The organism is Pseudomonas sp. GW821-FHT03C07, assembly GCF_059420925.1.
On record NZ_JBWKUQ010000027.1, the window covers coordinates 1 to 56,988 of the forward strand.

At 62.7% G+C, this 56,988-nt stretch carries 52 protein-coding genes and 3 pseudogenes (1 of these 55 only partly in view); 25 read left to right on the forward strand and 30 right to left on the reverse strand.

Going from position 1 to position 56,988, the window contains the following annotated elements; translation table 11 throughout:
* The 4 genes from AC07VG_RS30830 to AC07VG_RS30845 form a co-directional block, all read left to right on the forward strand.
* The coding region (locus AC07VG_RS30830; RefSeq protein WP_495022401.1) for a hypothetical protein at positions 1-208 on the forward strand (208 nt) is incomplete at its 5' end.
* Positions 209-217: 9 nt separating this feature from the next.
* On the forward strand, positions 218-1,105 hold the full coding sequence (rhtA, locus tag AC07VG_RS30835; protein WP_495003771.1) for a threonine/homoserine exporter RhtA: 888 nt from the start codon (positions 218-220) through the stop codon (positions 1,103-1,105).
* 165 nt (positions 1,106-1,270) lie between these two features.
* Positions 1,271-1,594 (forward strand): hypothetical protein, encoded by a 324-nt coding sequence (locus tag AC07VG_RS30840; RefSeq protein ID WP_495003772.1) that lies wholly within the window; start codon positions 1,271-1,273, stop codon positions 1,592-1,594.
* Positions 1,595-1,601: 7 nt separating this feature from the next.
* Entirely contained in the window at positions 1,602-1,754 is a 153-nt protein-coding gene (locus tag AC07VG_RS30845) for a hypothetical protein (RefSeq protein WP_495003773.1), read from the forward strand.
* A gap of 4 nt (positions 1,755-1,758) precedes the next feature.
* Here AC07VG_RS30845 and AC07VG_RS30850 read toward each other — a convergent pair whose 3' ends face one another.
* The gene (locus AC07VG_RS30850; protein ID WP_495003774.1) at positions 1,759-2,757 is read right to left on the reverse strand and encodes a zinc-dependent alcohol dehydrogenase family protein; all 999 of its coding nucleotides are present in this window, start codon (positions 2,755-2,757) and stop codon (positions 1,759-1,761) included.
* 113 nt (positions 2,758-2,870) lie between these two features.
* Between AC07VG_RS30850 and AC07VG_RS30855 the strand changes: the two genes are divergently transcribed.
* Positions 2,871-3,758, forward strand: coding sequence for a LysR family transcriptional regulator (locus AC07VG_RS30855; protein WP_495003775.1), 888 nt, complete (start codon positions 2,871-2,873; stop codon positions 3,756-3,758).
* 123 nt (positions 3,759-3,881) lie between these two features.
* Here AC07VG_RS30855 and AC07VG_RS30860 read toward each other — a convergent pair whose 3' ends face one another.
* From AC07VG_RS30860 to AC07VG_RS30875, 4 genes are all read right to left on the reverse strand, one after another.
* Positions 3,882-5,690, reverse strand: a complete 1,809-nt coding sequence (locus tag AC07VG_RS30860) for an aminopeptidase P family protein (RefSeq protein WP_495003776.1) — start codon at positions 5,688-5,690, stop codon at positions 3,882-3,884.
* 46 nt (positions 5,691-5,736) lie between these two features.
* Entirely contained in the window at positions 5,737-6,906 is a 1,170-nt protein-coding gene (locus AC07VG_RS30865) for an aminotransferase class V-fold PLP-dependent enzyme (RefSeq protein ID WP_495003777.1), read from the reverse strand.
* 238 nt (positions 6,907-7,144) lie between these two features.
* Positions 7,145-7,771, reverse strand: coding sequence for a LysE family translocator (locus tag AC07VG_RS30870; protein ID WP_495003778.1), 627 nt, complete (start codon positions 7,769-7,771; stop codon positions 7,145-7,147).
* Between the two features lie 105 nt (positions 7,772-7,876).
* The gene (locus AC07VG_RS30875) at positions 7,877-8,005 is read right to left on the reverse strand and encodes a hypothetical protein (protein WP_495003779.1); all 129 of its coding nucleotides are present in this window, start codon (positions 8,003-8,005) and stop codon (positions 7,877-7,879) included.
* A 399-nt stretch (positions 8,006-8,404) separates the two neighbouring features.
* Here AC07VG_RS30875 and AC07VG_RS30880 point away from each other — a divergent pair.
* The 4 genes and pseudogenes from AC07VG_RS30880 to AC07VG_RS30895 all read left to right on the forward strand — a co-directional run.
* Positions 8,405-8,512, forward strand: a pseudogene (locus AC07VG_RS30880) (FMN reductase); the annotation flags it as partial.
* A gap of 66 nt (positions 8,513-8,578) precedes the next feature.
* A complete protein-coding gene (locus tag AC07VG_RS30885; protein ID WP_495022402.1) occupies positions 8,579-9,037 on the forward strand; it encodes an LLM class flavin-dependent oxidoreductase in 459 nt (152 codons plus the stop codon).
* A gap of 112 nt (positions 9,038-9,149) precedes the next feature.
* A pseudogene (locus AC07VG_RS30890) lies at positions 9,150-9,716 on the forward strand (acyl-CoA dehydrogenase family protein); the annotation flags it as partial.
* 8 nt (positions 9,717-9,724) lie between these two features.
* The gene (locus AC07VG_RS30895; protein WP_495022403.1) at positions 9,725-10,828 is read left to right on the forward strand and encodes a sigma-54 interaction domain-containing protein; all 1,104 of its coding nucleotides are present in this window, start codon (positions 9,725-9,727) and stop codon (positions 10,826-10,828) included.
* Here AC07VG_RS30895 and AC07VG_RS30900 read toward each other — a convergent pair.
* Together AC07VG_RS30900 and sfnG are read right to left on the reverse strand one after the other, a co-directional pair.
* A complete protein-coding gene (locus tag AC07VG_RS30900) occupies positions 10,825-11,019 on the reverse strand; it encodes a hypothetical protein (RefSeq protein WP_495022404.1) in 195 nt (64 codons plus the stop codon). The two genes, AC07VG_RS30895 and AC07VG_RS30900, sit on opposite strands and share 4 nt — an antisense overlap.
* A complete protein-coding gene (gene sfnG, locus AC07VG_RS30905) occupies positions 10,929-12,098 on the reverse strand; it encodes a dimethylsulfone monooxygenase SfnG (protein WP_495022405.1) in 1,170 nt (389 codons plus the stop codon). The genes AC07VG_RS30900 and sfnG overlap by 91 nt, the downstream gene beginning before the upstream one ends.
* Before the next feature lie 390 nt (positions 12,099-12,488).
* Here sfnG and AC07VG_RS30910 point away from each other — a divergent pair, with 390 nt between their 5' ends.
* Positions 12,489-13,727: an acyl-CoA dehydrogenase family protein gene (locus AC07VG_RS30910; RefSeq protein WP_495022406.1), complete on the forward strand. Its 1,239-nt coding sequence runs from the start codon at positions 12,489-12,491 to the stop codon at positions 13,725-13,727.
* A gap of 490 nt (positions 13,728-14,217) precedes the next feature.
* Positions 14,218-14,997 carry a TSUP family transporter gene (locus AC07VG_RS30915; protein ID WP_495003788.1) on the forward strand — a complete coding sequence of 260 codons (780 nt, stop codon included), beginning with the start codon at positions 14,218-14,220 and terminating at the stop codon, positions 14,995-14,997.
* A 147-nt stretch (positions 14,998-15,144) separates the two neighbouring features.
* On the opposite strand, the gene nudC is transcribed toward AC07VG_RS30915, so the two are convergent.
* The 7 genes from nudC to AC07VG_RS30950 form a co-directional block, all read right to left on the reverse strand.
* Positions 15,145-15,975: an NAD(+) diphosphatase gene (nudC, locus tag AC07VG_RS30920; protein ID WP_495003789.1), complete on the reverse strand. Its 831-nt coding sequence runs from the start codon at positions 15,973-15,975 to the stop codon at positions 15,145-15,147.
* A gap of 20 nt (positions 15,976-15,995) precedes the next feature.
* A complete protein-coding gene (locus tag AC07VG_RS30925; RefSeq protein ID WP_495003790.1) occupies positions 15,996-16,808 on the reverse strand; it encodes a crotonase/enoyl-CoA hydratase family protein in 813 nt (270 codons plus the stop codon).
* A gap of 510 nt (positions 16,809-17,318) precedes the next feature.
* Positions 17,319-18,842, reverse strand: coding sequence for a glucose-6-phosphate dehydrogenase (gene zwf, locus AC07VG_RS30930; protein ID WP_495003791.1), 1,524 nt, complete (start codon positions 18,840-18,842; stop codon positions 17,319-17,321).
* Positions 18,839-19,819: a phosphogluconate dehydrogenase (NAD(+)-dependent, decarboxylating) gene (gnd, locus tag AC07VG_RS30935; RefSeq protein ID WP_495003792.1), complete on the reverse strand. Its 981-nt coding sequence runs from the start codon at positions 19,817-19,819 to the stop codon at positions 18,839-18,841. Before gnd ends, zwf begins: the two co-directional genes overlap by 4 nt.
* Positions 19,820-19,860: 41 nt before the next feature.
* Positions 19,861-20,334, reverse strand: coding sequence for a hypothetical protein (locus tag AC07VG_RS30940; protein ID WP_495022407.1), 474 nt, complete (start codon positions 20,332-20,334; stop codon positions 19,861-19,863).
* A gap of 78 nt (positions 20,335-20,412) precedes the next feature.
* On the reverse strand, positions 20,413-25,236 hold the full coding sequence (locus AC07VG_RS30945) for a dermonecrotic toxin domain-containing protein (RefSeq protein ID WP_495022408.1): 4,824 nt from the start codon (positions 25,234-25,236) through the stop codon (positions 20,413-20,415).
* A gap of 153 nt (positions 25,237-25,389) precedes the next feature.
* Positions 25,390-25,881, reverse strand: coding sequence for a GNAT family N-acetyltransferase (locus tag AC07VG_RS30950; protein WP_495003795.1), 492 nt, complete (start codon positions 25,879-25,881; stop codon positions 25,390-25,392).
* A 258-nt stretch (positions 25,882-26,139) separates the two neighbouring features.
* Here AC07VG_RS30950 and AC07VG_RS30955 point away from each other — a divergent pair, with 258 nt between their 5' ends.
* Complete coding sequence (locus AC07VG_RS30955) at positions 26,140-27,615, forward strand: basic amino acid/polyamine antiporter (RefSeq protein WP_495022409.1); 1,476 nt, start codon at positions 26,140-26,142, stop codon at positions 27,613-27,615.
* An 84-nt stretch (positions 27,616-27,699) separates the two neighbouring features.
* Here the strand turns inward: AC07VG_RS30955 and AC07VG_RS30960 are convergent, their stop codons facing one another.
* Both AC07VG_RS30960 and AC07VG_RS30965 read right to left on the reverse strand, forming a co-directional pair.
* Positions 27,700-28,587: a universal stress protein gene (locus AC07VG_RS30960; RefSeq protein WP_495003797.1), complete on the reverse strand. Its 888-nt coding sequence runs from the start codon at positions 28,585-28,587 to the stop codon at positions 27,700-27,702.
* A 58-nt stretch (positions 28,588-28,645) separates the two neighbouring features.
* Entirely contained in the window at positions 28,646-29,566 is a 921-nt protein-coding gene (locus AC07VG_RS30965) for a universal stress protein (protein WP_495003798.1), read from the reverse strand.
* Positions 29,567-29,736: 170 nt separating this feature from the next.
* On the opposite strand from AC07VG_RS30965, the pseudogene AC07VG_RS30970 reads away from it, so the two are divergent.
* A pseudogene (locus AC07VG_RS30970) lies at positions 29,737-29,856 on the forward strand (NAD(P)-dependent alcohol dehydrogenase); the annotation flags it as partial.
* A 50-nt stretch (positions 29,857-29,906) separates the two neighbouring features.
* Here the strand turns inward: AC07VG_RS30970 and AC07VG_RS30975 are convergent.
* A complete protein-coding gene (locus AC07VG_RS30975) occupies positions 29,907-30,809 on the reverse strand; it encodes a universal stress protein (RefSeq protein WP_495022410.1) in 903 nt (300 codons plus the stop codon).
* A gap of 182 nt (positions 30,810-30,991) precedes the next feature.
* Between AC07VG_RS30975 and fnr the strand changes: the two genes are divergently transcribed.
* Both fnr and AC07VG_RS30985 read left to right on the forward strand, forming a co-directional pair.
* Positions 30,992-31,747: a fumarate/nitrate reduction transcriptional regulator Fnr gene (fnr, locus tag AC07VG_RS30980; RefSeq protein WP_495003800.1), complete on the forward strand. Its 756-nt coding sequence runs from the start codon at positions 30,992-30,994 to the stop codon at positions 31,745-31,747.
* A gap of 111 nt (positions 31,748-31,858) precedes the next feature.
* Positions 31,859-32,422 carry a GNAT family N-acetyltransferase gene (locus AC07VG_RS30985; protein WP_495003801.1) on the forward strand — a complete coding sequence of 188 codons (564 nt, stop codon included), beginning with the start codon at positions 31,859-31,861 and terminating at the stop codon, positions 32,420-32,422.
* A 60-nt stretch (positions 32,423-32,482) separates the two neighbouring features.
* On the opposite strand, the gene AC07VG_RS30990 is transcribed toward AC07VG_RS30985, so the two are convergent.
* A complete protein-coding gene (locus AC07VG_RS30990) occupies positions 32,483-33,397 on the reverse strand; it encodes a universal stress protein (RefSeq protein ID WP_495022411.1) in 915 nt (304 codons plus the stop codon).
* A gap of 258 nt (positions 33,398-33,655) precedes the next feature.
* Here AC07VG_RS30990 and AC07VG_RS30995 point away from each other — a divergent pair, with 258 nt between their 5' ends.
* Positions 33,656-34,909 (forward strand): MgtC/SapB family protein, encoded by a 1,254-nt coding sequence (locus AC07VG_RS30995; RefSeq protein ID WP_495022412.1) that lies wholly within the window; start codon positions 33,656-33,658, stop codon positions 34,907-34,909.
* Here the strand turns inward: AC07VG_RS30995 and zapE are convergent.
* From zapE to AC07VG_RS31025, 6 genes are all read right to left on the reverse strand, one after another.
* Complete coding sequence (gene zapE, locus AC07VG_RS31000; protein WP_495003804.1) at positions 34,881-36,011, reverse strand: cell division protein ZapE; 1,131 nt, start codon at positions 36,009-36,011, stop codon at positions 34,881-34,883. The two genes, AC07VG_RS30995 and zapE, sit on opposite strands and share 29 nt — an antisense overlap.
* 50 nt (positions 36,012-36,061) lie before the next feature.
* On the reverse strand, positions 36,062-36,403 hold the full coding sequence (locus tag AC07VG_RS31005; protein ID WP_495003805.1) for a nuclear transport factor 2 family protein: 342 nt from the start codon (positions 36,401-36,403) through the stop codon (positions 36,062-36,064).
* Positions 36,404-36,458: 55 nt separating this feature from the next.
* Positions 36,459-37,175: a helix-turn-helix transcriptional regulator gene (locus tag AC07VG_RS31010; RefSeq protein WP_495003806.1), complete on the reverse strand. Its 717-nt coding sequence runs from the start codon at positions 37,173-37,175 to the stop codon at positions 36,459-36,461.
* A gap of 165 nt (positions 37,176-37,340) precedes the next feature.
* On the reverse strand, positions 37,341-37,982 hold the full coding sequence (locus AC07VG_RS31015) for a helix-hairpin-helix domain-containing protein (protein ID WP_495022413.1): 642 nt from the start codon (positions 37,980-37,982) through the stop codon (positions 37,341-37,343).
* 15 nt (positions 37,983-37,997) lie between these two features.
* Complete coding sequence (locus AC07VG_RS31020) at positions 37,998-38,771, reverse strand: OmpA family protein (protein ID WP_495003808.1); 774 nt, start codon at positions 38,769-38,771, stop codon at positions 37,998-38,000.
* A gap of 200 nt (positions 38,772-38,971) precedes the next feature.
* Positions 38,972-39,898, reverse strand: a complete 927-nt coding sequence (locus tag AC07VG_RS31025) for a carbon-nitrogen hydrolase family protein (protein WP_495003809.1) — start codon at positions 39,896-39,898, stop codon at positions 38,972-38,974.
* 318 nt (positions 39,899-40,216) lie between these two features.
* Here AC07VG_RS31025 and AC07VG_RS31030 point away from each other — a divergent pair, with 318 nt between their 5' ends.
* Positions 40,217-40,624, forward strand: coding sequence for a fe2+ zn2+ uptake regulation protein (locus AC07VG_RS31030; RefSeq protein ID WP_495003810.1), 408 nt, complete (start codon positions 40,217-40,219; stop codon positions 40,622-40,624).
* Positions 40,625-40,626: 2 nt separating this feature from the next.
* On the opposite strand, the gene AC07VG_RS31035 is transcribed toward AC07VG_RS31030, so the two are convergent.
* The gene (locus tag AC07VG_RS31035) at positions 40,627-40,815 is read right to left on the reverse strand and encodes a hypothetical protein (protein ID WP_495022414.1); all 189 of its coding nucleotides are present in this window, start codon (positions 40,813-40,815) and stop codon (positions 40,627-40,629) included.
* A gap of 167 nt (positions 40,816-40,982) precedes the next feature.
* Between AC07VG_RS31035 and AC07VG_RS31040 the strand changes: the two genes are divergently transcribed.
* Positions 40,983-41,120 (forward strand): hypothetical protein, encoded by a 138-nt coding sequence (locus AC07VG_RS31040; RefSeq protein ID WP_495003811.1) that lies wholly within the window; start codon positions 40,983-40,985, stop codon positions 41,118-41,120.
* Between the two features lie 34 nt (positions 41,121-41,154).
* Here the strand turns inward: AC07VG_RS31040 and AC07VG_RS31045 are convergent, their stop codons facing one another.
* Entirely contained in the window at positions 41,155-42,066 is a 912-nt protein-coding gene (locus AC07VG_RS31045; RefSeq protein WP_495003812.1) for a LysR family transcriptional regulator, read from the reverse strand.
* Positions 42,067-42,171: 105 nt separating this feature from the next.
* Between AC07VG_RS31045 and AC07VG_RS31050 the strand changes: the two genes are divergently transcribed.
* Positions 42,172-43,167 carry an aldo/keto reductase gene (locus AC07VG_RS31050; RefSeq protein WP_495003813.1) on the forward strand — a complete coding sequence of 332 codons (996 nt, stop codon included), beginning with the start codon at positions 42,172-42,174 and terminating at the stop codon, positions 43,165-43,167.
* Between the two features lie 197 nt (positions 43,168-43,364).
* Here AC07VG_RS31050 and AC07VG_RS31055 read toward each other — a convergent pair whose 3' ends face one another.
* The 3 genes from AC07VG_RS31055 to AC07VG_RS31065 form a co-directional block, all read right to left on the reverse strand.
* Positions 43,365-47,036, reverse strand: coding sequence for a translocation/assembly module TamB domain-containing protein (locus tag AC07VG_RS31055; protein WP_495003814.1), 3,672 nt, complete (start codon positions 47,034-47,036; stop codon positions 43,365-43,367).
* On the reverse strand, positions 47,033-48,760 hold the full coding sequence (locus AC07VG_RS31060; RefSeq protein ID WP_495003815.1) for an autotransporter assembly complex protein TamA: 1,728 nt from the start codon (positions 48,758-48,760) through the stop codon (positions 47,033-47,035). Before AC07VG_RS31060 ends, AC07VG_RS31055 begins: the two co-directional genes overlap by 4 nt.
* Positions 48,761-48,830: 70 nt before the next feature.
* Entirely contained in the window at positions 48,831-49,481 is a 651-nt protein-coding gene (locus AC07VG_RS31065; RefSeq protein ID WP_495003816.1) for a GNAT family N-acetyltransferase, read from the reverse strand.
* Positions 49,482-49,615: 134 nt separating this feature from the next.
* On the opposite strand from AC07VG_RS31065, the gene xthA reads away from it, so the two are divergent.
* Together xthA and AC07VG_RS31075 are read left to right on the forward strand one after the other, a co-directional pair.
* Positions 49,616-50,428 carry an exodeoxyribonuclease III gene (gene xthA, locus AC07VG_RS31070; RefSeq protein ID WP_495003817.1) on the forward strand — a complete coding sequence of 271 codons (813 nt, stop codon included), beginning with the start codon at positions 49,616-49,618 and terminating at the stop codon, positions 50,426-50,428.
* 231 nt (positions 50,429-50,659) lie between these two features.
* A complete protein-coding gene (locus AC07VG_RS31075; protein ID WP_495003818.1) occupies positions 50,660-51,994 on the forward strand; it encodes a substrate-binding domain-containing protein in 1,335 nt (444 codons plus the stop codon).
* A gap of 123 nt (positions 51,995-52,117) precedes the next feature.
* On the opposite strand, the gene AC07VG_RS31080 is transcribed toward AC07VG_RS31075, so the two are convergent.
* The gene (locus tag AC07VG_RS31080) at positions 52,118-53,347 is read right to left on the reverse strand and encodes an acyl-CoA dehydrogenase (RefSeq protein WP_100943900.1); all 1,230 of its coding nucleotides are present in this window, start codon (positions 53,345-53,347) and stop codon (positions 52,118-52,120) included.
* Between the two features lie 151 nt (positions 53,348-53,498).
* Between AC07VG_RS31080 and AC07VG_RS31085 the strand changes: the two genes are divergently transcribed.
* From AC07VG_RS31085 to AC07VG_RS31100, 4 genes are all read left to right on the forward strand, one after another.
* The gene (locus tag AC07VG_RS31085) at positions 53,499-54,428 is read left to right on the forward strand and encodes a LysR family transcriptional regulator (protein ID WP_495003819.1); all 930 of its coding nucleotides are present in this window, start codon (positions 53,499-53,501) and stop codon (positions 54,426-54,428) included.
* Positions 54,429-54,653: 225 nt separating this feature from the next.
* Positions 54,654-55,052: a MerR family transcriptional regulator gene (locus AC07VG_RS31090; RefSeq protein WP_495003820.1), complete on the forward strand. Its 399-nt coding sequence runs from the start codon at positions 54,654-54,656 to the stop codon at positions 55,050-55,052.
* A gap of 120 nt (positions 55,053-55,172) precedes the next feature.
* The gene (locus tag AC07VG_RS31095) at positions 55,173-56,072 is read left to right on the forward strand and encodes a hydroxymethylglutaryl-CoA lyase (protein ID WP_495022415.1); all 900 of its coding nucleotides are present in this window, start codon (positions 55,173-55,175) and stop codon (positions 56,070-56,072) included.
* 687 nt (positions 56,073-56,759) lie between these two features.
* A protein-coding gene (locus tag AC07VG_RS31100) for a calcium-binding protein (protein WP_495003822.1) crosses the window boundary here: on the forward strand, positions 56,760-56,988 show its beginning. It continues 3,272 nt past the right edge of the window; only the first 229 of its 3,501 coding nucleotides appear in the window; the start codon lies at positions 56,760-56,762; its stop codon lies beyond the right edge, outside the window.

The window sequence follows — 56,988 nt, forward strand, 5'->3', positions numbered from 1 at the left end:
TGTGGGAGCGGAGCTTGCCCGCGAAGCTTTTAGCGGCCTCAAGGACGCCATCGCCGGCAAGCCGGGCTCCTACAAGGGGGTGCACACCCCAAACCTTGCATCACTCACCTCCCATATAGAGGGACAAATCCCCATTGAGCAATATATTGCTCAACGGCGCTTTGTTCCGCATCATATACACCTGCCTCCCTTATATAGCCCCGGATGACACCGCCCCATGACCCAGCCGCCCCGCAGCCTGGCCTCGACACTCTTCCCCGTCGGTCTGCTGCTTATCGCAATGGCCTCGATTCAATCCGGCGCCTCCCTGGCCAAAAGCATGTTCCCGATTGTCGGCGCCCAGGGCACCACCACCCTGCGCCTGTTGTTTGCCAGCATCATCATGGTCTTGGTCCTGCGCCCCTGGCGGGCCAAGTTCACCGCCAAGTCGCTGCGTACCGTGATCATCTATGGCATCGCCCTGGGCGGTATGAACTTCCTCTTCTATATGTCCTTGAGAAGCGTGCCCCTGGGCATCGCCGTCGCTCTGGAGTTCACCGGCCCCCTGGCGGTTGCGATCTACGCATCACGCCGGGCCATCGACTTTCTCTGGATCGCCCTGGCGGTCAGCGGCCTCCTGCTGTTGATCCCCTCCGGCGCGACCAGCGCCAGCATTGACCTGCCCGGCGCCAGTTATGCTTTGGGGGCCGGTGTGTGCTGGGCGCTGTACATCCTGTACGGCCAGAAAGCCGGCAACGACAACGGCATCCAGACCGCCGCCCTCGGCGTGGTGATTGCCGCCCTGTTCATTGCCCCGATCGGTATCGTCCACGCCGGCGCCGCATTGCTCACCCCGGCGCTGATCCCCACCGCGCTTGGCGTCGCGATCCTGTCCACCGCCCTGCCCTACAGCCTCGAAATGGTCGCGCTGACGCGCATGCCCGCGCGCACTTTCGGCACCTTGATGAGCATCGAACCCTCCTTCGGCGCACTGTCCGGACTGCTGTTCCTGCACGAGTATCTGTCCGCCGCCCAGTGGCTCGCCATTGCCTGCATTATCTGCGCCTCCGTCGGTGCCACGCTGACCCTGCGCAAGGAGTCCGCGCCACCCGTCGCCGTCGATTGAAACAGAGTCTGATCCAGCGCTGGTATTTGCCGCGCAAATAAGACATGTTTATGCCTAACCCAATGCCAGCCTTGGAAATTTTGGACAAGGCGCTCAAGGAAGAAGCAGGCGGCACGAAAAGAGCCAAACCGGACGAATTGATCCGGGGCAGAGATAGGGATGGTAATGAAACGCTTCTTGATAGTTCTGGCGGTACTTACCGTCGCCGGCTGCGCCGCAACCTCGAAACCGATGAAATACGGTAAGCGCGGTGTACATATCAACTGTTCCGGGCTGACCTCTTCCTGGGAAAAGTGCTACACCAAGGCCGCCAATTCCTGCAGCGACAACGGTTATAGAGTGCTGGCCAAATCCGGCGATGCCGTGGAAGACCCGGGTGACTATCCGTTCGGTCTCAACCCGGCCGGCTATACCAGCCGGAGCATGATCATCATCTGCAACAAACCATCCACGCTGAGCCCTAAAGCGCCCCCGCTATCTGCCGATTGATTTCGTCATGGCTCGATCGCAACACCTGGCGCTGCATAGTCACCCGCATCCGCGCCCAAGGCGGGCAAGACACAGCCATTCTCCGGCCCTGGTCGGCGATCAGTTGTTCTTCGACCAGGACCGCCTCGACTTCGTCCGCGAAGCCTTGCTCCAGGACTGAAGAACTAGATCTCGACCACCAACCGACCTTGCGCTGAACCACTGGCCAGCAAGGTATAAGCCTCCTCGGCGGTGTGCAGGGTAAACTGCCGCGGATCGAGCAAAGGCTTCAATTGACCGGCTTCGATCAGCCGTGCGGCCTGTGCCAGTATTTGCCCGTGATGCTCGCGCCCTTGGCCGGTCAGCAATGGCAGTAGGGTAAACACCCCGGAGTAAGTGGCCCCGCGAAAGGACAGCGGTGCCAGGCTGTGCTGGCCCCAACCGAGGCAACTCAGGACATGCCCGTGATAGATCCGCGCCGCCTGGAACGACCGGTCCAGGGTTTCGCCGCCCACTGTGTCATAGACAATATCGAAGCCCTCGCCAGCGGTATGCTGCGTGACGTACGCCTCCACGCCATGCAGCCGATAATCGATAAAGGTCGCGCCGAAGCTCTCGATCTGAGCCTGTTGCGTGGCCGAACCGGTAGCGAAGACCCTGGCGCCGAAGGCCTTGGCAATCTGCACAGCCACATGCCCGACACCTCCCGCCCCGCCATGAATCAGCACCGACTGATCGGCGCCTACCCGCGCACGATCGACCAGGCCCTCCCAGGCGGTAATCAGCACCAGCGGCAATGCCGCGGCCTCGCGCATGCTCAGATTGGCCGGCTTGCGCGCCAGCAGTCGAGCATCGACCGCGGCAAACTCGGCCAGCGAACCCTGAGCACCGCCGATCCCGGTGGCCAACCCGTACACCTCATCACCCACCACCCAATCGGTGACACCCTCGCCCAGGGCTTCGATAACCCCGGCCAGATCCATGCCCAGGACTGCCGGCAACGGTTGACGGGCGTGACCGGCCTGGCCGGCGCGGATCTTGGCATCCAACGGGTTGATACCGCTGGCCTTGATACGGACCAACACCTGCCCCACCGCGGGGACGGGACGGTCGATAGAAACCAGACGCAGCGGCGCATTGGCGGCGTCGACCAGCAGAGCGTTCATTTCAAGCGAGTGGGACATGTCGGCAATCTCGAACAGTGGAAGTAAGACCAATCATGCACCTCATCACTCATGCCGATAAGACGCGCTATTGTTATAGTGATCATGCCCTTTGGGCATGAATGAGGCGTTCCGTGGATAAGCTCAATGCAATGACCATCTTTGTCCGCGTCGTCGAGCGCGGCAGTTTCTCTGCCGTGGCCCGGGAACAGCAGACCAGCCAGCCAACCATCAGCAAAATCCTCAAGGCCCTGGAAGCCGAACTGGGGGGCAAGCTGATCGCCCGCAGCACCCGCCAGTTGTCACTGACCGATGAAGGCCAGCGCTACTACGCACAGTGCCGAAAGATTCTAGCCGCCGTGGACAATGCCGAACACAGCTTCCAGTCGGGCCGGGAACAGGTCGCCGGCAGCCTGCGCATCGGTTCCTCAGTGAGTTTCGGTCGTTTGCAGATCGCCAGCCGGCTGCCTGACTTCCTCGCGCGCTACCCGCAGTTGGACATCGACCTGCAGCTCAACGACCAGAATCAGGACCTGGTCAAGGAGGGCCTGGATGTCAGTCTGCGTATCGGCGAACTGAGCGACAGCAACCTGATTGCCCGACGCATCGGCGATACCCAGCGGATCACCGTCGCCAGCGCCGCCTACCTGGCACGTTGCGGCGAACCGCAAACCCCTGGGCAACTGGCCGAGCACAACTGCCTGCAATTCAATCTGTTGAACAGCCAGAACCTCTGGCACTACGAAAAGGACGGACAGCGCTACAGCGTGCGCATCAAGGGCAATGCCCAGAGCAACAATTCGGAAGCGATTCGGGAAATGGTCCTGGGTGGGCTAGGCATTGCGCTGTCGCCGGTGTGGCTGTTCGCTGAAGATCTGAAGGCGGCTCGGGTCACGGCGATTTTGCCTGGCTATCAGACCCAATCGCTGCCGATCCATGCGGTGTTTCCGGCCAATCGTCGACAGTCCGCCCGGGTCAAGGCGTTTGTCGATTATATGAGCGATGCCCTGGCGGGACTTTGAAAACAGCACACCCCGTGCAGGAGCCGGCTTGCTGGCGATGAGGCCAACAAGCCTGTATCGGTCTTGCGGCCGCCATCGCCAGCAAGCCGGCACCTACAGGATTGCGCTGCCCGAGGTCATCGGTCAGATCGCAGCGGTACGGGTGTTCAACCAGACCAGCGCCGCGCCGTCCAGCAACGGACTTAGACGCTCGCGCACTTCGGCGTGATACGCGTTGAGCCAGTCACGCTCTTCCTGTGTCAGCAACGCCGGCTCCAGGCAACGAGTGTCAATCGGACACAGGGTCAGGGTTTCGAACTTGAGGAACTCGCCGAACTCGCTCTTGCCCGCCTCACGGTTCAGCACCAGATTTTCGATACGCACGCCCCAACGGCCCGGACGATAGGTCCCCGGCTCGATGGAGGTGATCATCCCCGGCTGCATGGCGGTCTGCGGCGCCGGTGCGGCCTGATAGGCGATCACCTGCGGACCTTCGTGCACATTGAGGAAGTAACCGACGCCATGACCGGTGCCATGCCCATAATCCACGCTTTCGGCCCAGATCGGGGCGCGGGCGATAGCGTCCAGCAAAGGCGATAGAATCCCACGGGGAAATTGCGCGCGGGACAAGGCGATCACACCCTTGAGCACTCGCGTGCAATCACGTTTCTGCTCGGCCGTCGGCGTGCCCACCGGGACCATCCGGGTAATGTCGGTGGTCCCGCCGAGGTATTGACCGCCGGAGTCGATCAGCAGCAGGCCGTCACCCTCGATCAAGGCATGCTCCGCCTCGGTGGCGTGATAGTGCGGCATCGCACCGTTGGCGTTGAACGCCGCGATGGTATTGAAACTCAGCGACACATAGCCCGGACGCCGCGCCCTGGCGGCGCTCAGGTGCTCATCGATGGTCAGCTCGGTGACACGTTCATGACCCAGCGCGGTTTCCAGCCAGGCAAAGAATTCGCACAAGGCCGCCCCATCCTGCTCCATGGCCTGGCGGATATGCAGCGCATCGTCGAGGCTCTTGCGGGATTTGGCCAAGGTCGTCGGGTTGAGCCCCTCGACCAGCGTCACTTCCCGAGCCAGATTGTCCAGCAAACCGACCGTCACCCGCGCCGGGTCGACCAACAAGCCCGCCCGCGGCGGAATGCTGGCCAGCGCCGCACCGATTTCGCTGTAGTCACGCAAGGTCACGCCATCGGCCTTGAGCACCAGCGCCAGCTCGGCACTCACCTTGCTCAAGGACACGAACAGCGTGGCCTGCTCCTGGCTGACCAGGGCAAAGGAAACGAATACCGGGTTGAAGGACACATCGGCACCGCGCAGGTTGAACAACCAGGCGATATCATCCAGCGTGGCGATGAAATGCCAGTCGGCGCCACGATTTTTCAACTCACCGCGCAACTGCGCGAGCTTGTCGCCACGGCTGACCGTCGCTTGCGGCGGCAGATGCGGGTAGATTGGCCGGTTCGGCAGCGCCTCGCGGTCTTCCCAGACCTGGTCGAGCAGGTCAATGTCAGTGCGCAGCCGTGCGCCACGGGCCTGCAACTTGTCGCCCAGGCTCCGCGCCGAAGCCAGCGCCATGACCGCACCATCCACCGCGACCACGCCACCTGGCGATGCCTGTTCGGCCAGCCAATCCAGCGGACCAGGTTGCCCCGGCAGCAATTTCATCAGTTCAATACCGCTGCCGGCCAGCTCCTTGGTTGCCTGCTCCCAATAGCGGCTGTCAGCCCAGACGCCGGCGAACTCCGGCGTCACGATCAAGGTGCCGACCGAGCCATGGAAGCCTGACAGCCACTGCCGGCCCTGCCAGTAGGCGGGCAGGTATTCCGACAGATGCGGATCGGCCGACGGCACCAGCAACGCCTGCACGCCTTCGCGGCGCATCAGCTCGCGGGTACGTGCCAGGCGCTGGGGAACGGTTCCTTGACTCGGGGTCTGCGTACTCATTGTGTCTCCTGCTAACCACTTATTATTCAATTGTTATCCGACACGCTCACGGCTGGGCAAGCGCCCAGAACGGTGCCGGTGCACTCAGGCTGGCCTTGATCGCCGCGGCGGCGCGGTCGATGTCCTGCTCGGAAGTAAAACGCCCCAGGCTCAGGCGAATGGTCCGCCCGGCCAGACGCGCATCGTGCCCCAGCGCCAGCAGCACATGGGACGGCGCCTGGCTCGCGGAGTTGCAGGCTGACGTCGCCGAGTACGCCAGGGACCGCCCCAGGGCCATAGCGTCGAACTCGCCTTCGGCAAAGGTCAGACTCAACGTATGGGGGATGCGTTCGGTCGGGCTGCCGTTCAGACGCAGGCCCGGGACATCCGCCAGTTGTTCGAGCAAGCGCTGGCGCAGATGACGGATGTTGGCGATTTCTTCTTCCAGATGCTCGGTCGCCAGGGCAAAGGCACTGCCCATGCCGGCGATCTGGTGGGTGGCCAGGGTGCCGGAGCGCAGGCCGCCTTCATGGCCACCCCCGTGGATCTGCGCGTGCAGTTTCTGCTGCGCGCGCGGGCCGACGTACAAGGCGCCGATGCCCTTGGGACCGTAGACCTTGTGCGCGGAAAACGACATCAGGTCCACCGGCAAGGCGGCCAGGTCGATCGCCACCTTGCCCGCGCCCTGAGCCGCGTCCACATGAAACAGTGCGCCGTGTTGACGTACCCGTTGGCCGATGGCGGCGATGTCATTGAGGGTGCCCAGCTCATTGTTGACCAGCATCAGCGAGACCAGGAAGGTGTCCTCGCGCAGGACCTCGCTGACCATGGCCGCGGTGATCAACCCTTCGCCATTCGGCACCAGGTAGGTGACGGCCACGCCGGCTTCCTGGAGTTGCCGGGCGGTATCGAGCACCGCCTTGTGTTCGATCTGGCTGGTGATCACATGCCCGCCGCTGACACCCCGGGCCTGGGCGACGCCCTTGAGCGCCAGGTTGTTCGATTCGGTGGCCCCGGAGGTCCAGACGATCTGCTCGGGGTTCGCCCCCACCAGGCTCGCCACCTGTTGCCGGGCCTGCTCGACCGTCTGCCGGGCGCGCTGGCCGAAGGCATGGGAGCTGGACGCCGGGTTGCCGAAATTACCGGAAAAGCCGAGACACTCGACCATCACCCGGATGACCCGCTCATCCACCGGCGTGGTGGCGGCATAGTCGAAATACAGAGGAAGTTCAGTCATGGCAAAAAACTCATAAAGCGTGTCCCGCGGATCGATCCCTTGCTGATCACCCACCCTGTGGTTGGGCGGACAGCTATATCCGATGGAAAACGATTAAAGAAAGATAACTTTCATTAAAAGTGCGTAGGAACGCTCCTAAAATCCAGCTTACAGGCCCGGGGAAGGTGTTGCGAGTGTCAATCGTGCTGGAACAGGCGGCCCGCTTCAACGGCGAGGACAGGAAACACGCAAGGGCGGGTCAACGCAGCAGTTGCCGCGCACTCTCATGCAACATCGGGTACAACGAAATCACCAACAGCAGCGCCATACCGATATTGAACAGCCGCAGCCAGCGCGGATCACGCAGCACGTTGCGCAACAGGCTGCCGCAGGCCGCCCAGAGACTGACGCTGGGCGCGTTGATCAGAGCGAACACCGCCGCGATCACCCATACATTGCTGGAATAGCCCTGCAATGGCGTGTAGGTGCTGATCGCGCCGACCGCCATCACCCAGGCCTTGGGATTGACCCATTGAAATGCCGCGGCGTTCCAGAACCCGAACGGGCGGCCCGGCCCCTGCTCCGACTCGCCGACCGGTCCGGAACCGGCGATCTTCCAGGCGAGGTACAGCAGATAGGCGCCACCGATATAACGCAATACCGAGTAGCACACGGGATAAGCCTCGAATACCGCGCCAAGACCGAGGCCCACCGCCAGTACCAGGACAAAAAAGCCGCAGGAAATACCCAGGATATGGGGAATGGAACGGTTGAAACCAAAGTTGACGCCGGACGCCAGCAACATCGCGTTGTTGGGGCCGGGGGTCACTGAAGTCACCAGGGCGAAAAGGGCAAAGCCCAGCAGCAGGTCCAGCGAAAGGGTCATGAACAGCATCCAGCCATAAGCTCAGTCAGAGACTCAGCCTATCCCACCGACTTGGCGGAACTCACGCACAGTTGGCAAAAACTTGGACCGATACAGTTTTACCTTTCAGCTCTGTGGGCTGTGTCTGTTACTGCCACGATCCGCGCTGATCTCACCCTGGTCATCGAAACCCTGGACCTTCCGTGACGGCCCCATCAGTTGCGCCTTCTGCTGCTGCATGGATGAATGTTTCATGGCGCGACTCCCGGGAACCTGGCGTGAGGCAATGGACACAGGCTACCCGGCGCGCCGGCAGGGCAAAAATCACCCAGCTCGATAATCGCAATCGATCACCTCGGCCGTTCCGGGCTGCGGGCGTCTAATATTCCCAAAAGTACTATAAATATGTAAATACGTTCATTTACGGAATATTAAAAACCCCTTACAACTGTTCCCACAGCCGATCCGCTGTTGCCAGGGCAACTGTTCGCCGGCCAACAGTCGATCAACAAAACCGTCCGCCAGCCAGCACCCGACGCCTGCTCCAACCGGCCAAGGGCCTGAAAATACGGGACTTGGGTTATTGGTACAGCTCTTGCTCAAACCCTGTCACTGACCCTGCTCACTGAGCAACTGTTTGAAAAGGAACTGATCATGTCTCGCGCACTGAAAGTCGCTGCCCTTTCCGGCGGCACCTACCGTCCCTCCGGTACCCTGGTGCTGACCCAGGCCGTCTTGGCCGAGCTGGCGCAAACCCGCCCGTCGAAAGCCACCGCGTTGCTCGGTGCCCACCCCACGCCACTGCTGAAAATCGCCTGAGGAACTCTCGTGGATGTTTTCTGGTTTCTCCCGACCCACGGCGATGGCCATTACCTGGGCACTACCCAGGGCGCGCGCCCGGTCACCCTCAACTATCTGAAACAAGTGGCCCAGGCCGCCGACAACCTTGGTTATCACGGCGTGCTGATTCCCACCGGACGCTCCTGCGAGGACTCCTGGGTCATCGCCTCGATTCTGGTGCCACTCACCGAACGTCTGCGTTACCTGGTGGCGATCCGTCCCGGGATCATCTCGGCGCGGATCAAGGAGTACGCCGACCTGGGTATCGAGAGCTTTATCTTTTCCGGTTACCCACACCTGGAAGAAGCCTATCGCTTCGCCGAGCGGGTGTTCCCGCTGCTGCCCGCCCCCTATGCCAGCCTGGCCGGACGTGGCATCACCAACCTGACCGGGCCGTTTGGCGAAATGATCGCCAACGATGTGTTGCCGACCCAAGCTGGCGCCTGAACCAGTGGGAGCGGAGCTTGCCCGCGAAGCTTTTGGCGTCCTCACGGACCTCTTCGCGGCGGTGCGGCGATCCGACAAGCTCCGCTCCCACACAAGCTCCGCGCCCACACGCGGCTGGCGCGAATTCTCCGGCAAGAAAAGCTTCTGCTCCGACGCCAATGACTCACAGATGCTGATCGCCTCGGCGGTGGACGAAAGCGCCGGCGGCAAGTTGCTGATTGCCGCCATCCCCAGCGGGCGCAGCGGCATCACCCTGCATGACGACTGGCACAACATGGGCCAGCGCCAGACCGACAGCGGCAGCGCCAGCTTCGAACGGGGGCGGGTCGAGGAATCCGAGCTGCTGCTCGACCCCGGCCCCTTGAGCACACCTTTTGCCTGCCTGCGGCCACTGATCGCGCAACTGACCCTGAGCCATATGTTCCTCGGTATTGCCGAAGGCGCTTTCGAAGAGGCCCGGCAGTACACCCTCGACGAAACCCGACCCTGGTTCAAATCCACCGCCCGGGATATTCGCCAGGCCCCTTACGTGCTCAACCACTACGGCGACTTCTGGGTCGCCCTCGAAGGTGTCCGCCTGCTGGTGGAACGCGCCGCCGGGCTGCTGGACTACAAACTCCAGGAACTCGGCGACTGGGCCCTGAACCAGACGCTGCCGCCCCCCACTTTTTATTCCTAGAGAAGCCTATGCAGCTGCTAACGTTACCGCCCTCGCCGGCCCTGGCCACCTCCATCCGCGCCACCGCCCAGGTGTTCGAAGACCCCAAGTCCCAGGCCCTGCTCGCCCACCTGCAACAAGTGGCGCCGAGCGAAGCCAGCGTGCTGATCATCGGTGAAACCGGCACCGGCAAGGAGCTGGTGGCCCGGCATATCCATAACCTCAGCGCCCGCCGTAATCGCCCGTTTGTCGCGGTCAACTGCGGGGCCTTCTCCGAATCCCTGGTGGAAGCCGAGCTGTTTGGTCATGAAAAAGGCGCGTTTACCGGCGCCCTCAACGCCAAGGCCGGCTGGTTCGAAGAGGCCGACGGCGGCACCTTGTTCCTCGACGAGATCGGCGACCTGCCGATGCCGATCCAGGTCAAGCTGCTACGGGTCCTGCAGGAACGCGAAGTGGTACGCCTCGGCTCGCGCAAAAGCATCCCGATCAACGTGCGGGTGTTGGCGGCCACCAATGTGCAGCTGGAAAAAGCCATCAACGCCGGGCACTTTCGCGAGGACCTGTATTACCGCCTCAATGTTGTCAGCCTGGAGCTCAGCCCCCTGCGCGAGCGCCCCGGCGATATCCTGCCGCTGACCCGACACTTTATCGAAAGCTACAGCCAGCGCCTGGGCTATGGCGATATCCGCATCAGCCCCAGCGCCGAACAAAAACTCAGGAGTTATGGCTGGCCGGGCAATATTCGCGAGCTGGAAAACGTTATCCACCACACCTTGTTGATCTGCCATGACGGCGTGATCGAGCGCGACGATCTGCGCCTGTCGAACCTGCGCATCGAACGTCAGGACGACAGCGGCAGCGCCCTTGATGACTCGGCCGAAGCCTTGCTCAACCGGGCCTTCCAGAAACTCTTCGAGGAACAGGCCGGTGCACTCTATGAAAAGGTCGAGGATGCGTTGCTGCGCGCCGCCTACCGTTTCAGTCACTACAACCAGGTGCACACCGCCGGCCTGCTGGGCCTGAGCCGCAATGTGACCCGCACGCGGCTGATCAAGATCGGCGAGTTGGCGGTGAACAAGCGCCGTGCGGGCGAGAACGTCCAGGGTGAGCGCATGTTGCAACTCTCTATTTAGCCCACCAGGGCGCACTGCAAGGCGTCGTCCTGGCTGCGCTCGATGCGGCGCAGGACCCGGAACGAATCGAAGCTCACCGCCTTGGCGTGGTGGGTGCGGATCAGTGCCCAGAAATCCTCTTCGCCGCTTTCGAAACGGGCGAATGCCGCCTCGCCATCCTCCCAGGAACGCCATTGCAGTGCGTTGAGCACACGCCGGCCTTCTTCGCCTCCAGTTCGCGCACCAGCGGCAACACGCGCTTGCCGAAGTACTCCACCTCTTCCTGGAAGTGCAAGAACCCCGCCAGCACCAGGTCCACGCCCACGGCTTTCAAGGCGACGATCCGTTCGGCGATCTGCCGCGGCGTACCGATCAGATTGGTCTTGAAGCCGTCGTTGTATTGCACCAGATCCTCGAAGCTGGACTTGGCCCAGTTGCCCTCGCCTTCCGGCGACGACTTGCCCGCCTGTTTCGCCGCATCGCCAAACGCGCCGACGGCCTCGGGGTCGGCCTTGTCGATGATTTGCGCGAGCACCGCACGGGCCTCTTCCTCGGTGTCGCGGGCAATGACAAAGGCGTTCACCCCGACTTTCACCGAGTGGCCGTTGGCGGCCGCCTTGGCGCGGATATCATCGACCTGGGCCTTGATCCCTTCGGGCGTGTTGCCGTTGGTGAAATACCAATCCGAGACCCGCGCCGCCATGTCCCGCGCCGCCCGGGAACTGCCGCCCTGGAAGATCTCCGGGTGCGGTTGGCTCAGGGGCTTGGGTTTGAGGCTGTAGTCGTTGAAACGGTAGAAGTCGCCCTTGAGGGTGAACTGATCTTCGGTCCAGATGCCTTTCAGCGCGCGAATGAACTCTTCGGAACGGCGATAACGTTCGTCGTGTTCCAGCCAGTGTTCGCCAATGGCATGGAACTCACCGCGAAACCAGCCGCTGACGATATTGACGGCAATCCGGCCCCCGGTGAGTTGATCGATGGTCGCCAGTTGCTTGGCCGCCAACGCCGGTTGCCAAGGGCCGGGCAGGATCGCGGCGATCACTTTCAGTGTGCGGGTGGCGGCCAGCAGAGCATGGCTGAAGGCAACCGACTCATGCTGGTACTCGGCACCGTAGCCGGCGGTGAAGCGGATCTGGGTCAGGCCGTACTCGAACCCGGCCGCCTCCGCCAACTGTGCCAGCTTGCGGTTGTAGTCGATGTCCCAACTGGTGCGCTGTTCGATCTTGCTGACCACCAGCCCACCGCTGACATTGGGCACCCAGTAGGCGAATTTTACGGCTTGCTGACTCATGCTGTTGAACCTCGGCGCGGGGGAATGTTCAAGGAGGTAGAGCAGCAAGCGTGCCAGTGACCGGGAGCGCGCGAGCTTGCCGGAGCGCCGATGTGTGAAGCCTGAAATACAAACCCTGTAGGAGCCGGCTTGCCGGCGATGGCGGTCAATCAGACGATGCATGTCTCACTGGCCCCATCGCCGGCAAGCCGGCGCCTGCCAGGGGCGCTGCAAGCTGGAAGATTTGTGGTCTGGCAGGACGATTTGTTGAAACGCTGTGTACCTGGCAACAGCTACCCATCGCCGGGCACCGGCAAGCGCCCGTCCCAGCGGCTCTGGCGCCCTCGGCATGGACCGTGCAAACAGGCCTGGCAAGCGTACTTTCCCTGCCTGTCCTCAAGGAGCTGTCCCATGACCGAACACCAGGTGATCAACCCGCTGTCCCTTGGCGTTGACTACGAATCCCTGGCCGAACGCTTTCGGCCGATCTTTGCCCGCATCGCCGCCGGGGCAGTGGAACGGGAGCAATCGCGCGACCTGCCCCACGAGCCGATCCAGTGGCTCAAGCTGGCCGGCTTCGGCTCCGTGCGGGTGCCCGTGGAATACGGCGGTGGCGGTGCCTCCCTGCCCCAGCTGTTCCAACTGCTGATCGAACTGGCCGAGGCCGACTCCAACGTACCCCAGGCCTTGCGCGGACACTTCGCCTTTGCCGAGGACCGCCTGAATGCCCCGCCCGGGGCGAATCGCGACCTATGGTTCAAGCGCTTCGTCGATGGCGATATCGTCGGCTGCGCCTGGACCGAAATCGGCAATGTGGTCATTGGCGACGTGGTGACCAAGGTCACGCCGGATGGCGAACAGTGGCGTCTCAACGGCGAGAAGTTCTACAGCACCGGAAGCATCTTCTCCGACTGGATCGATGTCTACGCCCGCCGCAGTGACACCGGCGGCGATGTGATTGCCGCCGTGCGCACGCCTCAGCCGGGGATCGAACACAGCGATGACTGGGACGGTTTCGGCCAGCGCACCACCGGCAGCGGGACTTCACGGTTTGTCGATGCGGTGGTGGAAGCCGGGCAGGTGATCGACTTCGCGACCCGTTTCAAATACCAGACGGCGTTCTATCAACTGGTGCTGCTGGCGACCCTGGCCGGCATCGGCCGATCGGCCCTCAAGGATGTGGCGCAGCAGGTGCGCAATCGCACGCGCATCTACAGCCATGGCAATGCCCAGCGCTCCAGCGAGGATGCCCAGGTGCTGCAAGTGGTGGGCGAAGTCGCCGCCCGGGTGTATGCCGCCGAAGCCAGCGCGGTACGGGCCGCGCAGCCGGCGCAACGGGCTTATGTGGCCAGGTTTGGCGGTAGCCGCGAGCTTGAACGGCAAGCCAATGTCGACGCGGAAATCGAATCGGCCACGGCCCAGGTGGTGGTGTCCGAGTTGATCCTGCGGGCCACCAGCGAATTGTTCAATGCCCTCGGTGCTTCGGATGTACGCCAGGGCAAGGCGCTGGACCGGCATTGGCGCAATGCGCGGACGGTGTCGTCGCATAATCCGCTGATCTACAAGGCGCGGATTGTCGGCGATTGGGTGGTCAACAGGAGCGAGCCACCGTTTGTCTGGCAGATCGGCAATGGGCCGCGATCCAGGTAAAGGTCAGATTCAGCAGTGCTGCTCAGGCCGCCTTCGCGGGCAAGCTCCGCTCCCACAGGACCGGGTTGATACCACGGCACCCTGGACAGACGCGGGCAGTCTGGGAGCGCCGCCTTCGCGGGCAAGCTCCGCTCCCACAGGACCGGGTTGATACCACGGCACCCTGGACAGACACGGGCAGTCTGGGTGCGCCGCCTTCGCGGGCAAGCTCCGCTCCCACAGGACCAGGTTGATACCACGGCACCCTGGACAGACACGGGCGGTCTGGGTGCGCCGCCTTCGCGGGCAAGCTCCGCTCCCACAGGGCCGGGTTGATACCACGGCACCCTGGACAGACACGGTCAGTGTGGGAGCGGAGCTTGCCCGCGAAGGCGTCAGCACAGACACCGCAGCCCAAGCCGTCAGGGTCGCAGCAACATTCGGTAATGGGTAAGATGGCGGCCTTTGAGCGCCACCTTGCCGCGCCGCCTGCCGACCTAAGCCGCCCCCCATGCCTTTCGATCTCAGCGTTGACCTGACCACCCTCGCCATTCTCACCGTTGTTGCCTTTATCGCCGGATTCATCGACGCCATCGCCGGCGGTGGCGGCCTGCTCACCACTCCGGCGCTGCTCACCGCGGGGCTACCACCGCATCTGGTGCTGGGTACCAACAAGCTCAGCTCGACCTTCGGCTCGGCCACCGCCGGCTTCACCTTCTATCGGCGCAAGCTGTTTCAACCAGGACAATGGAAACGGGCGATTCTCGGCACCTTCGTCGGCGCGCTGATCGGCGCCGTGACCGCGCACTTCATGCCGGCCGAATGGCTGAACAAGATGCTCCCGGTGATTGTCTTCGCCTGCGGCCTGTACCTGTTGTTCGGCGGCACGCCCAAGGCGCCGCTGGACAGCAACGCGCCGATCAAAAAGAAATGGCAACTGCCCCAGGGCCTGGCCCTGGGTTTCTACGACGGCGTGGCCGGCCCCGGCACCGGCGCCTTCTGGACCGTCAGCAGCCTGCTGCTCTACCCCATCGACCTGGTCAAGGCCAGCGGCGTGGCCCGCAGCCTGAACTTCGTCAGCAATATCGCCGCGCTGTCGGTGTTCGTGTTTTCCGGCCAGGTGGACTGGGTGATCGGCCTGTGCATGGGCGTGTCGGTGATGCTCGGCGCCTTCTTCGGCGCCCGCACCGCCATCAGCGGCGGGGCGAAGTTTATCCGCCCGGTGTTTATCACCGTGGTCCTCGGCCTGACCGTGCGCCTGGCCTGGCAACACTGGTTCAGCGTGGCCTAAATCCAGAAAACACCACGTAACCTGTAGGAGCCGGCTTGCCGGCGATAGCGATTTTCCAGGCGACGATGATGTCGGCTATCAGATCGCATCGCCAGCAAGCCGGCTCCGACAAGGACGGTGCATGGCCATGAATTGAGCGGTATCAGGCTAGACCGGCAGCAGCGGTTCCGAATAACCCAGGCGCCGCGCCAGATACAGGTCGATCAAGTAGCGGGCAATCGAACGCGAAGCCGGCAACGGCGGCATATTGTGAATGCTGAACCACTGGGCATCCTCGATCTCGTCCGCCTGCGGCACGATCTCACCGCCGGCGTACTCGGCGTGAAAGCCCAGCATCATCGAGTGCGGGAACGGCCAGCACTGGCTGCCCATGTACTGGATATTCTTCACTTCGACCTGCACTTCCTCGCGCACTTCCCGAATCAGGCACTCCTCCGCCGACTCACCCGGCTCGGCGAAACCGGCCAGGGTGCTGTAGACCCCAGGCACAAAGCGCGGCGAACGGGCCAGCAGCACTTCGTCGCCGCGGGTCACCAGCACGATCATGCTCGGCGAGATCCGTGGGTAACTGCGCAGGTCGCAGGCCTGGCAGAACATCGCCCGCTCCAGATGCACCTGGGTCATGGCCTGGCCGCAGCTGCCGCAGAAGCGGTGCTCGCGCGCCCAGGTGCCGATCTGCGCGGCATAACCGAGCATGCGATAGATCGTGTGATCGCCCTCGAGCATGAAGGCCCGCAAGCCCTGCCAGCGACCACCCGGCAGTTCGAAGCCGGACTTCAGCTCCAGCAGGTAGACCGGCTCGCCGTCCAGCTGCCCGATACCATGCTCGGCCAACAGCGACAGGTCCTGGCGCTTGAGCCACTCACGGGGAAACAGCACCCCGTTGTCGTCCAGCAGGAAACCGGCGGGGCTATGCACCACGGCCCAGCCACCGGCCTGCTCGATATCCAGTACAGCGGTTGTCCAGCGTTGAGTCATCAGGGAGTCCTTGGCAGGCTTCAATCAGGGAATTCGGCTTTCTGCTTGCTCATATGCGCGGCGATGGCGACGCGCAGGTCAGTGGATTGCAACATGGCGGCGTTCCAGGTGGCAACGTATTCCAGACCATCATCGATCCGATGGTCGCGCATATAGCTGATCATCGCCTTGGTCCCGGTGACGGCAATCGGTGATTTACCGGCAATTTCCCGGGCAATCGCCATCACACCATCAAGCAAGGCGGCATGATCGGGGTAGACGCGATTGACCAGGCCGATGCGAATCGCTTCGTCGGCGCCGAACTGGCGTCCGCTGTAGGCCAGCTCACGCAGCATGCCGTCGCCGATGATACGCGGCAAACGTTGCAAAGTGCCGACATCGGCGGCCATGCCGATATCCACTTCCTTGATGGAAAACTGCACGTCCTCGGCGCAGTAGCGCATGTCGCAGGCGGCGATCAGGTCGACGGCACCGCCCAGGCAGTAACCCTGGATCGCCGCCAGGACCGGCTTGCGACAGTTGTCGACGGCGTTGAAGGAAGCTTGCAGCTCGAGGATCTTGCGCCGCAGCAGGCGGGCGTTGCGGCCAACATCCTTGCCCAGCTCGTTGGCCACCGAGGCCAGCAGCATCAGGTCGATCCCGGAAGAGAAGTGTTTGCCGGCGCCACTGATGACCACCACGCGCACGGCGTCGGTGTCCTCGATCCACTGGAAGATCTCGATGATTTCGCTCCAGAAGGCCGCGTTCATCGCGTTGATCTTCTCCGGGCGATTGATCCGGACATGGGCGATGTTGTCTACCAGTTCGACGTGGAAGGCTTGGTATTCGGACATGACGGGCATCCTTGGCAGGGCACTGGAAAGGTTGGAACTATAGCAAGCAGACCGGCCTGGCTGGAGGAAGCGGATGTGCCAAAAGCAGGACCGGGCAGTCCCTCGGGTCAGGGGTGAATGGCCGCCTTCGGCGGTTCGCGGGCAAGCACCGCTCCCACAATGTCCGGGGCGCTCGCGGTTTGGCGTACGACGAAAAACCTGTGGGAGCGGTGCTTGCCCGCGAACCGCCATGGGCGGCCATCCGAAGCGGATCTATCGCCTGGCCAGGACAAATTGCTCGAAGAGTTTCGCCAGGGTCAGCAGCACCTCGCCCTTGTTCGCCTGCTGGGAATATCCCCCCCAGCACCTCGATCTGCTCGCGCATGGCCGGTGGCGAGGCGGAAAACACCCCCGCCGCGCGCAACGCCCGCCCCGCCTCGACCGTGCGCGGACTAAGGCGGTGATCGGGACGCAACAAGGTGCCGTCCATATCGCTGAGCAGCAAGTGGATGGGATACTGCGCGCACTCACTCAGCCGAGGCCGTGCCAGACGCGGCCGTCACGGGACAGCAGTTCGTCGGCGGCCTGCGGACCGTTTTCCCCAGCCTTGTAGCCCTGCACCTGATTGTCCTCGTGCCAGGCATCGAGGAACGGTTGCACCGCCCGCCAGCCGTTCTCGATATTGTCGGCGCGCTGGAACAGCGTCTGGTCACCGGTCAGGCAATCGTAGACCAGGGTTTCGTAGCCGGTGGACGGCTGCATCTCGAAGAAGTCCTTGTAGGCGAAACCCAGCTCGACATTGGTCATCGCCAGCGCCGGCCCCGGACGCTTGGCCAGCAGGTCGAACCACATGCCTTCGTTGGGCTGGATCTGGATCTTCAGGTAGGTCGGCTGCAAGCGCTCGACCTCGGTGTCGCGGAACTGCGCATACGGCGCCGGCTTGAAGCAGATGGCGATCTCCGTATCACGCACGCTCATGCGCTTGCCGGTACGCAGATAGAACGGCACGCCGACCCAGCGCCAGTTGTCGATCATCACCTTGAGCGCGACATAGGTTTCGGTGTTGCTGTCCGCCGCCACGTTGCTTTCTTCACGGTAACCGGGCACGGCCTTGCCGCCCAGTTCACCCGCGCTGTACTGGCCACGCACCGAGTTAGCCCGGGCCTCCTCGACCGTCCAGGGACGGATCGCGCCGACCACCTTGGCCTTTTCACCGCGCACCGCATCGGCACCGAAGGCCGCCGGTGGCTCCATCGCCACCATCGCCAGCAACTGGAACAGGTGATTGGGCACCATGTCCCGCAGGGCGCCGGTATGCTCGTAGAAACTGCCACGGGTTTCAACACCGACGGTTTCCGCGGCGGTGATCTGCACATGGTCGATGTAATGGTTGTTCCAGAACGCCTCGAACAAGCCGTTGGAGAAACGGCTAACCAGGATGTTCTGCACGGTTTCCTTGCCCAGGTAATGGTCAATGCGATAAATCTGCTTCTCACTCAGCACCTTGAGCAGGCAAGTGTTCAAGGCTTCGGCGCTGGCGAGGTCGGAACCGAAGGGCTTCTCGATCACCACCCGGCGGAACGCCTCGGGGGTTTCTTCGAGCAGCTTCGCCGCCCCCAGTCGCCGCGTCACCTCGCTGAAGAAGCGCGGCGCGGTCGCCAGGTAGAACACCGCATTGCCGGTGCCGCTGGCGGCGATCTTCTCGCCCAGGGCAGCGTAAGTCGAATCGTCGAGAAAGTCGCCCTGAACGTAGCTGATGTGCTTCGCCAGCTTGTTCCAGATCCCGGCGTCCAGCGCCGTCTCCGCACTTTCCCCAGTCTTGGCCGCGACTTCGGCGCGACTGAATGCCTCGAGCTTCTTGGCAAAATCGGCGTCGCTGATGGCGTTGTGATCGACACCGACGATATGCAGGTTATCGCCCACCAGGCCATCACGCGTCAGGTTGTAGAGCGCCGGCATCAGCAGGCGCTTGACCAGGTCGCCGTGGGCGCCGAAGAGAAACAAGGTGGTCGGTGGCGCCGGCTCGACCTTGCGCTTGGTGCGAGCGGCATTCATTTTTTCGGTGTCTCCACATGACCACCGAAGCCGAAGCGCATCGCCGACAGCAGTTTGTCGCCATAGGTGCTTTGCTGGCGCGAGCGAAAGCGCGCGAACAGCGAGTTGGACAGCACCGGCACCGGCACCGCTTGTTCCATGGCCGCCTCGATGGTCCAGCGTCCTTCGCCGCTGTCGGCCACCGCGCCACTGTAACCGTCGAGTTTCGGATCGCTGGCCAGGGCGTCGGCGGTCAGGTCCAGCAACCAGGACGAGACAACGCTGCCGCGCCGCCAGACTTCGGCGATATCCGCAAGGTTCAGGTCGAAACGCTGGTCCTCGGGCAGGCTCGGCGAGTTCTTGGTCTTGAGGATATCGAAGCCTTCGGCGAAGGCTTGCATCATGCCGTATTCGATACCGTTGTGGATCATCTTGACGAAGTGCCCGGCGCCCGGCGGACCGGCATGGATATAGCCACGCTCGGCACGATCATCGGCGCTGACCCGGTCGCGGGTGCGGGGAATGCTGCCGATCCCCGGGGCCAGGCTGGCGAACAGCGGATCGAGGCGTTCGACTACCTTGGCGTCACCGCCGATCATCATGCAGTAACCACGTTCCAGGCCCCAGACCCCACCGGAAGTGCCGACATCGATATAGTCGATGCCCTTTTGCGCCAGCTCCTGGCCACGGCGGATATCGTCCTTGTAGAAAGTGTTGCCGCCGTCGATGATCACATCGCCGGCGTCCAGCAGTTTGCTCAACTCGGCGATGGTGTCCTCGGTCGGCCCGCCGGCCGGCAGCATCACCCAGACCGCACGCGGCTTGGCCAGACCGGCCACCAGCGCCGGCAGGTCGGCGACAGCGCTGGCGCCCTCTTTGCCCAGGGCGGCGACGAAGTCGGTATTGCGGTCATACACCACTGTCTGATGGCCATCAAGCATCAGGCGCCGCGCGATATTGCCGCCCATGCGGCCCAGTCCGATGATTCCCAGTTGCATGCAGGGTACTCCCGATATCGATGAAAAAGCTCTGACACACCTTAGCCCAGCGGCACACGGATGTCTGTCTCGATATCGGCTGGAACCCGGGTTGCAGACACCAGCCGGGGCATTTTCAAGCACTCGTATCCGGCTCCGTGGTGCTGAAAAACAGCGTCTGGGCCATGGCCTTGTCGAGAATCCGACCGCGATGGATATCCAGCGTCAGTTGCGCCCGGCCGCCCTGCCCAGCCTGTATTCTGGCAGCCGCGCTGCCGGGCCGAGGCCTGGGCCTGGCTGCCCAGGCGCCGTTGCGCGAGGGTCTTCAGATGGGCGCTGACAAAGCCGGCATCCGCGGTCGTGGGCGCCGGGTAGTGGAAGTGCGCAACCCAGAGCGGGCTGCCGTCCTTGTTGCTGATCATATACTCCTGCAGAAAACCACCCTGCTCCTGCGCCACACGCCCACCCGCGCGGTGAATATCCACCTGGCCCTGCGCCTTCAGGTACTGCAGGCCGGCCAGCTGCATCCTTGGCAAGGGAAAGTCACCAGCTGACCTCAACAGCCACCCCCCTGGCGCTATCGGGATACGACAGCAAGGGCCAACCAGAAGCTTTCACGGGAGCGGAAAAAAGTGTTTTTTCGCCGACGCCGGATCGATGACACTGCGATGGATCTGCAACGCCAGGCGAGCGCTACCGCCCTTCCCCGTCTGGATTTTCCTGAAGGCCTTTTCCTGTTCCAGCAACTGGTACTTGCCACCGATCTTGCGCTGTTCGAAGGTTTTCAGGTGAGCGGCGGCAAAGTCCGAATCCAGTGCCATCACGGTCGGGTAATGAAAGTGCGCATACCAGCGTGGCTTGCCAGCCTTGTCGAGGATCGCGAACTCCTGCAGAAAGTCGTTGCCGCCGAGCCTGATCCGATGGCCTTCGCGGCGGATCGTCACCTCCCCGAGGCCCCGCAGGTAGTCGATACGCGACATTTCCGGTGCATTGTCGAGGATCGCGGCGATACGGGCGCGTTGCCCGGCGGCGATCAACCTGGGCGCCGCCTCGCGCAGTTGCTGCGCTACCGTCTGGGCATTCTTCACCCGCTCCGGGTTGCGCGGCGGCGTTTGCGTTATGTCCAGGACCTTGTCGATCTCCGTGGCCTGGTGCGCCATCATCTCGGCGCGGATGCGCAAGATGTCTTCCTGCGCCCTGGGTGCATTCGAACGGCCGGTCTGGCTCATGACCCGGTCGATGATCGACGACTCGTCGCCGAGCCATTGACGCCCGCCCGCCACCAGTTTTTCCAGGCCGATCACCGGCTTGAGCACTGCCGGGCGGGCCGGTTTGTCGGCCGCGACCACCTCGTCCCACAGCCCATCCTCGCGGTTCTGCTGGAACGTCTCGATCACCTGGCCATAGGGGCCGGTGACCTGTACCGTCTCCTCGCCCTCCGTCGAGGACTGGACTTCACCGCAGAGCACTTGCCGCTGGCGCGTGCGGATGATTTTTTTCCGCGTGCTCCTGACCTCGGGTCGCGCCCTGGGCAAGGGCGGCAGCTCCCAATCATCGAGCCCCAGCAACTGGCGCAGGTCTTCCTCGGTTTCCTGCTCAAGCCCCTTCAGCGCTTCGAGTACCAGGTCCAACTGCCCCGTGGCGGGTTGGCGATTGTCGAGATTGGTCGACCAGAATTCGAGCTTCTGGCGCATATCGCTGGATTGCTCGAGCACGGACTCCAACAGCGTGATGCGCTCGCTCGCCGACAACTTGCCCTCCTCGATGGCATCCAGCGACGAATAGTAGGACAGGTGCAGCCGCGCGAATTGATCCCCGACCGCATCGTACATTTCCTGGCCGAAATCCTCGGGCGTGACCTCGGCGCGGACAAAACGATTTTTCAACTGCGAGATCTTCCAGATCCGCACCTCCGCCTCGATGGAACTCATACCGATGCTGGCCTTGACCTGTTGGTAGTCCTCACGAGCGCCGCGTATGTCCTTCAACCGGGCGAGCAGGTTCTTTTGCTGGAGGGCCCAATCGAGCAACTTGTCGGTGGCCGCGCAATCACGATCCCATTCGGTGTAAAACCTGGCCAGTTGCTCAGGCGTTTGCGGCCGCCCGGCGGGCTCTCCATGGTCCATGGCGAGTCTTTCCAACAACCAGGTGCGCTGTGCGTGCATCAACGCTTGCAGATCGAGCACGGTATTTTTCAGGGCCAGAATGAACATTTGCGGTGCGACCCGGGTCTGGGTCTTCAGCCGATCGAGCAGTTCCAGCTGTTTGAGATAGTTCTGCAGACGCTGTTCCAGTAACCTGGTCACCTCGGCATGCAACTCGCTACGACGCTCAGGGGTCACCCGTTTGGCCGTCTCGCCTTCGCTCGCCAGCTTCCAACGCCGCATACTGCCGATGATTTGGCTCTGGTTCTGCCTGACCTGATCATCGAGCTCATAGAGCTTCGCGTAGTTCAGGCCGACTTGCCGCGATACCGTCGCCGATGTCCCCGCCGCTCCCGCCGGACCGCGCTTCGGGCCGCCGCCGCGCAAGCGCAGGTCCAGGCTCCAGCGGCCCTGCTCGTCAGCGCGAACCCAGGGGCCGAGATTGCCCTGCGGGTCAACGATCCGCACGCCATCGCCCTCGGCTTCCCAAGCCACCTCATACAAATGGCCCTGGATCAGCGCGCACCATTTCCCGCCGTCGGCCTTCTGGATATGAACCAGGCCCCGCGCCGGCCCCGAGGGCGCCACCCGGCCCAGTTCGGACAAGGCCGCGAGCGGCTTGTCGAAGGTCTGTAAACGGTAGGTGCGCAGCTGTTTCATCAGTTCGTCGGAGACCCGCCAGCCAGCTATCGACCAGGCATCCAGTACAGCACGGGGCAGGTCGGGCACCCGGGTGATGCTCGGCGCGGGCAATGCCGCCCCAGGAGCCGGCGGTTCAACTGCGTGTGGCGGAACCGGTCGCGCCTCGCCCGCGACACGATAATGCAACAGCAGGGTCGCGAGATTGAACAACAGGTCGGCCGCCGCCGCCGACTGTTGCTGTGGATTGTCGCGGCCCAGGCTCAACAGATCGTCATGGGCGATCTTCACCACCACCAGCCAGCCCAGCACCTCCACCAACCGCCCGACATAGGGCAAGAGCCCGGCAAACGGCAGTTGCGTGATGCTCAGCAGCACCAGCCAGGCACCCGCCTTCCAGTCGGCCCAACGTTGCTCGATATTCGACACCGACTGGCGGTCGGCCTGCTCGACCAGGGCCTTGACCGTGGCCACGAAGATCGCCTGCAGGTAGTCGCCCTTGACAATCTCCTCGGCCAGGGTCGCGGGGGCAGGCTTTTGCGGCTCGGGGGCGAACTCGTCCCCGGGTAGGAACATCTGGATATGCGGCGCCTCAAAGCCGCCCTCGGCATAACGACGACGCGCCGGTTCGTTCATCCAGGCCAGCACGCTACGTTGCAGATCGTCGGACTGGCGGAGCGTCGCCAACAACGCCTGGCCGCTCTCGAACTGTTGCAACGGCTGTTGCAGGTACAAGGGGCGATACAGGATCAGCGGGCCTTGGCTCATATCCCGTGGCCCGATCAGGAACATCGCCAGCACCTCGTCAGCCGCCCCATCGGCCTTGGCCTTGAACGCCAGGGGCCGCAGGACAATTTCCTGCGCGTCGACAAAGCGCCCGGCAGCCAACGGCTGGACCAGCGCCTGCAGGTAGCGGAAACCGTTGTCAGTGAAACCCGCCGCGGCCTTGATCTTCAGTTCCAGGGCCTGGAGCGGCAAGCTCACGCGCAGTTGCGCGACAAATAATGCCTCGCGGCGCCGCGCCTCGATGGCATCGCTGAGCATTCGGCGCTTCAGCAGATCGGGATAGACCTGGCCGATATCCGCCCGGGTCACCAGGGTTTTGACGTAGTCCGGGGTCAGCCATTGCGGGACCGGCGCTTCGAGATCGCCGCGACGGATACTGATCGCCATCCGCATATGCCGAAAGCCGCCGAGATTGGCCAGGGCAAATTCCGTCAGGCTCATGCGCACCGTTTCAACCGTGCCCAGCGCGCCGCCCGCTCCTCCGGCACCCACCACGGGCGAGGGCAGCGCGACCGTCTTGTCGAGCGCCAGATGAATATCGGCGGGATGGGCGATCCCCACGACCTCTGGATGATCCTCGCGCATCAGGCGCTGCAGGCGCCGCTCGGCGAACTCGTTCAGGCTACCGATATCTTCAAGGTAATAGCGGCCTTGCGACTTGCATTGCACGCGCGCCAGCTCGCTGAGCAGTCCGCTGTAGGTCAAGCGATCCTTGGCCGCGGCCGTCAGCAGCCAGTCCGGCAACGAGTGGCTGTTCAAACTCAGGCCAGCCGAACCGCAGCGCTCCTGCTTGGCTACCTGGAATCCCGTGCCGCCGTGATGTCGCTCGGGCAAGGCGAACCAGCGGCCCGGATCGGTGATCTCGTCCACCCGACGCTGAAGCTCGGCTCGACCCTGCCAGCGGCCGGACTCGATCAGGTTCAGGGCCTGCAATTGATACTCCAGCACGCCCTTGGCCAGGCATTCGGCGATCACCTCGACAGGCTCATTCCAGTGCCAGATGACCGTCTCGCGTATTTCCAGGTTGCGCCCGGCCGTTCGGCTACCGATCAGCAATCCGACCAGCTCGGCGTCTTCCTCCCGGCCTGTGCGCAAGCCGCCTTCGCCCGGATGGAAATAGAGGGGGTAAGGCAAGGGGCGACCCTGTTCATAGCGGGTGAAGCTGACCACCGGAAACAGCTCCGGATAACGCCGCCCCTGGGCATCCACGCTGAAGACACGGATCTCGTAGGCGCGGATATCCAATGCCGTCAGATTGTCGTGCTTGTCGGTCGGCGCATAGCCCATATAGAACGGCAGGCGACTCAGGTCAGGACGCCCTCCCGAAACCGGCGTATGGCCCGCAACGAGCAACGTGCCGATCGCCTCGGCCAGTCGCTGCCAACGGCTCGGCCCGGGCCCTTCGGGTGATTCGTTCCAGGTATCGATCAGTTGCTGCTTGAGGGTGTCCAGCAGCGACTGCGCAGCCTGGTCCAATCGTTGCAAAAGCTCGTCAAGCTCAATCGCCAGGGGCTTCTTCGCCACGGGCGGGCGGTCGCGCCAGAGCAGGTTACGGGTGTCCCAGCGCGGGCTGGTGGAGCTGCCCCAGACGGGCACGCCCAAGGCAAAGCGCTCCACCAGCACTTCAGCGAGGCTGTAGTAATGGTGCCCGGCGGGAGCGCCGTCGATGCCCGTGGCCAATGACCAGTAAGGCACGGCCAGACATACCCGCTCGGCTGACAGGTCGAAATCGGCGTAGTGTTCGTCCAGCACGCCCTGGATCAGCGGCGCCGTGGCGCGGAGCACGCTCGGCATCGTCGCGAAGAGTGCTTTCGCGACCGGGGTCGGATTCATCGAGCGGCGCTCGGAAGCCGGCGACTGCGTTGACATGGTTGACGTCCTCGTTCGAATGATGGGAACGAGTCGTCACCTGACGCACGGTTGGCCGGCCACGACTCCTGAAGGATTCAACCCTCCAGGTCAACCTCGTGTGCGGTAGATAGATAGGCCCTGCGCGGCAGGGCCATGGGCGGCGCAGCGAAACTAGAGGGACTTGTTCCAGAAGAGCATCTGGCCGTGCTCCGAATCGAGCGCTGCCCCACTGAAGCCGAACTTGCGGTAGGAACCCTGGGCCACGGCGTTACCTTCAAGCACCTCCAGGGTGATCTTGCAGCAACCGCGCTGGCGGGCGATGTCCTCGACCTTCTGCAACATCCTCTGGCTCAGCCCCAGGCCGCGAAACTTGCCCAACACCACGACATCATGGACGTTCACCAAGGGACGGCAGGTAAAGGTGGAAAAGCCTTCGAAGCAGTTCACCAGCCCGGCCGGCTCCCCACCGACAAACGCCAGCACACTGAAAGCGTGGGGCCGTTTGGCCAGTTCGCCAGGCAGCTGTTGCAGCACGTCCGGCGCCAGGGCCTGGCCGCCGCCCATCGGGTCTTCGGCATAGTGATTGAGCAGCAGCGCAATCGCCTCGGCGTGCACCGGGTTGGTGTAACTCGCTTGCAATACCAGTACGTCGGCAACGTCCATGTTTGTCCTCGAAGAAAGCATCGGTCGGGATAAGTGAATTTCAGCGCACCGATAATAAACATGCCGGGCCAGGGAAACGAAGGAAAATTCACGCACAGGCGCCCATTCGGGATAGCCGAAGACCTATCCATTCAAGTCTTGATAAAGATCAACAGCTCCAGGCGCCCATGGGCAGACATTCAGTCCATGCGTTCAGACCGTGGCGCCTTCGCTGATCGGTGCGCTCGAACGCCCCGTCCCGATCCTGGAGGTGTCATCATGGCAACGCCCTTGCAACAGCATTCATCCCCCGGCACGACCGCGCCCTCATTGAAACCGGCGACGCTCGCGCAATCAGCGCGCTTGTCCCTGAGCCTGCTGATCGCCCTGGTGGTCGGGTCCATCATCGGCAGCGGTGCCTACAGCCTGCCACAGAACATGGCCGCCGGGGCCGGGGCCGGCGCGATCCTGATCGGCTGGCTGGTCACCGGGGTCGGCATGCTGTCCCTGGCCCTGGTCTACCAGATGCTGTCCAACCGCAAGCCGGAACTGGACAATGGCGTGTTCGCCTACGCCAAGGCCCTGGGCGGTGACTTCGTCGGCTTCAACTCGGCCTGGGGCTACTGGATCAGCGCCTGGATCGGCAACGTCGGCTACCTGGTCATCCTGTTCGCCGCCGCCAGCTATTTTTTCCCGGCCTTCGGCGACGGCAACAACAAGGTGGCGATCATTGCCGCCTCGCTGCTGCTCTGGGCCATGCACTTCATGATCCTGCGCGGCATACGCACCGCGGCGCGGGCCAATGCCATCACCACCATTGCCAAGATCGTGCCGATCCTGGTGTTTGTCGGCTGCGCCGCGCTGGCCTTTCATTCCGACACCTTCGTGGCCGGCTTCTGGGGTGCGCCAGCCCTGGGCTCGGTCCTCGACCAGGTCAAGAGCACCATGCTGGTGACCGTCTGGGTCTTTATCGGTATCGAAGGCGCCAACGTCTATTCCGCCCGGGCGGCGGAACGGGTCAACGTCGGACGGGCCACCATCATTGGCTTTGCCATTACCTTGTTGCTGCTGATTTCGGTCTCGCTGTTGTCGCTGGGCATCCTCGGCCAGCCCGAACTGGCGGCCATGAAAAACCCCTCCACCGCCGGGGTACTGCAAGCCATCGCCGGTCCCTGGGGCGGCATGATGATCAGCCTCGGCCTGATGGTTTCCGTGGGCGGCGCCCTGCTGGCCTGGACCCTGCTCTCGGCCGAATCCTTGTTCAGCCCGGCCAAGGCCAGTGTGATGCCAGCGGTCTTGTCCAAGGAAAACAGCCAGGGCGTACCGGCCAATGCCTTGTGGGTCACCAACGGTTGCATCCAACTGTTCCTGATCCTCACGCTGTATGCGAACGCCACCTACCTGGCACTGATCTCCCTGGCGACCTCGATGATCCTGCTGCCTTATCTGTTCAGCGGCCTCTACGCGCTCAAGGTCAGCTGGCAGGACCGTGGCCAGGACGGGCACAACAGCCTGAGTGGCCGCGACCTGGCGATTTCCTTGCTGGCCAGCGTCTACTGCTTCTGGCTGTTGTACGCGGCCGGCCCCAAGTACCTGCTGCTCAGCGCCTTGCTCTACGCCCCCGGCTCGCTGATCTACCTGCTGACCCCACAGCGCAAGCTGCTCAACGGTTTTGCCAAGGGCCTGCTGGGGCTGATCTGGGTGGCCGCGGCAGTGGCCACCTGGATGCTCTGGCAGGGTCTGCTGAGCCTCTGACACAGCCTGGCCCAACGTCATGAAAAAGCCCCTTGCCGGTCACCGACAAGGGGCTTTTCAGTGTGCGTCCTACGAAAGCCGGACTCAGTCGGGCTTGACCGTCAGCACACTGCACTCGGGAATCAACAGGATCCGCTCGGTGGTATCGCCGATCAGCTTGCCCAGGCCCTTGGGCTGGACCGAGCCCATCACCACCACGTCGATCGCATTCCCCTGCACATAGTCGGCGATCACCCCCACCGGCGAGCCCATCAGGAAGTGCCGGCGCTCGGCCGGCACGCCATAGTCGTCCGCCAGGCGGGTGAAAGGCTCCAGCAGCGCGGCACGCAGCTCATCGATCCAGATCACCGTGACACTGGGATCGGCCATGAACGCCGGCGACAGGTCGTAGGCATACAGCAAATGCAGTTCGGCGTCGCATTGCAGCGCCAGGGCTTCGGCCTCACGGATGATCTTGCGATTGAACTCGGTGATACCGGCCTCCCCGCTGGAGGTGTCGACGGCCGCCACCACGCGCCGGGGCAAGTCCGCGGCAATCTGGTTGACCAGGTGCACCGGCACCGGACTTTCCTGCAGCAGATGCCAATCCAGCGGCGTGGTGAAGACCCGCTGGAGTAGCGGCTCCAGATAGACATCCTTGATCAGCAGGTCAGGTTCGATCTCACGGGCGTGGATCAGGATGTCGCGCAATGGATGGGTGGTCCAGAGCGCTTCGGTGGTCAGTTGCAGGCCGCTGTCGCGCAAGCTCGCGGTCGCACCCTCCAGCCAGACCCGGTATTTGTCCATATACGCGGCGCGAGCCGGCTCATCCATTTTCGACTCGATCAGATGAATCCGCGGCGGCGGCTCGACCAGTGCCGTGATATGCAAGGCCGCGCCGCTGGCCGCGGCCAGGGCGGCGGCACGCCTGGCAGCCGGGGAGTGAGGCAGGTGCTGATCGGTGATCAGCAGCAGGCGTTGGTATTGACTCATGACACACCTCCATAGGCAGGATGTTGGAGCGCCGGACAGCCGCTCGTTGCTCATCGTGTTACTGGGCGAAATCCGGCAGTTCGGCGGGTTTGATCACCAGCAGGCTGCAGGGCGGCTGATACAACAGGCTTTCGGTCGTACTGCCCAACAGCTTGTTGAACGAACGGTGGGTCACGGTGCCGATGACCAACACGTCATAGACATCCTGGCCGACAAACTCGACGATGGCCTTTCCCGGAGTACCGACAATGAAATGTCGGTTGTCCTTGTGCAGGGCATGTTTGTCGGCCAGATGCAGGAATTTGAGCTTGCGCTCGTCATAACTGGGGCTTACCGAAACCGGCACCTTGCCGATACCGATATCGGCGACATACAGGGCCGTCCAGTCATAGACCCCCAGCAGGTGCAGCGGGCACTTGCAGTACTTGGCGAAGCGGGCGGCCTGGTCGATGATCCGGTCATTGAGCTCCCGCGTCGCGACGTCATCGCGCAGGACGTCGACGCAGGCCAGCACCTTGCGTGGCTGGGCCATGCCCTGCGCGGTGACCAGATGGATCGGTGCCCGGCTGTCACACAGCAAACGCCAATCCAGGGGGGTAAAGAAAATCCGCTTGAGGGCCGACTCCTGATGAACATCCTTGATCAGCAGATCGGGATGCTGCTGACGCACGTAGCTGGACAAGGCCTGCAGCGACGGCAGATCCCACTTGACCTCGGTCGTGACCTCGAGCCCCTCGCCGCGCATCAGCTCGGCTTCCTGCTCCAGCCACTGGCGATAGCGATGCAAGTACAGCTCACGGATCTCCTCCCGCTGGTCAGCCTCGAGCAGATCGAGTTGTTGCAACACATCGAGATAGACGAAAGCCACCAGGGTCAGCGAGGCCTCCATGGCCTTGGCCAGCACCCGCGCCCGGTCGAAGGCCGGGCTGTGGGTCATTTCGGCCGGTGCGACCAACAGTAAACGTGGACGTGAAGACAAGGGACACCTCCAGGGCGCGCCCAGTCGAGCGCACCGGATAGCGGGCGACAACTTCACAAGGCAAGGGTTGAAGGTAGCCACCCGAAAAGAATCGGTCATCCTCGATTCTGCGGCGCCCGGCCAGCCGGGCCTTGATTTACATCAAGTACCGGCGGCTTGCCCTGCCGACCGGCAGCGTCGACCTCAAGCCGTTGGTCACCCATCGCTTCAAACTGGACAATATCGAGGTGGCCTATGAGCTGTTCGCCCACCAGCGCGACGGGGTCATGAAAGTCGCCATCACGCCGTGAGGAACAGCGCCCCTGGGCCGGCTCGCTCCGGCCGGCGGGCGGCGCGGGGTTCAGAGCGAGTCGGTCCCCAAGGCCAGGACGGAACAAGGTGGCTGTGACAGCAGCGACTCGGCAAAGCTGCCCAGCCAGGGAAAGGCATCGGCCTGGGACCGACCAATGACCAGGGTGTCCACCTCGCGTTCGCGGACAAACTCCTCCACCCGCTGGATCGCCTGCCCCAACAGGAAATGGCGGCGGCGACCGGGCACCTGATGGCCCCTGGCAAGGTCGTCGAAGGCCTCGCTGCGCAGTTTCTGCAGGGCCACCGCGGCATCCGAATCCCACGGATATTCCTGCATCAGGTCATAGCCGGCGGGAATATCGCAGGCATGCAACAGTTCCAGGTCGGCATCGCAGATCATCGCCAGTTCGCTGGCCAGGCGAATCACCTGGTCATCACGGGTGGTTTCGCCGTCGCCGATATTCTCCAGGGCCACCGCCGCGACGAAGTTCTTCGGCCGCGCTGGCGCATCGCGCCGGACCAGCATCACCGGCTTGCTGCACTGGCGCACCAGATGCCAGTCGGTGGGGCCGAGCAGCGCACATTTGAGTTGCGACTCGACCTGCAGATCCTTGACCACCAGGTCGACCTCGATATCCTTGACGTAGTCTCGAATAGCCGCATGCGGATGTTGCGACCAGACCACGTCGTAGCTCACCTGCAGCCCCTGATTGATGAGGCTGTGGGCCAGTTCGGCAAGTTTTTCGCGTTTCTTGTCCAGGTAGCCTTCCCGGGCCAGGGTTCCGGCGCCGTGATTGAACAGGGTCATCGCCGCGATGGATTCGACAAAGTCGAAGAGCACCAGATGCAACCCCGCCTTGCAGGCTCGTGCCAGCGTTGCCGCGCGATGCAGGGCGGGGGTCGTACCGCAGTGGGGATCAGTGATCAGCAGGATGCGTTGATAGTCACTCATGACGGGGCTCCAAGGAAGGGAAATAGACAATCCACGATTTACCATCGCCCCACTTCACGAGCGCTCGCTTGATTTATCTCAAACAACCCGTCGCACCTGCTAGTCTGAGCCGACGGCCCCTGTTTTATCGGTGTTTCCTCCCGAATTGGATGCCCTCTCCCCTATATACAGAGGAATTCCCCGTGGACAATCAGGAATATCTCAAACTCAGGCCCTCGGGCCTGAAATCAGCGTGTGCCAATTGCAGCGTACTGGAGCTGTGCCTGCCCCTGGGCTTGAACGATACCGAGGTCAAGCGCCTGGATGACCTGATCGTGCAACGCGTGAAGATCAAGAAAGGCAATACCCTCTACCGCCAGGGCGATCCGCTGCACGCCCTTTACGCGGTACGCCTGGGTTTTTTCAAGACCACCCTGACCTCGGAGGATGGCCGCGAGCAGGTCACCGGCTTTCAAATGACCGGGGAAATGCTCGGCATGGATGCCATCAGTGAAGACCGCCACGCCTGCAATGCCGTGGCGTTGGAGGACAGCGAAGTCTGCCCGATCCATTTCTCGCAGCTGGAACGCTTGTCCCGGGACCTGCCCTCCCTGCAGCACAACCTGAACAAATTGATGAGCCGGGAAATCGTCAGGGACCACAGTTTGCTGTTGATGATGGGCAATATGAACTCGGATGAGCGCCTGGCGGCATTTTTCCTCAATCTCTCGCAACGCCTGGCCCTACGCGGATACTCGCCCTTCAACTTCATCCTGAGAATGCGCCGCGAAGAAATCGGCTCTTACCTGGGCCTGCGCCTGGAAACCATCAGTCGCGGCATCGCCCGGTTGCGGGAGCTGAACCTGCTGGAGGTCCATGCACGGGAGGTGAAAATCCTTGACCCCATCGGCTTGAAGGCGCTGATCGCCGGTTGCGGCCAGCACGGTAACCCGTTGTAGCCAGGCAGTTATGCCCGTGCTTGACTTGAATCAAGCGTGGGCACCCGCCGTGGCGTAAAAACAGAACACCGATACCGGCCCACGACCGTACCTGTTCGAGGAGTTCTGATCATGCCCGACCTCAATCCCCCTATCCTGAACCTGCCCGACTTTTCCTCGGTGACGGGCGAACACTGGATCGAAAGCCTGCAGGATGGTACCCATGTCCTGATCCGACCCCTGCGTGCCGAGGACCGCGAGCGGGAAAAGGCCTTTATCCAGCGACTGTCCCCGGAATCGCGCCACCAGCGCTTTCTCGGCGAAATCGTCGATCCCAGCCCAGTCCTGATGAACCAGTTGATGAATGTCGACACCCACAACCGCGTGGCCTACGTGGCCCTGGCCCATGACAATGGCCAGTTGCGTGAAGTGGGGATCAGCCGCTATGCCGCCTCGGGCGCCGAGCACGAATGCGAGTGCGCTATTACCGTTGCCGATGACTGGCAACATCGCGGCCTGGGCACGCTTCTGATGAAGCACCTGATCGCGGCGGCGCGCCAGAATCACTTTACCCGGATGTACTCCATCGACAGCGCGTCCAACGTGCACATGCGCAAGCTGGCCGACGACCTGCACTTCAACCGCGAACGCGACCCCGATGATGCGACCCAGGTTATTCACCGGCTGTCGCTGTAAGCCTGACCGCTCGTTACCGCCTGGCAAGGACACCGTTTCCGGTCCTCGCCAGGCGCCCTTTCAGGCTGGACGCATCGGGCTCAGGGCCAGCAGGCTGCACGGGCTGCGATAGAGGATATTTTCCGCGGTGCTACCGAGAATACTGTCCAGGCCATGGGAATGACGAGTGCCCATCACCATGACATCCACCGCGTTGTGCTCGACAAAGGTGCCGAGGGTGTCGATGACCGAGCCGCTGAGGAAATGCCGCTGGTTTTTTCCGACCCCGTTGCGCTCCGCCAAGGCCCTGAACCCCTGCTGCTCATCGGCGCGGCTGGCCATTTCCAGGCCCTCGGCCATCGGCAGGGTCCCCCAGCCCATCTCGTGGACATAGGAGCGGGACTTGTCATGCACATGCACCAGGCTGAACGTCGCCGCGCATTGCCGGGCAAACGCCAGCCCGGCCTGGACCAGGGTGTCGTTGAAGCGTTCCTCGGTCTGTTCCCCGCCTAAATCCACCGCGACCAGGACATGACGCGGCAACGGGTGGCTGTGACCCGCCACCAGATGCACGGGAACCGGGCAATCACGCAACAACTGCCAGTCCAGCGGCGTGGCGAATAGTCGCTTGAGCCCCGACTCCAGATGGACATCCTTGATCAGCAGGTCGATGCCCAGGTCACGGACGTACTCGAGGATCGGTTGCAAGGGATGATGACGCCAGAAAATATTGCAGCTCACATCCAGGCCCCGGCTTCGCAGGCGATCCACCTCCTGATGCAGCCAGCGGCGATGCAGGTCCAGGTAGCCCTCGCGGGCCTGGCTCATGGCTTTCTGATCGAACAACGTGGCCACATCGAGGGTCGGCACGTAATCGAAGGCCAGGATATGCAAGGCCGCCCCGCTGGACAGGGCCAGTTCGGTGGCCCGCTCGAAAGCCGGGCTGCGGTTCATCTCGGCGGGAGCCAGCAAAAGAATACGGTGGTAGTCGGACATGGCGCACCTCTGGGCAACAGGTTCCCGGCCAACGGCGGCACTGACTTGAATACCACCGGGCAAATCCCACCTTCAAAGGGAGATCGAGACAGTGCGCTCATGATGAAGCGCGCCGGCTTCGCGAGCTTGATTTACGTCAAGGCGGCCCCTCGGACGCGATCAGACAAAGATGACCTTGTCCTTTCGCCGCCTTGATGAATATCAAATGCCCGATGCCCGCCAGACCTCACCCTGAGCTGACACACAGGGGTCCGCAGTATGGAAACCTTTACTCACGCCACCAACCTGGCCTCGGCCCTGGGCCTGGGCCTGCTGGTCGGGTTCGAACGCGAACGCAAGAAAGGCGAAGGAGCGGACCGCCGCTTCGCCGGCCTGCGCACCTTCGCCGTGACCTCCCTGCTCGGCTATGTCGGCCAACTGCTCGGCGGGCCCTTGTTGCTCAGTGCCCTGACCCTGGCTCTGGCTCTGCTCGCCAGCATGGCCTACTTCAAGCGGCGCGCCCAGGACCCCGGCATGACCACCGGGGTCGCCTTGCTGCTGGTCCTGCTGCTGGGCGCTTTGTGCAACAGCAAGGCCGGCCTGGCGGTGGCCCTGGCGGTGATTCTGACCCTGTTGCTGAATTTCCGGCAAAGCCTGCACCGATTCGCCCTGAACCAATTGAGCGAAACCGAAGTCAAGGATGGGCTGATCCTGGCCACCGCGGCGCTGGTGATCATGCCCCTGGTGCCCGACGCTTTCATCGGCCCCTACCAAGCCATCAACCCCAGATCGATCTGCCTGCTGACGGTACTGATGATGGGGGTCAGCGCCCTGGGGCATATTGCTATCCGGGTACTGGGGCCCCGCTACGGCTTGAGCCTGGCCGGATTCGCCTCCGGCTTCGTTTCGAGTGTCGCGACCATCGCCGCCATGGGCAACCGGGCCCGCCAACAACCCGAACTCATGCAGCAGACCGCCAGTGCGGCGATTCTGTCGAACCTGGCCACCCTGCTCCTGCTCGACCTGGTGTTGGGTGCCATCAGCCCGCACACCCTTGCCCAGCTCTGGCTGCCCCTGCTGCTGGGTAGCGCGGTGGCCTCGTTCTACGCACTGTGGCTGATGAAGCGCGGCAATGCGGACATAAGTCCGCCGATCAACGTCGGCCATGCCTTCAACCTCAAACTGACACTGACGGTCGCCGCCGGCATCTCCAGCCTGTTTATCATAACCAGCGTTATGCAGGCCCACTTTGGCACCTCGGGATTGTTTGTCGCCTCGATGCTCGGTGGCCTGGCCGATGTCCACTCGACATCGGCCTCGGTGGCGGCGCTGGTCAAATCCGGCCAACTGTCGGCCGAAGGCGCGCGCTTGCCGATTCTGGCGACCCTCGGCACCAACACCCTGTCCAAATGTGCCATGGCCTGGTCCAGTGGCGGCGGCGCCTTTGCCCGACGGGTCGTACCGGCCCAGTTGCTGATGCTGCTGGCCTTGTGGGCTGGCACGCTTATTCAGGGTTGGCTGATTGCGGGGTGAAGCGCTGCAACTGCATCTCGCGCAAACGGCTGAGGGTGCGGCGAAATGGAAACGCCAGGTAGCCTTCGGTGTACAGCTCATCCAGCGGTACCTGGGCGGCGATGTACAGCGGCACCTTGCGGTCGTAGCACTCGTCCACCAGGGCAATGAAGCGCCGTACGCTATCGTCATGTACCGACAATTGCGGCAACTCGCGGTCGCCGGCATCAACGCGCCGGGCCGCGTCCTCAGTGCCGCGGGCGATCCGCCCGGGACGCTGGCGGGCACTGAGGTTGGGCACCTCGCTGAGGAAAATCGCCGTGTAGCGATCACACAACGCCATGAAATCCATGGCCGCCAGCGCTTGCTCGCAGAGCTCGGCATAACGGCACCAGAGTACGCTCGGTGACGCCTGCACCACCGCCAAAGTCCGATACCCCATGGCCACCGGTTCAGCAGACAGTGGCTGCCCGGCGGTCAGCGTCATGAACGCTTCGGCAAGCTGAGCCGACGCCCCCTCGGGGTCGACCCAGTAACGCCGCACCCCGACGCCCGGATGCAGGCGATGATCTTCGCCGCCATCGACATCCACCACCTCCATATGCTGTTCGATCGCGGCAATCGCCGGCAGGAAACGCTCGCGGTTGAAACCGCCGGCATAGAGCTGCGGCGGCGGTTGGTTGGAGGTGGCAACAATCACCACGCCCTCATCGAACATCACCTGGAACAGCCGCCCGAGAATGATCGCATCGCCGATATCGTTGACGAACAGCTCATCGAAACACAGCACCCGCACCTCTGCGGCCAGCTCACGAGCCAGGGCCCGCAGCGGGTCGGCGATACCGCTGAGCTGGAACGAGCGCTGGTGGACCCAGCTCATGAAGTGATGGAAATGCTGGCGCCGCGACGGCACGCGCAAGGTCTGGTGGAATTGATCCATCAGCCAGGTCTTGCCTCGCCCGACCGGCCCCCAGAGATAAACCCCCTTGGGCACCTGGCCCGCATGCAACGCCGCATGGCAGCGCTGTAACGTCTGCACCGCCTGCCATTGGGCCTGGTCGTGGAGAAAGCCGCGCTGCTCGACGGCCGCGCGGTAGGCACTCAAGGGAGAATCGACAGTCATGGCGTCGTGCAGGCTCGCAACCGGGAAGCCGTGCAGTATGCCAGCTTGTCCTAGAGGGAAATATCCAGCCGGGCGATCTTGCCCTGCTCGTTGAGCCGGAATACGTAACGCAACTCCACCGAACCGCCAGGGAAAGTCCCCGAGACCCGTTGCTTGACCAGCACCTTGCCGGTGCGTTGCGCGACGTCGAGGACTTCGACCCGGGGCTGGTATTTACGCGCGGTTTCGTCCATCCACTGGGCGATGGCGAGGGTGCCGACGCGGTGATGGCCTTCATCGAAGACATTCGCGTCCTCGGCGAAGAAACTGGCCACCGCCGAACTGTCGCGGGCATTGGCGGCGCTGATATAGGCCTCGATGGCCGGGGCGAGCAGCGAAGTTTGAGTGGTCATGCTGTTCACAGCTCCTTGCTGGTAGAAAGTGGAACCATCCTAGACCACTCCTCCGTCAGTTTTTGTCAGGAGTGAAACGCTCGTGTTCATCCTGGTCGAACAGCTTGCGCCATTGCCGTAGCAGGTCGCTGCGCCGGCCCGGATAACGCTCGCCCTGCTCCCGGGCCGTGGCGATACGATCGGTGCGAAAGGTCCGGAAGGCCTGGCGCAACTCACACCAGGCGACCACCACCCGCGCCTCGTTCATAAACCCCAGGGCCAGGGGCCAGATCAGCCGCTGGCTGGGCACCTTGTTCACGTCGGCGTAGTCGATGTGCAGCTTGGCTTGCTCACGAATGGCCTGGCGAAACACATTCAACGGCACCGCATTGTCCGGGTAGCCATAACCGCGCGGCCCAGGCAGCAGGGTCGGATTGCGCAGGGCCTCCTGGGCGGCCGGCGCCAACACCGCGGCGATCTTGGCCAGGGCATCGGAGGCGGCCTTGCTCAGCACCTCGTCACCGCGTTGATCGACATATTGCAGGCCGAGCACGATGGCCTCGGTCTCATCGGCATTGAGCATCAGCGGCGGCAGGAACAAGCCGCTGCGCAAGACGTAGCCGACACCCGCCTCGCCCTGGATCGGCGCGCCGAGGGCGCTGAGTTCGGCGATATCGCGATAGACCGTGCGCTCGGAAATCTCCAGCTCGCGGGCCAGGGCCGCGGCGGTGGCCGGACGGCTTTTGGCGCGCAAGACCTGGAGCAAGGTCAGTAGGCGCGAAGTGCGGGACACGGTGGGCGACCTCTGGCTGGGAGAAGGACCGCAGCTTAGCAGAGCCTCCTGTCAGCAATTGTCAGGAGCACAGCGGCTTGTCGCCATCCGAACGGGTGCCCGGTGGCCAAGGCCGAACACAGCTTTGTGGGAGCGGTGTTCGGTCATGATTGACGTGTTACGACTTCAATCTTCAGAAGTATCGACCTCGCCTCTTCTCACCCGCTTGGCAAACTCGGTTTCAATGCCCTGCGCCAGTATCCGCGCCTGACCTCGCCAGTCCTCACGCTCGACCCGCCCTGGAAAGCTGAAGTAGTGCTCTATCCAGTGCACCTGCGGCTCTGTCCATTGGGCGATCTGGGAAAATCGGTAGATGCCCAGCTCGTGCAGCAGCGCTTCATTTTTATGGCCCACCCCTGAAATCAACTTCAGGTTATCGAGTGTCCCGGTGGGTTTTTCCATGACCAGCGGACGGCTGCCTATACCCGCCGCATCGGTGACCGCCGCCCGGGTTCCGGGCCTTGAGCCCGCGGTGCTGGTGGCGGCATCGGCCGCCAGCATGGAGCGAATCCAGGCACTGAGCCAGCAACCGACCAGGTAAGCAGCAAACAACAGCAAGGCACTTTCCAGCCATAACCCAGCACGCCCTGGTAACAACTTGAGCACGGCGGCAACCACGCCGATGGCAAAGATCCATAACGCCGCATGCAACCAGCCGGCGACCCAGTGGACATGGGGTGCGGTCTGACTGGCGAGCCAGCCCACCAGCAAGCCGAGGATCCCGGCCAGCAGCATCCAGCCCCAATACTGTTCAAGTAAATAACTCATGATGGTTGCTCCTGGTTATTTAGCGTCAGTCGGGGCGGTCATAGTGCTGTCATCCATTACCTTTATTTCTATCCGACGATTTTGTGCCTGGCCTTCTGGCGTGTCGTTGGACGCCACCGGATTGGCTTCGCCAAATCCCGCGGCTTTCAAGTGTTGCGGGGTCACGCCATGTTGAGCCAGATAAGTGACGACGGCTTCGGCCCGACGCTGGGAAAGTCCCAGGTTGAAAGCGGCCTTGCCGGTGTTGTCGGTGTAGCCATCGACTTCGAACTGCTCGTCGGGACACTGTTTGGCGGTGGCCACCAGCGCATCCAGCGCCGTTTGCGAAGCCGCTGACAAGATGTCCTGGGCCGTGTCGAACAGCACTTTGTATTGATTCAACGCAGCAGCGAATTGCTGTTCGCAGACCTTGGCATCGACAGCGCCGACTGCACTCGGTGGATTGGCCAGGGGCTCTTCGGCAAGGGGTGTTGTCGGGGCGGGCGGCGCGGCGGGGACTACTTCGGGTGGGCGGCCAATATCGCTATCGGCCGGTGTCACGGGCTGTTCGCCCAGGGTGCCGACAACTTGTCTGACACCATAGGTTTGATCAGCCGTGTCACGGGTTTGTGATGTTGCATTGGGCAGGGTCACGTCACGTCCGGCGACAGCAACGGGAGCACGATCAATTGCACTCCCCACGCGGGTCTGCAAATCCTGTTCGACTTCAGGCGTTGTTATCCAAAGTGCAGCCAACCACAGCAAAGCGAGTAACGGTAAACCCCACCACCATTTTTTCGAGCGAGCCATTTGTCTTCTCCTTAACGTAGAAAAACCAACGGACTGCGAAAAATGCTGTAGCAGGTGATAATCAAGTGTAGGTAATAGTCGCGGACCGTCAATATAACGACCATTACTATCGGGCGCGTCAAAATAATGTTCCGCTCAACCAGATCGCCGATGCCCGGCAATCTCTGGGCAGCGGCGAAGAGTGGCAACGCTCGCGTTGATCAATCCTGGATAAAGCGCACGCCAGGTTTGGCCCGCTCGTCCACCTGCAACTCGAACACATCCGGGCGCGCGTAGTGGCCGGTGACGTCGAAGTCATAGCGGGCGCGGACCAGTTGCTCGGTGTCGATCTGCGCGCTCAACAGGCCCGCCTGGCCGACCAAGGGCCCGGCCAACACCTCGCCCATGGGCCCGACAATCAGGCTGCCACCGTTGATCAACGGCCGCTGCGCCGGCCAGTTGGCCACCTCGATGCCCAGGTCCTCTGGCGAAGGCTGCACCTGGCAGGCGGTGACCACGAAGCAGCGGCCTTCACAGGCGATATGGCGCATCGTGACCTGCCACATCTCCCGCTCATCCACCGTCGGCGCACACCAGACCTCAACGCCCTTGGCATACATGGCCGTGCGCAGCAGCGGCATGTAGTTTTCCCAACAGACCGCCGAACCGATCCGCCCGGCCTTGCCCTCTACCACGGGCAAGGTCGAACCATCGCCCTTGCCCCAGATCAGCCGCTCGGTGCCGGTAGGCATCAGCTTGCGGTGCTTGGCCACCAGTCCAGCCTGGGGCTCGAAGAACAGCACCGTGCAATACAAGGTAGACCCCGCGCGCTCGATGACCCCGAGCACCAGGCTCGCCCCGGTGCGGGCGGACAACTGCGCCAGGGCGTCGGTCTCGGCGCCCGGTACATCGATGGCATTGGCGTGATAACGAGCGAAAGCCTCACGGCCCTCGGGCAACCGATAACCCAACTGGGTGCCGAAGGTTTCGCCCTTGGGGTAGCCACCCAGCAAGGCTTCGGGCATCACCACCAGGCAGGCGCCGGCGTCGATGATCGCGCGCTCATAGCCAAGGATCTGTTCCAGGGTGTCTCCCTTGCCTCCCGGCAGGGAACCGATTTGCAGCGCGGCAACGATGGACTTGGGCATGACATGAACTCCATGAAGGTGTGGTGCCGATTGTCATGGCAGCCCGGATCATGAATAAAGCCACTTTCAGAACTGAATGATATGAACAGGATAAATATCACACTCAAGGAAAGACAAGACACCCTCTACCCGCCCATTGCCCAGCAAAGACGAGTCTGAAGATGAAACTTGAGGGATATCCAGGTGCTATCACCTGTCTGTGACCGGATACCGACAAATTTTCTACATTCGAGGCTTCATGATTTATCCGTCTCGCTCGTCCTTATCCAGGAGAGCCGACATCACATTCCTGATCAGACTTTGAAAAGGAGTTTTTGCATGTACGACCAGCACAGGTCAACGGACGGTAATTCTTTGCAACGCGATCCTTCCTACAGCTCGGGCGCCATGTTGGCCAAACCTGCCGAACGCGGCGGCAATAACCGCATCCGTCAGTTGCTCAAACACTTCGGTTTACGCACCAGCCTGATCCGGCTCAAAGTCATCGACGCCCTGCTGAGCGCCGGCGAAGACAATCGTCGGTTGGGTGTGCGCGGGGTTCACAGCTATTTGCTGGAACTGGGCATTCCCTTGTCCTTCCTCAGCGTGCGCGAGGTGCTCAAGCGCCTGTGCAGCGAGGGCGTCGTGGTACTCAACGCGGACAAGAGCTACAGCCTGCACCCGGATGCGACCGCGATCCTGGCGTTACAGGACGCCACGCCGCAGGCCGCGGATCTCGGCAACTGAGTTCAGGGCTTGACCTTGCGTCGCATCACACCGTTGATTATCACCACGAGCACCGCCACGCCAATGGCGATGTACTGGAACAGCTTCTCGCTGATGACCCCGGTGTTTTGCAGATAGGACAGGCCGAACATGATCCCCAGCACCACCAGGGAAATCAGAATCGAGTATTTCAAGCGCTGCGATTGAGTCATTACCTATTCCTGAAAGTTAAAGCCTGAAGCCGTCAATGTATCCAGTTTGTATCAGAATACATACCAACAACCTACAAAGGCCGATGAATGAAACGACACAAACGGGGTCTCATATTACAGCCGGGGAAATGTTTTAGCTTCCCGGCTTCACCCATGAGGATTTATCCATGTTTCGTCGAATCACACTGCTGATTCCCCTGCTGATCGTTATGTCCCTGAGCGGTTGCATCATCCTTCCCGGTGATGGAGGCTGGCACGATCATGGCCATCGTTACTATGGTGGTGGCGGCTACTATCGCCGCTGATCGCCGCTACCGGGGACGGTAATCAACCGTCCCCTCACCGCCCAAACCCGTTACCCGGTCGGGTACAGATCTCCACCAGCCAATCGACAAACACCCGTACCCGCGCCGACATCTGTCGATGCGGCGGATACATCGCGCTCAATGGCAATCCGGGCGCAGGGTACTCGCGCAACACTTCGCACAACTGGCCACTGCGCAGCTGTTCGACCACGTGGTAGTAGGGAATCTGCACCAGCCCATAACCGGCTTCACACGCCGCCAGGTAACCGTCGGCACTGCTGACCGAGAGCCGCTTGGGCAGGTCGATCGCCTGCAATTGCCCGTCGTGCTGGAACTCCAATCCGAAGCGCTTGCCGGTCACGCTGGAAAAATACTCGACCATCCGATGCCCCGCCAGATCCGCCAGCGAGGTCGGCATGCCCATGCGTTCGATATAGGCCGGACTGGCACAGGTCACTTGCTCGACCCGCACCAACGGCCGGGCCACCAGCGAATCGTCAAGGGCCAGGCCGCCACGCAGCACGCAATCGATACCGTCGCGGATCAGCTCCACCGGCCGGTCATTCAGGCCGATTTCCAACTCGATCAGCGGATAACGCTCGGTGAACTCAGGCAATACCGGGATCACGATCAAGCGGCCGATACCCGCCGGCATATCGACCCGCAGGGTGCCGCGCGGATTCTCTCGGGCCGTGGAAAACACCGCCTCGGTTTCCTCCAGGTCGGCCAGCAACCGCACGCAGCGCTGGTAATAGGCCGCGCCATCGAGGGTGGTGCTGACCTGGCGGGTGGTGCGGTGCAGCAACTGCACGCCCAGATGCGCTTCCAGTTGTTTGACCAGCACCGTCACCGAGGCCCGGGGCACTTGCAGGCTGTCGGCGGCCTTGGCGAAACCGCCCAGTTCGACGATTCGGGTAAAGACCCGCATGGCGTGGAAGCGATCCATCGGCCCTCCATTATTGGGATTTTACGAATAGTGATAGCGCTTTTAGCCGGTTTATCGCGCTTTTGTCGAGGTCCACACTGCAGGAAATCCCACAGGAGCCACACCATGCACACTCGTCAACTCGGCAAGAACGGCCCGCAGGTCTCCGCCATCGGCCTCGGCTGCATGGGCATGACCGATTTCTATACCACCGGCAGTGACACCCGCGAAGCCACCGCGACCCTGCATCGAGCCCTGGAGCTGGGCGTGACCCTGCTCGATACCGCCGACATGTACGGCCCCCACAGCAACGAAGAACTGATCGGCCAGGCCATCGCCGGCAAACGCGAGCAGGTGTTCCTGGCCAGCAAGTTCGGCATCCTGCGTGACCCGGCCAAGCCGGCGTACCGAGGGGTCAGCGGCAAGCCGGAATACATTCGCACGGCCATCGATGGCACCCTCAAGCGCCTCGGCGTGGAGACCCTGGACCTGTACTACCAGCACCGCATCGACCCGGACGTGGCCATTGAGGAAACCGTCGGCGCCATGGCCGAACTGGTCAAGGCCGGCAAGGTTCGTTACCTGGGTTTGAGCGAGGCCTCGGCCGAGACCCTGGAGCGGGCCCATCGAGTGCATCCGATCAGTGCCCTGCAAAGCGAATACTCGTTGTGGAGCCGCGACCAGGAGGACAACGGCTGCCTGGCCGCCTGCCAACGCCTGGGGATTGCCTTTGTGCCCTACAGCCCATTGGGGCGCGGTTTCCTGACCGGCGCGCTGAAGAGCCCGGACGACTTTGCCGCCGATGACTATCGTCGGTTCAGCCCGCGCTTCCAGGGCGAGAACTTCGCCCGCAACCTGCGGCTGGTGGAGCAGGTCCAGGCATTGGCCGCGGAAAAAGGCGTGACGGCCGGGCAACTGGCGCTGGCCTGGGTATTGGCCCAGGGCGACTACCTGATCCCGATTCCCGGGACCAAGCAGCGCAAGTACCTGGAAGAGAACGTGGCAGCATTGGATGTGAAGCTGAGCCCGGCCGAGTTGCAGGCCCTGGAGGCGATTTTCCCGGCGGGTGTCACGGCGGGGCTGCGTTATCCGGAAGCGGTGATGCAGGGCCTCAATCGCTGAGCAGCCGTCCGTAGAACCCTGACCACGAGAACACAACGGCACCTAATGTGGGAGCGGAGCTTGCCCGCGAAGCTTTTAGCGGCCTCAAGGGCCTCTTCGCGGGCAAGCTCCGCTCCCACAAAAGCTCCAGCTCACCGCCCATACAAGCTCCGCTCCCATACAACCGTCTCTCCAACATCGGGAATGAGTGCCATTCCTCAAAAATCGCGCTTGTAGAAAATATCCAGGGAACTGGCCACGCCACTCGCCGCCTCCAGATACACGCGCTTGCTCAACAGATAGCGCAAGGCGATGGTATTGGCCGGTTCGAACACCCCCACCCCATAGCGCAAGCTCAGCTTCTCGCTGATCTTGCCGCTGGCCACCACCGCCGTGCTGCTGCCACTGCCCTGGGTATCGAGGGCAAAATCCTCGATACCCAGGTTCTTCGCCAGGTCGCCGGTCAATCCGGAACTGCCCATCAAACCCAAGCCCAACGCCGCCTGGGCCAGCATATTGCTGTCTTCGCCGGTGGTGCTCAACGGCCGCCCCAACACCAGGTAGGACAGCGCCTGCTCCTGGCTCATGGCCGGTTCCGAGAAAATCTGCGTGGTCGGTTGTTCAGCACTGCCGCTCAAGCGAATACCGGCGATCACGTCACCGGTCTGGCGAATCGCCTCGATATCCAGATAAGGCTGATCGATGGGCCCGGCAAACAGCAACCGTGCCCGGCGGATGGTCAGGCGCTGGCCATAGGCACTGTAGCGTCCGTCGTTGAGCCGCAGCTCGCCACGGGTGTCGAGGTTGTCACCGATATGCACCTGCCCCTGCAAGTCGGCGCTCAGGCCGAAGCCGTTGAAGCTGAGTTTGTCCTCCCCCACCAGCACGTCGATATCCATGGACATCGTCAGCGGCGTCTTGCCCGCTTCGGTCTGATGGCCGACGATCACCGTGTCGTCCGAGACCTTGACCGTCGACGGCGGCAGCTCACGCACGGTGATCGCGCCCTTGGGCACATGGACCTTGCCGGCAATCGCCAGCTTGTCGCCGTGCATCGACAGCGTCAGGTCCGGTGCCACTTCCAGCGCCGCATAGGGCTCGACGCTGACCGGCAACTGCGAGCCCTTGATCGCCAATTCCAGCTGCAGCGCATCGGTCCAGTCGATGTGCCCGCTGAGGCTGCCGTGCCCGGCATCGCCGCCGGTCCAACGGCCCTTGAGCTGGACGTTTTCCCCGGCAATCTGCGCCTGTACCTGCAAGTCCTTGACCGTGGTGGGCACTTCCGCGCCGGAAATCTCGCCGCCACTCAGGGTCAGGTTGCCGTTGACCTTGGGCGCCAGCAAGCCACCAGACAAACGCCCGCTGCCATCCAGGCGCCCGGCCAGGGTCTCGACCTTACGCACGAACGGCCGGGCCACGCTGAGGTCGAGGCCACTGAGGCGGAAATCGCCAGTCAGGGGCTTATTCTTCACCAGAGGATTGATCTGCGCCTGGAGCATCAGTTCGCCGAGTTTGCCACCGCGAAAATCCACCAGCGTGTCGACCCGTCGCGGGGTCAGGTTGCTGGTCAGTTTGAGGGTCTCGTAGGGGAAATCCAGCCACTTGCGCCGTTCGCGCAGGCGCAAGGTGCCGCCGCTGGCATCGATCATGATCTGCCCCTTGGGGCCGCTGGCCGGCAGGTCCAGTTGCAGATCGGCATTGAGCCGGCCCTGCCAGGCGAAGTCGCGGGGCAACCATTGCCCCAGGCTCTCCAGGGGAAACTGCTTGAGGTGATAACGCAAACGCGGCTCGGGCATCAGCCGCTGATCCTCGCCACAGAGGCTGGCCTGCCCCGACAGCCAGCAGTGGCTGCCGAAGTTCAGCCGGCCATCGGCGAGGTATTCGAGTTTGGCCGGATTCTGCAGTTTCCAGTCCTGGCCGCCGGTCTGTACATCGCCGGAGACCAGGCGTCCGCGCCAGTTGCCTTTGTCGAGGGCGCCGTCCAGGTCCAGGGCCAGCTTCAACAGCGGCCCTTGCAGATCGAGTTGCGCCTGCTGACGCTTGAGATCGCCCTGCCCTTGCAAGGTCAGGGTGCCCAGGGCCGTGTCGCCGACCTGGATACCGTCGCCCTTGAGGTCCAACCGGCCCCGTTGGGCGCTGTCGAGGTTGGCCTCGAGACTGAAGTCCCGCAGGCGGTTATCGGCGAACAGCAGTTGCTGGCCGTGCAGGCTGACCTTGCCTTGCGGCGCCTTGAGGCTGCCGGCGAGATCGACTCGACCTTTGACCTGCCCACGCAATTGCGGCCAGAGCTGGCCCAGGCGCGGCAGGTTGAGATCGAGCTGCCCGGCCAGGCGTTGTTGCAGACTGCCGCTGCCCTGGATGCGGTTGTCGCCCAGGCGGATATCCAGGGCGCCGAGGGTCCATTGCGCGCCTTTGCCGCTGGCCTTGGCCTGGAGCTGCGCCGGTTGCCCGCGCAGTTTGCCCTTGAGGTCGATATTGGCCTCAAGGACAAGCTGCTGGTTCTTCAATTCGCCCTTGCTGCGCAGCGGCCCAGCCAGGGTCCCGGGCAACTCCGCCAGCCAGTACGCCGGGTTGAGTGCACTGAGGTCCAACGCGCTGTCCCAGGCGATACCGTCGGCAAATTGCAGGTTCAGGTGCCCGCTGGCCTTGCCCTGCCCCGCCGTCAGTTCAAGCTGCGGCAGGGCGATCTGTTTCAGGTCGCCACTGAACGGCGTCAGCAGGCTGAACTTGCCCGCCGGGCCGTCGAGGTCGGCCTGGACATAGCCCAGGTAGTTGCCATCGCGGTAATGCACTTCGCCGATCAGGGTCCGTGCCTTGACCGCCGGCTCCTCGATCAGCGGGTACAGGCGGTGCCAGGGGAAGTCCAGCCAGTCGACCTTGGCATCGGCGCTGAAGCCCTTCTGCCAGTCCAGTTCGGCGCTGAGTTTCAGCCGCTGCCTGGCATCGGCCGTCAGGTCCAGCGCGGCGATCTGTGCGCCCTGCGCATCGACCCGAGCTTGCAGGTTCAGGTCGACGGAGCCTTGTTCGGCCGGCAGCACGGCTTTGCCCTGGAGCTGATAACCGTCTTTCAGGTTGCCGCTGCCCGTGAGTTCAAGCTGATTGAGTTGCAAGGTATCGGGCAAATCGGCGCTGGCCTTGAAGCCATCGGCACTGATTCGCACCCGGGCCGGCAGGTGCTCGGCCAGGGCCTCCAGTTCGCCGGTCAGTTGGCCCTGCAGATAACCGCTGCTGTTGGCCTTGAGCTTGAGGGTCTTGAGCAGATCGCCCTGCACCTCCAGCGCCAGGGCCCAAGGCACGCCGCCCGGCGCCGGCAACAGCAACTTGCCCTCGGCCGTCAGTGGCCAGTCGCCGCTCGGTTGCAGCAGCCCGGACAGGTCCAGGCTGAGGTCATCGTGCCGCAGATGCACGGTATCGATCTGCAAGCCCTGGGCGGTCCAGTGCGCGGCCAGTTGCAACTCCTTGAGCTGCTCGCTGCCATCGAGCCACAGGCTGCCGATACGCACCTGGCGCAACTCGATCGCCACCGGCAATTTCAGCGTCGGCAAGCTCAGCGGCCCGCTCTCGGCCGGCGCGCCCGGTTCGAACCGCAGCTCGACCCGATCGACTTCCAACTGATCGACACACAGCACAAAGTGCGTCAGGCACAGCGGTGACCAATTGAAACGCGGCTGCTGCAATTCGACCCGATTAGCGCCTTGTTGCCAGAGCAAATAATCGGCACGCCACTGGCCACCCAAATGGCCCTGGAAATTTTCCACGCTCAAGCCCGGCACTTGCGCCAACGCCCAACGACTGCCGACCTGGGTTCCCAACAGCAACCCCAACGACACCAGCAACAGCAGGATCAGCAAGACAACCGCCAGGCCGAGTACTTTCAAACCCCGCTTCACAACTCAGGCCCCATGGAAAAGTGCAAACGGATACCGCCGGGATCGTCCAGCGCATGGGCCAGGTCGAGGCGGATCGGCCCCACCGGCGAAACCCAGCGCACGCCGATGCCGACGCCGGTCTTGAGGCTTGGCAAGTCCAGGGTGTTGAACGAGTTGCCCTGGTCGACGAAGGTCGCGACCCGCCATTTCTCGGCGATGGAATATTGGTATTCAAGACTGCCGGCCACCATGTAGCGCCCACCGACGCGGTCACCCTCGGCGTTTTCCGGCGACAGGCTCTGGTAGTCGTAGCCGCGCACGCTCTGGTCGCCACCGGCGAAGAAACGCAGGGACGGCGGCACGTTCCTGTAGCCGTTGGTGGCGCTGCCACCGAACTGGATCCGACCAAGGAAGCGATGGTTATCCCAGACCGTGGTCAAGCCCTTGAGCGTCGCCGTGCCGTACAACAGGTTATTGTCCGAGGCCAGGCCTTCCTTGGCGACCTTGCTGTCGAACTCCAGACGATAGCCGTGGTGCGGATCGATACGGTTGTCGCTGCGCAGGTAAGAATAATTGATGCCTGGCATCAGCAAAGTACTCAGGCCCGAGTCATCGCCGAGGCGATACTCCTCACGCTGCCACTTGAGCGAAATCACCCGCTGCCAGCCGCTGGGTAATTTGCTGTGCCATTCCGGGCCGATGGTGAACAACTTGCTCAGGCTGTCGGTATTGGCGATTTCTTCGTACTGGTAGCCGGCGGCCCAACGCAGCTTGTCGGTGAGCGGCGGGTCCAGCGGATGGTCGTACCAGAGGCCGATATTCTGCCGGGGCGCGGACACCTCGCTTTCAATGCCGTAGCTGTCACCCTGGGCATTGACCCAGTGGCGGGTCCAGTTGGCCTTGACGCGGGGCCCGACGTCAGTCGAATACCCCAGGCCCAGGCCCATGGTGCGCGGCTTACGGGTATCGAGCTGAACCTCCACCGGAATCACCTGCTCCTTGGCCGCCATCGGGGCCGCGTCCACCCGCACGCCTTCGAAGTAGCCGCTCGATTGCAGGGCCTGGTTGAGCTCGGCAATCAGTTCGGAATCGTAAGGGGTTCCGGCCTTGAACGGCACCATGCGATGCAGCAGGTCTTCGTCGAAGGGGGTGTCACCGGCGAAATGCACCGGACCCAGGGAATAGCGCGGACCGCTGTCATAGATCAGCTCGATATCGGCGATGCCCGCCTGGGGATCGACGATCAGCTTCTGACTGATAAAGCGTCCGCTGAAGAATCCGTAGCGCGAGGCCTGGTTGAGGATCAGCCGCTTGGCGTCCTCGTAGTGCCCATGGTTGAGCACGGCACCGGGTTTCAGGGTGTCACTCTTGGGCACCCGGAAAGCCTTGAGGCTGGCGGCCGGGCCTTCGATGCGCACGGTGACGTTGCGCAGGTGCACCGGTTCGCCGGGGTCGATGCTGAGGATCAGCCGGGGCGTCTTGCCGGCTTCGACTTCAGTCTCGATCCGCGGCTGATAATAGCCGAGCGCCTGGGCGGCCTTGCGTGCCTGCTCCTGCGCACCGCGGCTGAAACGTCGCAGGGCATTTTCGCCACGGTTACCGAGGCTGCCAATGTAGCCTTCCACATTGGCCTTCAACTCGTCATTCGCCGGCTTGACCCGTACATCGAGTTCACTTTGCGCCAGGGCCGCGATGCTGCAACAAAGCAGGAGCAAACCGCCGGTCAATCTTAGGGGAAACATCATAGGCGCGGATGCTATCACGGGCTGGGTTAAGGCCGTCATAGAACGCGAAACCGACCGGAAAGTTCGACAGTCAAGCCATTGCTGTTTGTAACACCTGTGGATTGGCGTGATAAAACACGTGCTCGCGGATCGGTCCCACCGCCACCTCACCAATGTCCTCATAGCCCTGGCGCTTGTAGAACTCAAGATAGCGCGGGTTGCCGGTATCGAGCACCACGCCTTGGGAGTGCGGGTCCTCGGCGCACCAATTGTGCACCGCCGTCAGCAGTTGCTCACCATATTGCTGGCCCTGAAATTGCGGGTGGATACCCAGCAACGGCAGCACATGCACCGAATCCGACGGCAGACTCGCCAGCACCGCCTGCTGGTACTCCAGGTAACGGCGGGTACAGCGAAAACCGGTGCTCAGCACCATGCGCATGCGCCAGACCCAGCTTTCGGTAATGTCCAGGCGACGCTGTGGCGGGGCGATCAGCGCAATGCCGATCAGGCGGTCGTTGACCAGCAGCCCGATGGCCGGCAGATCCTCGAGAAAGTGCTGCTTGACCCGCTCGCGCACCGTGGCCCGGACCCGCTGCTCGTAGCCCGGGCGCTCGGCCTCGAACAGATAGGCAAAAGTCGGCTCATGCCGATAGGCCTGGTACAACAGGGAACGCGCTTCCCGTGAATAACCGCCGTCGAGCAAATGGATTTGGGCGGTGATCTCTGGCAGATCCGACATGGCGATCCATCTCCCTGGCCGCGGCGCCTGCCGCGACGATTTGAGAGAACGTTAGCAGTGCATCGGTACTCCCGCCACGCTGGCCGTCGCCGGACTTGTCGGCTAGCATCGCTGTTTTGCCAGGATTGCCGCCCATGAAAATCGTCTCGTTCAACATCAACGGCTTGCGCGCCCGGCCCCATCAGTTGGCGGCGCTGATCGAGAAACACCAACCGGACGTTATCGGCCTGCAGGAAACCAAGGTCTGCGATGAGCAGTTTCCACAGGCCGAAGTCGAAGCCCTGGGTTACCACGTGCATTTTCATGGTCAGAAAGGCCATTACGGCGTGGCACTGCTCTCGCGCCAGGCGCCGCTGAGCCTGCACAAGGGTTTCGAGGGCGACGATGAGGAAGCCCAGAAGCGTTTTATCTGGGGCACCTTCGCCGATGAAAACGGCACGCCGGTGACCATCATGAACGGCTACTTCCCCCAGGGCGAAAGCCGCGACCATCCGACCAAGTTCCCGGCCAAGGAACGCTTCTACCAGGACCTGCAACAGCTGCTGGAAAGCCAGTTCAAGCAGGACCAGCCGCTGGTGGTGATGGGCGATATCAATATCTCCCCGGAAGACTGCGATATCGGCATCGGTGCCGACAACGCCAAGCGCTGGCTGAAAACCGGCAAGTGCAGCTTCCTGCCGGAAGAGCGTGAATGGCTGGCCCGCCTGAAGAACTGGGGCTTGGTGGACAGCTTCCGGCACCTGTACCCCGAGGTGAATGACCGCTTCAGCTGGTTCGACTACCGCAGCCGCGGTTTTGAAGACGAGCCCAAGCGTGGCCTGCGGATCGACGTGATCATGGCCTCGAATGGTTTGCTGTCACGGGTCAAGGCCGGTGGGGTTGACTATGAATTGCGCGGCATGGAAAAGCCTTCCGACCATGCGCCGATCTGGCTGGAACTGGGCTGATTCGGCGTTCGGGCTTGAGGGCCTCTTCGCGGGCAAGCTGCGCTCCCACAATGTCCGGGGCTGACCGAGAGTTTGCGGTGTGACTCGGTCCCTGTGGGAGCGGAGCTTGCCCGCGAAGAGGCCAGAACAAACACCATCACCGCTACAGATGGCTCACCCCACCCTGTCATTTAGCTGCAACCCGACTGACTTATTCTTGCAGCACTCTGACCCACAAAAGGTGCAGGCCCCATGCTGCGCGCGCTCTCACTGCTGATCCTCTGCGGTCTCCCCGCCCTGACCCTGGCGGCCCTGCCCGCGCCGCCCGACGACGGCCCGGCGCTGCGCATCCAGGGCTCCAACACCATCGGCGCCGACCTCGGGCCGGCGCTGGTCAAGGGCTGGCTCGAAGAACAGGGCCTGCACGGCGTACACCTGGCCAATACCGGCAAGGACAACGAACAGCGCGTGCTTGCCACCACCGAACAAGGGCGCCGGGTGCGGGTCGAAGTCGCCGCCCATGGCTCCAGCACCGGTTTCAGCGCCCTGAAAGCCGCTACCGCGGACCTCGCCGCCTCCTCACGCCCCATCAAGGAGGCGGAACTGACTGACCTCGCCAGCCTCGGCGATCTGAAAAACCCCGACGCCGAGCAAGTCATCGCCATCGACGGCGTGGCGATTATCCTGCACCCACAAAACCCGTTGAGCCGACTGAACACCGAAGAGCTGGCAAGCATCTTTTCCGGCGAAGTGAAAACCTGGGAAGAACTGGGCGGGATCGGCGGTGCCATTCACCTCTATGCCCGCGATGAAAAGTCCGGGACCTGGGACACCTTCAAGGAACTGGTACTGGCCCGTCACGGCAAATCCCTGGCCACTGGCGCCCAGCGTTTCGAATCCAGCGAACAGTTGTCCGACGCGGTCAGCCAGGATCACCAGGGGATCGGTTTTATCGGCCTGCCCTATGTGCGCCAGGCCAAGGCCCTGGCCATCGTCGATGGCGATTCGCAAGCGATGCTGCCCCTCGCCAGCCTGATTGCCACCGAGGATTATCCGCTGTCGCGACGACTGTTCTTCTACTTGCCGCCCAACCGCCAGAACCCTTGGGCCGTCTCCCTGGTGCGCTTCGCGCAAAGCCCGGCGGGCCAGGCGATTGTCGCCGGCAACGGGTTTGTCGCGCAGACGGTGCAAGCCATGCCAGTGACTCCCGGCCCGGCAATGTCGCCGGAATACCAGGCACTGGCGAAAGAGGCGCAGCGGCTGTCGGTGAATTTTCGCTTTGAGGAAGGTAGCGCCAGCCTGGACAACAAGGCTCGCCAGGATGTGCTGCGGGTCCTGGATTACCTGCATGCCCAGGGTAAGCTGAACAAACAGGTGACCCTGGTGGGCTTTGGCGACGCCAAGAACGATCCGGCCCGCGCCGCCCTGTTGTCCAAGCTGCGGGCCATGGCGGTACGTCGGGAACTGGTGAAGGGCGGCGTGGTGTTTCGCGATATCCAGGGCCTCGGTGCGCAGATGCCGGTGGCGGCCAACACCGCGGATGAAGGCCGCATCAAGAACCGCCGGGTCGAGGTCTGGGTTTACTGAGAGCGGCACTCTCAGAGCACGGCGACATGTGTGGGAGCCGGCTTGCCGGCGATGAGGCCCTTGAGACTTGCATCGCCCTCACCGGCCTCATCGCTGGCAAGCCAGCTCCAACAGACGCAGGTCTCAGCGTTCCGAGCGCATCATCTCGCGCGGCACATATTTGCCGATCTCGTATTTGCCGATCGCCGCCCGGTGCACTTCATCCGGGCCGTCGGCCAGGCGCAGGGTTCGTTGCATGGCGTACATATAGGCCAGTGGGAAGTCGTTGGAAACCCCGGCCCCACCGTGGATCTGGATCGCCCGGTCGATCACCTTCAAAGCCACGTTCGGCGCCACTACCTTGATCTGCGCGATTTCGCTTTTCGCCACCTTGTTACCGGCGGTGTCCATCATGAAGGCCGCCTTCAGGGTCAGCAGGCGCGCCATGTCGATCTCCATCCGCGAATCGGCGATCTTGTCGATATTACCGCCCAGGCGGGCCAACGGCCGGCCAAACGCAGTACGGTTGACCGCGCGTTTGCACATCAGCTCCAACGCCCGCTCGGCCATGCCGATGGAACGCATGCAGTGGTGAATCCGGCCCGGGCCAAGGCGACCCTGGGCGATCTCGAAACCACGGCCCTCGCCCAACAGCACGTTTTCGTAAGGTACCCGCACGTTCTCGAACAGCACCTCGGCGTGACCGTGGGGGGCGTCGTCGTAACCGAACACCGGCAATGGACGAACGATCTTCACCCCGGGGGTATCCACCGGTACCAGAATCATCGAGTGCTGCTGGTGACGCGGCGCATCCGGGTTGCTCAGGCCCATGAACACCAGGATCTTGCAACGCGGATCGCAAGCACCGGAAGTCCACCACTTCTTGCCGTTGATCACCCACTCATCACCCTGGCGCTCGGCGCGGGCGGCCATATTGGTGGCGTCGGACGAGGCCACGTCCGGCTCGGTCATGGCGAACGCGGAGCGGATCTCGCCGCGCAGCAGCGGCTCCAGCCAGCGCTGCTTCTGTTCTTCATTGGCATAACGCACCAGCACTTCCATATTGCCGGTGTCCGGCGCCGAGCAGTTGAACGGCTCCGGCCCGAGCAGCGAGCGGCCCATGATTTCCGCCAGGGGGGCATATTCCAGGTTGGTCAGGCCGGCGCCCAGTTCGGACTCCGGCAGGAACAGGTTCCACAGACCTTCGGCCTTGGCGCGGGCCTTGAGCTCTTCCATGATCGCGGTGGGCTGCCAGCGATCGCCTTCGGCGACCTGGCGTTCGAACACTGGTTCGGCCGGATACACATAAGCGTCCATAAACGCGGTCACACGTTCACGCAGTTCCTGAACCTTGGGCGAATAAGCGAAATCCATGGGCAGCTACCTTCTTGAGTAGGTGGTCGGGGTCATGAAATCGATGCTAGTTCAGCTACGAAAATTTACCAAAGCTATTCTCGGCGTGTATTAACATTCATCACCGATATATGATCGGTTGATCGAACCCTAACAATAAGAGCGCCGCGAAATGAATCTGAGCAAGGTCGACCTCAACCTTTTCATCGTCTTCGACGCCATCTATACCGAAGCCAACCTGACCCGCGCCGGGCAGATCGTCGGCATCACCCAACCGGCGGTGTCCAACGCTCTGGCCCGCTTGCGCGAGACCTTCAACGACCCGCTGTTCGTGCGTACCGCCCAGGGCATGGTGCCGACGCCAATGGCCCAGAACATCATCGGCCCGGTGCGCAATGCCCTCTCGCTGCTGCGTATTTCGGTGCAGGAAAGCCGGATCTTCAACCCATTGCAGGCGAACAAGACCTACCGCATCAGCATGACCGACCTGACCGAGGCGGTGATTCTGCCGCCGCTGTTCCAGCGCCTGCGCCGCCTGGCACCGACGGTGGCGATCGAGAGCTTCCTCTCCAAGCGCCGCGAGACCACCAAGGAGCTGGCCGCCGGGCGTATCGATTTCGCCGTCGACGCGCCGCTCAACACCGACCCGCAGGTGCGGCATGTCAAGCTGATGGAAGACCGCTATGTCTGTGCCATGCGCAAGGGCCATGCGCTGGCCGGCAAGGACAAGCTGACCCTGGACGATTACATGGGGCTGACCCACATCCATATCTCCAGCCGGCGCAATGGCCTGGGCTATGTCGACCTGGCCCTGGGCAAGATGGGCATCCAGCGCAAGATCGCCCTGCGTTCGCAGCATTACCTGATGGCCTCGCAGGTGTTGCAGCAGACCGACATGGTCATGACCGTGCCGGAGCGCTTCGCCCGCCGCCATGACCTGCATTACTTCCAGTTACCAGTCAATGACGTGCCGCCGGTGGAAACCCACCTCTATTGGCACGAAAGCACCGACCAGGATCCGGCCAATCGCTGGATGCGCGAGCAGATGATCGAGCTGTGCCAGCAGGTCACCGCCCATGAGAAGAAACTCGACAAGGCCTGAGCCAGGGGGCAATGCAATCTGAATGCATGCCCTGTGGGAGCGGAGCTTGCCCGCGAAGGCGGCCTTAAGATCGCTAAAAGCTTCGCGGGCAAGCTCCGCTCCCACACAAGCACGGTGTCGGGGCCACCATCGCGAGCAAGCTCGCTCCTACATCAAGCCTGATCTGCTTGACGTTTACGTCAAGCAGCCTTTAGCTTAGCGCCATGACCTTTCTCGAGCGCTTTCATGAGCAGCCAGACCTACAGCATTTCCGATCTCGCTCGCGAGCTCGACATCACCACCCGGGCCATTCGTTTCTATGAAGAGCAAGGCCTGCTCAGCCCTGAACGAAAGGGCCTGGAACGCATCTACTCGGCCCGGGACAAGGTGACCCTGAAACTGATTCTGCGCGGTAAGCGCATCGGCTTCTCCCTGGCCGAATGCCGCGAGTTGATCGAGCTCTACGACCCCAGCAGCGGCAACCAGAAGCAGCTCAACAGCATGCTGGCGAAAATCACCGAGCGTCGGGCGCAGCTGGAGCAGCAACTGCTGGATATCGAGCAGATGCAGCTGGAACTCGACACCGCCGAGGAGCGCTGCCATCAGGCCCTGGCACAGACCCTTGAAACCCAGATCCCCCTGTAGGAGCCGGCTTGCCGGCGATGGGGCCCTCGAACCCTGCGTTGCCTGTACCGACGCCATCGCCGCGGCGCGGCGTTCCGACCAGCCGGCTCCCCCCCCCCCTCTTTGCGCAAAGGTATCCCCATGTCACTACCCAGCCACGTACGCCTGATCGAAGTCGGTCCCCGCGACGGCCTGCAGAACGAAGCCCAACCCATCAGCGTGGCCGACAAGGTCCGCCTGGTGGACCGCCTCACCGACGCGGGCCTGGGCTACATCGAAGTCGGCAGCTTCGTCTCACCCAAATGGGTACCGCAGATGGCCGGTTCCGCCGAGGTCTTTGCCCGGATCCAGCGCAAGCCCGGGGTCACCTATGGCGCCCTGGCCCCCAACCTGCGCGGTTTCGAAGACGCCGTGGCCGCCGGGGTCAAGGAGGTGGCGGTATTCGCCGCCGCGTCCGAAGCCTTTTCCCAACGCAATATCAACTGTTCCATCCGTGAAAGCCTCGAACGTTTCGTGCCGATCATGGATGCCGCCCGCCAGCACGGCGTAACGGTGCGCGGTTACGTGTCCTGCGTGCTCGGCTGCCCCTATGAAGGCCCGGTCGCCGCCGAACAGGTCGCCGTCGTGGCCCGCGAGCTGTATGCCATGGGCTGCTACGAAGTGTCCCTGGGCGACACCATCGGCACCGGCACCCCGGGCGCCACCCGGAGGATGTTCGAGGTGGTCTCGGCCAGCGTCCCCCGGGAAAAGCTCGCCGGGCATTTCCACGACACCTACGGCCAGGCCATGGCCAATCTCTACGCCAGCCTGCTCGAAGGCATCCAGGTCTTCGACAGCTCCATCGCAGGCCTCGGCGGCTGCCCCTACGCCAAGGGCGCCAGCGGTAACGTCGCCACCGAAGACGTGCTCTATATGCTCAACGGCCTGGGCATTCACACCGGGGTTGACCTGGATCGGCTGCTCCTCGCCGGCCAGGAAATCTGTGCGGTGCTGGGACGTGTTACTGGCTCACGGGTCGCCAAGGCACGGCAGGCGGGATGAATGTGTCCGGGTGTTACCGTCTGGAAACATAAACGAGTAACACGGAAACAGATTCACGACACTGCCCTTTGCCGAAGGTTCACGAAAAATATCAAGCCATTGATTTTAAAGGATTTTAAAAAGTTGGCACGCCACCTGCTATATCTCTTGCATAACAAGAATAAAAAGCGGCAAACCCATAAAAATAAGACGTACCGACTCTGACATAACAAAAACAACACGGCAGAGACGCAGCTAACCGATTTTTTTGGAGAAGGTGTGCTTTCAGGGAACCCTCGGGTCACCCGCAACCGGACAGAGAACAATAAAACTACCTCAAGGTAGCTACGGACTGGTTGGATCACCTGATAAAGCAGATCAGCGCTCAAAAAAATATGTTTGCTCTTTGACCCCGGATGGGGGTCACCTAAACGGCGAGAAAGGGTCACGGTTGACAAAAACAACAACAGACCGCCCCTCAATAACAAGAAAAGAGCATACAACAACACATTCAAGGGGAGCTTCGGCTCCCCTTCGTGTTCCTGCCTCCCGGTCATTCGACGATAAACCCGCCCGCACCATATCTATGTAACGCATCCCCGACGCCATGGACCGGATACTGAATCCACCTTCGTTGCCGTCTTCCTGAGTACCAGGAGCCCGGTGCGACGAAGCACTTTCAGCCGTCAGGAAAAATGGATTTTACCTATGTCGATTTCAACAGATGCCAGCGCATCCCGGAATGCCCTCGCCCAGCGCATGCGCGTGTCGGATATTGCCGCTGCTCCGCCCACCACAACCGGACTGCCCGACAGCCTGCAACAGAACCGACTCGCCTACCTGAGCAAACAGGACGAGCGCTTCGGCCCCCTGCGTATCGGCGAGCTCAGCATCAGTCGGATGCAGCTGCAGGCCATGGGCGCTACGCTCGAGGGGC

Excerpts from the sequence above, each read along its gene's own strand:
- rhtA (WP_495003771.1), top strand. The coding sequence starts at position 218 with ATGACCCAGCCGCCCCGCAGCCTGGCCTCGACACTCTTCCCCGTCGGT.
- AC07VG_RS30840 (WP_495003772.1), top strand. The coding sequence starts at position 1,271 with ATGAAACGCTTCTTGATAGTTCTGGCGGTACTTACCGTCGCCGGCTGC.
- AC07VG_RS30845 (WP_495003773.1), top strand. The coding sequence starts at position 1,602 with ATGGCTCGATCGCAACACCTGGCGCTGCATAGTCACCCGCATCCGCGC.
- AC07VG_RS30850 (WP_495003774.1), bottom strand. The coding sequence starts at position 2,757 with ATGTCCCACTCGCTTGAAATGAACGCTCTGCTGGTCGACGCCGCCAAT.
- AC07VG_RS30860 (WP_495003776.1), bottom strand. The coding sequence starts at position 5,690 with ATGAGTACGCAGACCCCGAGTCAAGGAACCGTTCCCCAGCGCCTGGCA.
- AC07VG_RS30865 (WP_495003777.1), bottom strand. The coding sequence starts at position 6,906 with ATGACTGAACTTCCTCTGTATTTCGACTATGCCGCCACCACGCCGGTG.
- AC07VG_RS30870 (WP_495003778.1), bottom strand. The coding sequence starts at position 7,771 with ATGACCCTTTCGCTGGACCTGCTGCTGGGCTTTGCCCTTTTCGCCCTG.
- AC07VG_RS30875 (WP_495003779.1), bottom strand. The coding sequence starts at position 8,005 with ATGAAACATTCATCCATGCAGCAGCAGAAGGCGCAACTGATGGGGCCG.
- AC07VG_RS30895 (WP_495022403.1), top strand. The coding sequence starts at position 9,725 with ATGCAGCTGCTAACGTTACCGCCCTCGCCGGCCCTGGCCACCTCCATC.
- sfnG (WP_495022405.1), bottom strand. The coding sequence starts at position 12,098 with ATGAGTCAGCAAGCCGTAAAATTCGCCTACTGGGTGCCCAATGTCAGC.
- AC07VG_RS30910 (WP_495022406.1), top strand. The coding sequence starts at position 12,489 with ATGACCGAACACCAGGTGATCAACCCGCTGTCCCTTGGCGTTGACTAC.
- AC07VG_RS30915 (WP_495003788.1), top strand. The coding sequence starts at position 14,218 with ATGCCTTTCGATCTCAGCGTTGACCTGACCACCCTCGCCATTCTCACC.
- nudC (WP_495003789.1), bottom strand. The coding sequence starts at position 15,975 with ATGACTCAACGCTGGACAACCGCTGTACTGGATATCGAGCAGGCCGGT.
- AC07VG_RS30925 (WP_495003790.1), bottom strand. The coding sequence starts at position 16,808 with ATGTCCGAATACCAAGCCTTCCACGTCGAACTGGTAGACAACATCGCC.
- zwf (WP_495003791.1), bottom strand. The coding sequence starts at position 18,842 with ATGAATGCCGCTCGCACCAAGCGCAAGGTCGAGCCGGCGCCACCGACC.
- gnd (WP_495003792.1), bottom strand. The coding sequence starts at position 19,819 with ATGCAACTGGGAATCATCGGACTGGGCCGCATGGGCGGCAATATCGCG.
- AC07VG_RS30945 (WP_495022408.1), bottom strand. The coding sequence starts at position 25,236 with ATGTCAACGCAGTCGCCGGCTTCCGAGCGCCGCTCGATGAATCCGACC.
- AC07VG_RS30950 (WP_495003795.1), bottom strand. The coding sequence starts at position 25,881 with ATGGACGTTGCCGACGTACTGGTATTGCAAGCGAGTTACACCAACCCG.
- AC07VG_RS30955 (WP_495022409.1), top strand. The coding sequence starts at position 26,140 with ATGGCAACGCCCTTGCAACAGCATTCATCCCCCGGCACGACCGCGCCC.
- AC07VG_RS30960 (WP_495003797.1), bottom strand. The coding sequence starts at position 28,587 with ATGAGTCAATACCAACGCCTGCTGCTGATCACCGATCAGCACCTGCCT.
- AC07VG_RS30975 (WP_495022410.1), bottom strand. The coding sequence starts at position 30,809 with ATGAGTGACTATCAACGCATCCTGCTGATCACTGATCCCCACTGCGGT.
- AC07VG_RS30985 (WP_495003801.1), top strand. The coding sequence starts at position 31,859 with ATGCCCGACCTCAATCCCCCTATCCTGAACCTGCCCGACTTTTCCTCG.
- AC07VG_RS30990 (WP_495022411.1), bottom strand. The coding sequence starts at position 33,397 with ATGTCCGACTACCACCGTATTCTTTTGCTGGCTCCCGCCGAGATGAAC.
- AC07VG_RS30995 (WP_495022412.1), top strand. The coding sequence starts at position 33,656 with ATGGAAACCTTTACTCACGCCACCAACCTGGCCTCGGCCCTGGGCCTG.
- zapE (WP_495003804.1), bottom strand. The coding sequence starts at position 36,011 with ATGACTGTCGATTCTCCCTTGAGTGCCTACCGCGCGGCCGTCGAGCAG.
- AC07VG_RS31005 (WP_495003805.1), bottom strand. The coding sequence starts at position 36,403 with ATGACCACTCAAACTTCGCTGCTCGCCCCGGCCATCGAGGCCTATATC.
- AC07VG_RS31015 (WP_495022413.1), bottom strand. The coding sequence starts at position 37,982 with ATGAGTTATTTACTTGAACAGTATTGGGGCTGGATGCTGCTGGCCGGG.
- AC07VG_RS31020 (WP_495003808.1), bottom strand. The coding sequence starts at position 38,771 with ATGGCTCGCTCGAAAAAATGGTGGTGGGGTTTACCGTTACTCGCTTTG.
- AC07VG_RS31025 (WP_495003809.1), bottom strand. The coding sequence starts at position 39,898 with ATGCCCAAGTCCATCGTTGCCGCGCTGCAAATCGGTTCCCTGCCGGGA.
- AC07VG_RS31030 (WP_495003810.1), top strand. The coding sequence starts at position 40,217 with ATGTACGACCAGCACAGGTCAACGGACGGTAATTCTTTGCAACGCGAT.
- AC07VG_RS31035 (WP_495022414.1), bottom strand. The coding sequence starts at position 40,815 with ATGACTCAATCGCAGCGCTTGAAATACTCGATTCTGATTTCCCTGGTG.
- AC07VG_RS31040 (WP_495003811.1), top strand. The coding sequence starts at position 40,983 with ATGTTTCGTCGAATCACACTGCTGATTCCCCTGCTGATCGTTATGTCC.
- AC07VG_RS31045 (WP_495003812.1), bottom strand. The coding sequence starts at position 42,066 with ATGGATCGCTTCCACGCCATGCGGGTCTTTACCCGAATCGTCGAACTG.
- AC07VG_RS31050 (WP_495003813.1), top strand. The coding sequence starts at position 42,172 with ATGCACACTCGTCAACTCGGCAAGAACGGCCCGCAGGTCTCCGCCATC.
- AC07VG_RS31060 (WP_495003815.1), bottom strand. The coding sequence starts at position 48,760 with ATGATGTTTCCCCTAAGATTGACCGGCGGTTTGCTCCTGCTTTGTTGC.
- AC07VG_RS31065 (WP_495003816.1), bottom strand. The coding sequence starts at position 49,481 with ATGTCGGATCTGCCAGAGATCACCGCCCAAATCCATTTGCTCGACGGC.
- xthA (WP_495003817.1), top strand. The coding sequence starts at position 49,616 with ATGAAAATCGTCTCGTTCAACATCAACGGCTTGCGCGCCCGGCCCCAT.
- AC07VG_RS31075 (WP_495003818.1), top strand. The coding sequence starts at position 50,660 with ATGCTGCGCGCGCTCTCACTGCTGATCCTCTGCGGTCTCCCCGCCCTG.
- AC07VG_RS31080 (WP_100943900.1), bottom strand. The coding sequence starts at position 53,347 with ATGGATTTCGCTTATTCGCCCAAGGTTCAGGAACTGCGTGAACGTGTG.
- AC07VG_RS31085 (WP_495003819.1), top strand. The coding sequence starts at position 53,499 with ATGAATCTGAGCAAGGTCGACCTCAACCTTTTCATCGTCTTCGACGCC.
- AC07VG_RS31090 (WP_495003820.1), top strand. The coding sequence starts at position 54,654 with ATGAGCAGCCAGACCTACAGCATTTCCGATCTCGCTCGCGAGCTCGAC.
- AC07VG_RS31095 (WP_495022415.1), top strand. The coding sequence starts at position 55,173 with ATGTCACTACCCAGCCACGTACGCCTGATCGAAGTCGGTCCCCGCGAC.